Origin of the sequence: Paracoccus sp. J55, from assembly GCF_000513975.1 — a bacterium.
Lineage (GTDB): Bacteria > Pseudomonadota > Alphaproteobacteria > Rhodobacterales > Rhodobacteraceae > Paracoccus.
Genome location: NZ_AZVA01000008.1, coordinates 1 through 54,116 on the forward strand (window position 1 = coordinate 1; position 54,116 = coordinate 54,116).

At 67.0% G+C, this 54,116-nt stretch carries 61 protein-coding genes and 1 tRNA gene (1 of these 62 running past the window's edge); 37 read left to right on the forward strand and 25 right to left on the reverse strand.

The window, feature by feature from the left end; all coding sequences use genetic code 11:
* Window positions 1-281, forward strand: a 281-nt coding sequence (locus PARJ55_RS0109355; protein ID WP_028712791.1) for an IS5/IS1182 family transposase, incomplete at its 5' end; no start/stop codon positions are given.
* A gap of 55 nt (window positions 282-336) precedes the next feature.
* On the opposite strand, the gene PARJ55_RS21820 is transcribed toward PARJ55_RS0109355, so the two are convergent.
* The 17 genes from PARJ55_RS21820 to PARJ55_RS0109440 all read right to left on the reverse strand — a co-directional run bounded on the left by PARJ55_RS21820 (window position 337) and on the right by PARJ55_RS0109440 (window position 12,727).
* A complete protein-coding gene (locus tag PARJ55_RS21820) occupies window positions 337-1,968 on the reverse strand; it encodes a terminase large subunit (protein WP_051416222.1) in 1,632 nt (543 codons plus the stop codon).
* A complete protein-coding gene (locus PARJ55_RS0109365) occupies window positions 1,968-2,363 on the reverse strand; it encodes a P27 family phage terminase small subunit (protein ID WP_028712792.1) in 396 nt (131 codons plus the stop codon). Before PARJ55_RS0109365 ends, PARJ55_RS21820 begins: the two co-directional genes overlap by 1 nt.
* Entirely contained in the window at window positions 2,360-2,674 is a 315-nt protein-coding gene (locus PARJ55_RS0109370; protein ID WP_028712793.1) for a head-tail adaptor protein, read from the reverse strand. The genes PARJ55_RS0109365 and PARJ55_RS0109370 overlap by 4 nt, the downstream gene beginning before the upstream one ends.
* The gene (locus PARJ55_RS0109375; protein ID WP_051416223.1) at window positions 2,674-3,081 is read right to left on the reverse strand and encodes a DUF3168 domain-containing protein; all 408 of its coding nucleotides are present in this window, start codon (window positions 3,079-3,081) and stop codon (window positions 2,674-2,676) included. The genes PARJ55_RS0109370 and PARJ55_RS0109375 overlap by 1 nt, the downstream gene beginning before the upstream one ends.
* Before the next feature lie 8 nt (window positions 3,082-3,089).
* Window positions 3,090-3,545, reverse strand: a complete 456-nt coding sequence (locus PARJ55_RS0109380) for an HK97-gp10 family putative phage morphogenesis protein (RefSeq protein ID WP_028712795.1) — start codon at window positions 3,543-3,545, stop codon at window positions 3,090-3,092.
* Window positions 3,538-3,855, reverse strand: a complete 318-nt coding sequence (locus PARJ55_RS0109385) for a head-tail connector protein (protein WP_084637814.1) — start codon at window positions 3,853-3,855, stop codon at window positions 3,538-3,540. Before PARJ55_RS0109385 ends, PARJ55_RS0109380 begins: the two co-directional genes overlap by 8 nt.
* Window positions 3,856-4,001: 146 nt before the next feature.
* Complete coding sequence (locus PARJ55_RS23300; protein ID WP_084637815.1) at window positions 4,002-4,898, reverse strand: FRG domain-containing protein; 897 nt, start codon at window positions 4,896-4,898, stop codon at window positions 4,002-4,004.
* A 118-nt stretch (window positions 4,899-5,016) separates the two neighbouring features.
* Window positions 5,017-5,166, reverse strand: coding sequence for an HNH endonuclease signature motif containing protein (locus PARJ55_RS24530; RefSeq protein ID WP_232215691.1), 150 nt, complete (start codon window positions 5,164-5,166; stop codon window positions 5,017-5,019).
* A 187-nt stretch (window positions 5,167-5,353) separates the two neighbouring features.
* Window positions 5,354-5,836 (reverse strand): phage tail assembly chaperone, encoded by a 483-nt coding sequence (locus tag PARJ55_RS0109400; RefSeq protein ID WP_036713993.1) that lies wholly within the window; start codon window positions 5,834-5,836, stop codon window positions 5,354-5,356.
* Between the two features lie 131 nt (window positions 5,837-5,967).
* On the reverse strand, window positions 5,968-7,512 hold the full coding sequence (locus tag PARJ55_RS0109405; RefSeq protein WP_028712799.1) for a phage major capsid protein: 1,545 nt from the start codon (window positions 7,510-7,512) through the stop codon (window positions 5,968-5,970).
* Window positions 7,505-7,648 (reverse strand): hypothetical protein, encoded by a 144-nt coding sequence (locus tag PARJ55_RS23935; RefSeq protein WP_156929464.1) that lies wholly within the window; start codon window positions 7,646-7,648, stop codon window positions 7,505-7,507. Before PARJ55_RS23935 ends, PARJ55_RS0109405 begins: the two co-directional genes overlap by 8 nt.
* On the reverse strand, window positions 7,641-7,961 hold the full coding sequence (locus PARJ55_RS0109415) for a gene transfer agent family protein (protein WP_028712800.1): 321 nt from the start codon (window positions 7,959-7,961) through the stop codon (window positions 7,641-7,643). The genes PARJ55_RS23935 and PARJ55_RS0109415 overlap by 8 nt, the downstream gene beginning before the upstream one ends.
* A complete protein-coding gene (locus tag PARJ55_RS23940) occupies window positions 7,958-8,101 on the reverse strand; it encodes a hypothetical protein (RefSeq protein WP_156929465.1) in 144 nt (47 codons plus the stop codon). Before PARJ55_RS23940 ends, PARJ55_RS0109415 begins: the two co-directional genes overlap by 4 nt.
* Complete coding sequence (locus PARJ55_RS21825) at window positions 8,098-9,303, reverse strand: phage portal protein (protein WP_232215687.1); 1,206 nt, start codon at window positions 9,301-9,303, stop codon at window positions 8,098-8,100. Before PARJ55_RS21825 ends, PARJ55_RS23940 begins: the two co-directional genes overlap by 4 nt.
* A 69-nt stretch (window positions 9,304-9,372) precedes the next feature.
* On the reverse strand, window positions 9,373-10,941 hold the full coding sequence (locus PARJ55_RS0109430; protein ID WP_084637816.1) for a tyrosine-type recombinase/integrase: 1,569 nt from the start codon (window positions 10,939-10,941) through the stop codon (window positions 9,373-9,375).
* Between the two features lie 90 nt (window positions 10,942-11,031).
* Window positions 11,032-11,116 (reverse strand) — tRNA-Leu (locus PARJ55_RS0109435).
* An 81-nt stretch (window positions 11,117-11,197) separates the two neighbouring features.
* Entirely contained in the window at window positions 11,198-12,727 is a 1,530-nt protein-coding gene (locus tag PARJ55_RS0109440) for a bifunctional ADP-dependent NAD(P)H-hydrate dehydratase/NAD(P)H-hydrate epimerase (RefSeq protein ID WP_028712802.1), read from the reverse strand.
* A 141-nt stretch (window positions 12,728-12,868) separates the two neighbouring features.
* Here PARJ55_RS0109440 and PARJ55_RS0109445 point away from each other — a divergent pair, with 141 nt between their 5' ends.
* From PARJ55_RS0109445 to PARJ55_RS0109500, 12 genes are all read left to right on the forward strand, one after another.
* Window positions 12,869-13,207, forward strand: coding sequence for a P-II family nitrogen regulator (locus PARJ55_RS0109445; RefSeq protein ID WP_028712803.1), 339 nt, complete (start codon window positions 12,869-12,871; stop codon window positions 13,205-13,207).
* An 80-nt stretch (window positions 13,208-13,287) separates the two neighbouring features.
* Window positions 13,288-14,694, forward strand: a complete 1,407-nt coding sequence (glnA, locus tag PARJ55_RS0109450) for a type I glutamate--ammonia ligase (protein WP_028712804.1) — start codon at window positions 13,288-13,290, stop codon at window positions 14,692-14,694.
* Between the two features lie 707 nt (window positions 14,695-15,401).
* A complete protein-coding gene (locus PARJ55_RS21830) occupies window positions 15,402-16,454 on the forward strand; it encodes an ABC transporter substrate-binding protein (protein WP_051416224.1) in 1,053 nt (350 codons plus the stop codon).
* A complete protein-coding gene (locus PARJ55_RS0109460) occupies window positions 16,451-17,305 on the forward strand; it encodes an ABC transporter permease (RefSeq protein ID WP_036697523.1) in 855 nt (284 codons plus the stop codon). The genes PARJ55_RS21830 and PARJ55_RS0109460 overlap by 4 nt, the downstream gene beginning before the upstream one ends.
* Window positions 17,281-18,003 carry an ABC transporter ATP-binding protein gene (locus PARJ55_RS0109465; protein WP_028712806.1) on the forward strand — a complete coding sequence of 241 codons (723 nt, stop codon included), beginning with the start codon at window positions 17,281-17,283 and terminating at the stop codon, window positions 18,001-18,003. Before PARJ55_RS0109460 ends, PARJ55_RS0109465 begins: the two co-directional genes overlap by 25 nt.
* A gap of 17 nt (window positions 18,004-18,020) precedes the next feature.
* A complete protein-coding gene (locus PARJ55_RS0109470) occupies window positions 18,021-19,367 on the forward strand; it encodes an LLM class flavin-dependent oxidoreductase (RefSeq protein WP_028712807.1) in 1,347 nt (448 codons plus the stop codon).
* Entirely contained in the window at window positions 19,364-20,782 is a 1,419-nt protein-coding gene (locus PARJ55_RS0109475; RefSeq protein WP_051416225.1) for an MFS transporter, read from the forward strand. Before PARJ55_RS0109470 ends, PARJ55_RS0109475 begins: the two co-directional genes overlap by 4 nt.
* A 22-nt stretch (window positions 20,783-20,804) precedes the next feature.
* On the forward strand, window positions 20,805-21,860 hold the full coding sequence (locus PARJ55_RS0109480) for an aldo/keto reductase (protein ID WP_028712809.1): 1,056 nt from the start codon (window positions 20,805-20,807) through the stop codon (window positions 21,858-21,860).
* 12 nt (window positions 21,861-21,872) lie between these two features.
* Window positions 21,873-22,712, forward strand: a complete 840-nt coding sequence (locus PARJ55_RS0109485; protein WP_156929466.1) for an NADPH-dependent oxidoreductase — start codon at window positions 21,873-21,875, stop codon at window positions 22,710-22,712.
* 129 nt (window positions 22,713-22,841) lie between these two features.
* Window positions 22,842-23,810 carry a TRAP transporter substrate-binding protein gene (locus PARJ55_RS0109490; RefSeq protein WP_028712811.1) on the forward strand — a complete coding sequence of 323 codons (969 nt, stop codon included), beginning with the start codon at window positions 22,842-22,844 and terminating at the stop codon, window positions 23,808-23,810.
* A 4-nt stretch (window positions 23,811-23,814) separates the two neighbouring features.
* Complete coding sequence (locus PARJ55_RS0109495; RefSeq protein ID WP_028712812.1) at window positions 23,815-24,309, forward strand: TRAP transporter small permease; 495 nt, start codon at window positions 23,815-23,817, stop codon at window positions 24,307-24,309.
* Window positions 24,302-25,591: a TRAP transporter large permease gene (locus tag PARJ55_RS0109500; RefSeq protein ID WP_028712813.1), complete on the forward strand. Its 1,290-nt coding sequence runs from the start codon at window positions 24,302-24,304 to the stop codon at window positions 25,589-25,591. Before PARJ55_RS0109495 ends, PARJ55_RS0109500 begins: the two co-directional genes overlap by 8 nt.
* A 117-nt stretch (window positions 25,592-25,708) precedes the next feature.
* Here the strand turns inward: PARJ55_RS0109500 and PARJ55_RS0109505 are convergent, their stop codons facing one another.
* Entirely contained in the window at window positions 25,709-26,095 is a 387-nt protein-coding gene (locus PARJ55_RS0109505) for a helix-turn-helix transcriptional regulator (RefSeq protein ID WP_028712814.1), read from the reverse strand.
* A 48-nt stretch (window positions 26,096-26,143) separates the two neighbouring features.
* Here PARJ55_RS0109505 and PARJ55_RS0109510 point away from each other — a divergent pair, with 48 nt between their 5' ends.
* Window positions 26,144-26,590: an SRPBCC family protein gene (locus PARJ55_RS0109510; RefSeq protein WP_028712815.1), complete on the forward strand. Its 447-nt coding sequence runs from the start codon at window positions 26,144-26,146 to the stop codon at window positions 26,588-26,590.
* Between the two features lie 579 nt (window positions 26,591-27,169).
* Here the strand turns inward: PARJ55_RS0109510 and PARJ55_RS0109515 are convergent.
* Entirely contained in the window at window positions 27,170-27,616 is a 447-nt protein-coding gene (locus PARJ55_RS0109515; protein WP_028712816.1) for a VOC family protein, read from the reverse strand.
* Window positions 27,617-27,650: 34 nt separating this feature from the next.
* The gene (locus PARJ55_RS0109520) at window positions 27,651-28,046 is read right to left on the reverse strand and encodes a VOC family protein (RefSeq protein WP_028712817.1); all 396 of its coding nucleotides are present in this window, start codon (window positions 28,044-28,046) and stop codon (window positions 27,651-27,653) included.
* A gap of 103 nt (window positions 28,047-28,149) precedes the next feature.
* On the opposite strand from PARJ55_RS0109520, the gene PARJ55_RS0109525 reads away from it, so the two are divergent.
* From PARJ55_RS0109525 to gap, 13 genes are all read left to right on the forward strand, one after another.
* Window positions 28,150-28,620, forward strand: a complete 471-nt coding sequence (locus PARJ55_RS0109525; RefSeq protein ID WP_036697521.1) for a MarR family winged helix-turn-helix transcriptional regulator — start codon at window positions 28,150-28,152, stop codon at window positions 28,618-28,620.
* Between the two features lie 243 nt (window positions 28,621-28,863).
* The gene (locus PARJ55_RS0109530; protein WP_028712819.1) at window positions 28,864-29,877 is read left to right on the forward strand and encodes a LacI family DNA-binding transcriptional regulator; all 1,014 of its coding nucleotides are present in this window, start codon (window positions 28,864-28,866) and stop codon (window positions 29,875-29,877) included.
* A 75-nt stretch (window positions 29,878-29,952) separates the two neighbouring features.
* A complete protein-coding gene (locus PARJ55_RS0109535) occupies window positions 29,953-30,621 on the forward strand; it encodes an amino acid ABC transporter permease (RefSeq protein WP_028712820.1) in 669 nt (222 codons plus the stop codon).
* Window positions 30,622-30,625: 4 nt separating this feature from the next.
* On the forward strand, window positions 30,626-31,279 hold the full coding sequence (locus tag PARJ55_RS0109540) for an amino acid ABC transporter permease (protein ID WP_371255966.1): 654 nt from the start codon (window positions 30,626-30,628) through the stop codon (window positions 31,277-31,279).
* A gap of 29 nt (window positions 31,280-31,308) precedes the next feature.
* Complete coding sequence (locus PARJ55_RS0109545) at window positions 31,309-32,106, forward strand: transporter substrate-binding domain-containing protein (protein ID WP_028712822.1); 798 nt, start codon at window positions 31,309-31,311, stop codon at window positions 32,104-32,106.
* Window positions 32,107-32,159: 53 nt separating this feature from the next.
* Window positions 32,160-32,894: an amino acid ABC transporter ATP-binding protein gene (locus PARJ55_RS0109550; RefSeq protein WP_028712823.1), complete on the forward strand. Its 735-nt coding sequence runs from the start codon at window positions 32,160-32,162 to the stop codon at window positions 32,892-32,894.
* Complete coding sequence (locus PARJ55_RS0109555; RefSeq protein ID WP_028712824.1) at window positions 32,891-33,811, forward strand: NAD(P)-dependent oxidoreductase; 921 nt, start codon at window positions 32,891-32,893, stop codon at window positions 33,809-33,811. The genes PARJ55_RS0109550 and PARJ55_RS0109555 overlap by 4 nt, the downstream gene beginning before the upstream one ends.
* A gap of 2 nt (window positions 33,812-33,813) precedes the next feature.
* Entirely contained in the window at window positions 33,814-34,761 is a 948-nt protein-coding gene (locus PARJ55_RS0109560; protein WP_028712825.1) for a sugar kinase, read from the forward strand.
* Window positions 34,758-35,489, forward strand: a complete 732-nt coding sequence (locus PARJ55_RS0109565; RefSeq protein ID WP_028712826.1) for a fumarylacetoacetate hydrolase family protein — start codon at window positions 34,758-34,760, stop codon at window positions 35,487-35,489. The genes PARJ55_RS0109560 and PARJ55_RS0109565 overlap by 4 nt, the downstream gene beginning before the upstream one ends.
* Before the next feature lie 269 nt (window positions 35,490-35,758).
* On the forward strand, window positions 35,759-37,075 hold the full coding sequence (gene purB, locus PARJ55_RS0109570) for an adenylosuccinate lyase (protein ID WP_028712827.1): 1,317 nt from the start codon (window positions 35,759-35,761) through the stop codon (window positions 37,073-37,075).
* Between the two features lie 60 nt (window positions 37,076-37,135).
* Complete coding sequence (locus PARJ55_RS0109575) at window positions 37,136-38,185, forward strand: flagellar motor switch protein FliG (RefSeq protein ID WP_028712828.1); 1,050 nt, start codon at window positions 37,136-37,138, stop codon at window positions 38,183-38,185.
* A gap of 293 nt (window positions 38,186-38,478) precedes the next feature.
* Complete coding sequence (locus PARJ55_RS24300; protein ID WP_028712829.1) at window positions 38,479-38,622, forward strand: hypothetical protein; 144 nt, start codon at window positions 38,479-38,481, stop codon at window positions 38,620-38,622.
* A 252-nt stretch (window positions 38,623-38,874) separates the two neighbouring features.
* Window positions 38,875-39,876: a type I glyceraldehyde-3-phosphate dehydrogenase gene (gene gap, locus PARJ55_RS0109585; protein ID WP_028712830.1), complete on the forward strand. Its 1,002-nt coding sequence runs from the start codon at window positions 38,875-38,877 to the stop codon at window positions 39,874-39,876.
* Between the two features lie 99 nt (window positions 39,877-39,975).
* On the opposite strand, the gene PARJ55_RS0109590 is transcribed toward gap, so the two are convergent.
* A complete protein-coding gene (locus tag PARJ55_RS0109590; RefSeq protein WP_230376327.1) occupies window positions 39,976-40,278 on the reverse strand; it encodes an antibiotic ABC transporter in 303 nt (100 codons plus the stop codon).
* A gap of 140 nt (window positions 40,279-40,418) precedes the next feature.
* On the opposite strand from PARJ55_RS0109590, the gene pyrC reads away from it, so the two are divergent.
* From pyrC to PARJ55_RS0109630, 8 genes are all read left to right on the forward strand, one after another.
* The gene (gene pyrC / locus PARJ55_RS0109595) at window positions 40,419-41,462 is read left to right on the forward strand and encodes a dihydroorotase (protein ID WP_028712832.1); all 1,044 of its coding nucleotides are present in this window, start codon (window positions 40,419-40,421) and stop codon (window positions 41,460-41,462) included.
* A complete protein-coding gene (locus PARJ55_RS0109600) occupies window positions 41,459-42,130 on the forward strand; it encodes an orotate phosphoribosyltransferase (RefSeq protein WP_028712833.1) in 672 nt (223 codons plus the stop codon). Before pyrC ends, PARJ55_RS0109600 begins: the two co-directional genes overlap by 4 nt.
* 238 nt (window positions 42,131-42,368) lie before the next feature.
* Window positions 42,369-43,868, forward strand: coding sequence for a replicative DNA helicase (locus PARJ55_RS0109605; protein ID WP_028712834.1), 1,500 nt, complete (start codon window positions 42,369-42,371; stop codon window positions 43,866-43,868).
* Window positions 43,865-44,227 carry a DMT family protein gene (locus tag PARJ55_RS0109610; RefSeq protein WP_028712835.1) on the forward strand — a complete coding sequence of 121 codons (363 nt, stop codon included), beginning with the start codon at window positions 43,865-43,867 and terminating at the stop codon, window positions 44,225-44,227. The genes PARJ55_RS0109605 and PARJ55_RS0109610 overlap by 4 nt, the downstream gene beginning before the upstream one ends.
* A gap of 63 nt (window positions 44,228-44,290) precedes the next feature.
* Window positions 44,291-45,496, forward strand: coding sequence for a multidrug effflux MFS transporter (locus PARJ55_RS0109615; RefSeq protein WP_028712836.1), 1,206 nt, complete (start codon window positions 44,291-44,293; stop codon window positions 45,494-45,496).
* A 59-nt stretch (window positions 45,497-45,555) separates the two neighbouring features.
* Entirely contained in the window at window positions 45,556-46,950 is a 1,395-nt protein-coding gene (locus PARJ55_RS0109620; RefSeq protein WP_028712837.1) for a short-chain fatty acyl-CoA regulator family protein, read from the forward strand.
* 441 nt (window positions 46,951-47,391) lie between these two features.
* A complete protein-coding gene (locus PARJ55_RS0109625) occupies window positions 47,392-48,678 on the forward strand; it encodes a M23 family metallopeptidase (protein ID WP_028712838.1) in 1,287 nt (428 codons plus the stop codon).
* Window positions 48,668-49,168, forward strand: a complete 501-nt coding sequence (locus PARJ55_RS0109630; protein ID WP_028712839.1) for a polymer-forming cytoskeletal protein — start codon at window positions 48,668-48,670, stop codon at window positions 49,166-49,168. Before PARJ55_RS0109625 ends, PARJ55_RS0109630 begins: the two co-directional genes overlap by 11 nt.
* 44 nt (window positions 49,169-49,212) lie before the next feature.
* Here PARJ55_RS0109630 and PARJ55_RS0109635 read toward each other — a convergent pair whose 3' ends face one another.
* From PARJ55_RS0109635 to PARJ55_RS0109650, 4 genes are all read right to left on the reverse strand, one after another.
* Window positions 49,213-50,076, reverse strand: coding sequence for a DUF2189 domain-containing protein (locus PARJ55_RS0109635; protein WP_084637817.1), 864 nt, complete (start codon window positions 50,074-50,076; stop codon window positions 49,213-49,215).
* Window positions 50,077-50,129: 53 nt separating this feature from the next.
* Window positions 50,130-50,627, reverse strand: a complete 498-nt coding sequence (gene coaD / locus PARJ55_RS0109640; protein WP_028712841.1) for a pantetheine-phosphate adenylyltransferase — start codon at window positions 50,625-50,627, stop codon at window positions 50,130-50,132.
* Window positions 50,628-50,735: 108 nt separating this feature from the next.
* Window positions 50,736-51,173, reverse strand: coding sequence for a CBS domain-containing protein (locus PARJ55_RS0109645; RefSeq protein ID WP_028712842.1), 438 nt, complete (start codon window positions 51,171-51,173; stop codon window positions 50,736-50,738).
* A gap of 99 nt (window positions 51,174-51,272) precedes the next feature.
* Window positions 51,273-52,166, reverse strand: a complete 894-nt coding sequence (locus PARJ55_RS0109650; protein WP_028712843.1) for a LysR family transcriptional regulator — start codon at window positions 52,164-52,166, stop codon at window positions 51,273-51,275.
* A gap of 110 nt (window positions 52,167-52,276) precedes the next feature.
* On the opposite strand from PARJ55_RS0109650, the gene PARJ55_RS0109655 reads away from it, so the two are divergent.
* Together PARJ55_RS0109655 and PARJ55_RS0109660 are read left to right on the forward strand one after the other, a co-directional pair.
* Complete coding sequence (locus PARJ55_RS0109655; RefSeq protein WP_028712844.1) at window positions 52,277-53,776, forward strand: CoA-acylating methylmalonate-semialdehyde dehydrogenase; 1,500 nt, start codon at window positions 52,277-52,279, stop codon at window positions 53,774-53,776.
* A 204-nt stretch (window positions 53,777-53,980) separates the two neighbouring features.
* Window positions 53,981-54,116, forward strand: the 5' end (the start) of a protein-coding gene (locus tag PARJ55_RS0109660) for an acyl-CoA dehydrogenase family protein (protein WP_028712845.1). 1,010 nt of this gene lie beyond the right edge of the window; 136 of the gene's 1,146 nt are visible here — the first part of the coding sequence; the start codon lies at window positions 53,981-53,983; the stop codon falls past the right edge of the window.

The window sequence follows — 54,116 nt, forward strand, 5'->3', positions numbered from 1 at the left end:
CAGCAGTTCTGGTCGCCGACAGGGGCTATGACTCTGATAAAATTCGGGAAGACATCGAGAGCCGCAACGCCCTGCCCATGATACCGATGCGAAGGAACCGAAGGGTGCGCAAGGCTGTCGACATGACCATCTACACCCTGCGCAACATGGTCGAGCGCTGCTTCAACAAGCTGAAAAATAGCCGCCGCCTTGCAACCCGCTACGACAAAACCGCCGAAAGCTTCCTTGGCTTCGTCGACGTCGCCTGCATCAGGCTCTGGCTCCGCCATTTGTCAACATGACCTAGCTTGACCAGCAGGCCGGTCTCATCAAGTGCCATGGTTCAATCCTTACTCGTTATGCGACCAGCAGGCCGAGAATATAGTCGCGGGCGTAAAGCCCGCCTTGCTCTTGGGCGATGCGCGCCCGGCTCACGGCCATGGCCGAGGCTACGGCAGCGTCAATGCGGCCATTGCTGCGCTGTTTGTGCATCCGCACCAGCCCGGATTGCGGGTTCGTGGAAACGGCCACGTTATCAAAATGGCTGCGCATCACCGGGTCACCGTCATGGCGGATCAGGTCGCCATTCACCGCCTTGACCAGTTCGCCAATGGCGCGGCTCATCTGCATGACAGATTGCGGATGCTGGAACACCGGCAAACCATCGTCGGCAAGGTTCTGCATCAGCTTGTTGGCAAGGTGCGGGTCCACCGCGATCTCTTGCACGTCATAGCGCCCGCAAAGCTCGCGGATATGGTCCTCCACCTGCTTTTCGTCAATGATGCCAGCCGGGCAAACGTCGATCAGGTCAGCATCGGCCCATTCCTGATATGGCGCGCGGTCCTTCTCGCCCTTGGCCTTCAGATCGGCGGCAGGCACAAAGCAGCGGTTGCGCAAGGTGATCTGCCCATCATCATGCCGGAAGGCGATGGAAACGGATGACAGGTCGCCGGTCTGCGACAGGTCCACGCCGATATATGCCGGAAGCTGTTCAAGGTCGGCCTCGTCGTCGTCCAGCTTGCGCTTGTCATATGCCGCCAGATCAAAGAGCGGATCGCGGCTGTTCCCCTGCCATTTGTTCAGGTGGTATTGCTGGAACGCATAACCGGCGGCGGGCAGGCTCTGCGCCCGCCGCGCCTTGTTGCGCAGGTCTTTCAGGTCTTGGAAACCATCGGCAAGGCCGGGATTGCAGCGGTGCCAGACCTTTTCGTCGGTCCAGTCGTCGCCCTCCTGCATCTCGAACATGATCGGCAGCAGGGACGGGTCCGAGATTTCCCCGGTCGCCACCGCGCGGGCATAGGCATATTGATCGGCGGCAAAGCCGGTGGCACCGCGCCCGGCGGTGGTCGCCGTGACCATCAGACCATTGCGGCCTTTCGAGATACCGGATTCCAGCACCTCCCACATTTCCGCGCCCGCCGCTTCCTGCCAAGCGTGGATCTCATCCGCCAGGACGAAACTTGGCGTCGTGCCGTTCTGGCGTGAACCATCCGAGGAAACCACTTCCAGCTTGGACTCATAGCCGCGAATGAGACTTTCAATCTCACGCGCGGCATTGCGCTGGTTGATAACCTTGGTCGCGCGCACCAGCCGCCTATCAAGACTGACCATCTCGCGCGCTTCCTTGAAGGCAATGGACGCCTGCCGCTTGTCACCGGCTGCAAAGACGATTTCCCCGCCCGGCACCTTTTCGGGGCCGATCAGGTGCAGCAGCGCCAGCGCCGCCGATAGCGTGGTCTTGCGGTTGCCGCGCGGAATGTAGAAGAAAACCCGCGTGACGATGCGGTCGCCATCGGCATCGCGCGGCCCGTAGATCGCCCGGATAATGCGTTCCTGCCACGGGTAGAGGGTGAAGGCGCGGCCCGGTGCGGTGCTTTTGATATGCCTCAGGGCGCGCAGGAATTGCACCGCGCGTTCGCCATGCCCGAGGGGGTCAGGGATCGGGCTGTTATCATAGACCCATGCGGGGAAGCTGGATTTATGCGCCATCAGATCGCCAAGGGGTTCGGGCTGGTGTCGTCGTCGCCATCACCGCCAGCCCCCATGCGGGCGCGGCTGGTCGGGGTCAGGCCATACTCGGCGGCAAACTGTCGGGCGGTCTGCATGTAGCGGATTTGCAGACCGCCCAGCCGCAGATCGGGCAGGCCACCGGCCAGCGCCATCGCCTCACCGATCTGCCGGGCGGCACCGGCAGCAACGCAATAGGCTTCCACGCCGGTAAGATCGGCCTTGGTGATGACGCCCCGTCCCACCAGCAGCGGCAGGACGCGCCGCCATTCGGCCTTGGCATGGGCAGACAGATAGGCCGGTGCAGGCGGGGCTTTGGTCAGCGCCTCGGCATCACGGCTAAGGGCAGGCTTCACGCCGCGCAGGTGCCGACTCATGCCGCCACCGCCCGGATTTCCAAGCCCTTCCTGCGCCCGATCTCGGCCAGCCCGACGATATTGTAAGCCTTGCCGTCCATCACCAGCCGGTCGGCGGTGGTGATCTCCACCAGCGGATAGCGGATCAGGAATACGGCCTTGCGGTTGTCCATCTCGCCGGGGCCGGTCAGAAATTCGCTGGTAGTGGCCTCTTTCAGTTCGGCCCGCGTGGTCAGGATCGGCAGCCAGCTTTCCCGCCCGATGCCATAATCGTCAACCAGCACATGCGCGCGCTCGATCTGAATGCGGTGCTGTAGTTTCCCGGCGCGCATCAGCCAGCCCTCCACCGCAGGACTGCCCGCAACGCAATCACCGCATGGGCGAAGGATAGTGCGGGCGCAGGATCTGGCACCCAAGTCATGGCCGGGCGCTCCCATTCATCCACCTGCACGCCATCCACGCGGGGCGCATCCATCAGCGCCAGCATGGCCGCGCTGGTGATCTGGTGCGCAATGTCCGAGGCATCGGCAGCGGTCCAGACATGCAGCTTCATGGAAACATCGGCCACCACCTGCCCGCCCGACGCGCGTCCGAGAATATCCACCTGCGCAGGGGCCATGATGATAACCGGCGCGTCCTCGGGCCGGGCATTGCCAGCCCGGATGCGCTCGGGCGTGACGTGCGCAGCCACGCCGGGCGCTGCGACCAGCGCCAGCTTGACCGCGCGTTGCAGTTCCATGTCGGGCGTCATTGGCTGGCCTCGCGGAAGGCTTTGCGCATGGCGCGGTTGATGTGCTGTTCAAGGCGGCGGCGATTCAGACGCCACGCCGGATTGAAGAACGGCGCAGCGGGCATGGTGCCGGTGGTGGTGCCGTCCTTGTGCAGCCGGGGCGCGGTGCCGCCCTCGACAAGATGCGCATGGCGGGCATCGGTATCGCCCGCCGTCACCAGCACCTCAAACGGGCCTGCCGTGCGCTGCCCGCCATCGGTGGAATGGGGCGGGGTCGTCTCGCCGGGGCCGGTGACATGAATCGACTCGATCAGATCGCCCGTGCGCCGGCTGGATTCGGCAAGGGCACGCGCATCATCCGCGACGACATGGCCGGCCTTCACCAGTTCGGCGCGCAGTTCGGCGGCAACGTGATCCTTGATCGCCGCCAGCTTCCGCGCCAGTTCCTCGGAACCCGTGACCAGCTTAGTCATTGGTGCTGTCCTCCACCTCGGGCACATAGCCGACAACCTGCCGCTTGATACCGGACAGCAGATCAGTGACGCCGAAAGGAAGCTGGTATGCGCTGGCAAAGGTGACGGCCTCGCGGGCCTCATACTGATGCGCCACCAGCATCAGGGCGGCTTGCAGCATCAGCGGATTCTCAGCGTCGAAAGGCAGGCCGGTATAGGATGCAACCCACGCCTCGGCCACATTGCCATAGTGGGTCAAGATCGCGTCGTCGGCGGTTTCATCCGGCAGGAAGTTCAGGTGCGCCTGGACAAGGGCGGAAGGCAGGGGCATTGGACACTCGCAACACTCATAACTAGAGGTTACGTTATCACATCACAATCATAACGAAAAGTTATATTCGGCCTGTCTTGCGCGCGCCTCCCCCCGCCGGTTCCCGAGATAGGGCGAAAGTTCAGACCTACCCCCCCCAAGAGCATTCAACTGAAAATATCATAGAGGTCAGCATCCTCGACCTTCTCTCTAAGCCATTTTCTTTTAATATATCTCGATGCCGTTTCCATTTCAGGAAACAAGGTCCGGTGGTTAATGTTGATAGAGTCAAGGTCCTTCAATATTGATTTCTTAGCCTCCGCTGGAACTCTAATCTTTCTCAATATAAAGCTCTTCGTTTTGCTGTTATATTTATACTTCAACAGCCCGGCAACAACAAACGCCCCGGATTGAGCAATAAGCCTAGCATTGTTTTTATGAGGATGGACAAAGTAGTATCTCTTAAGATCGACTTGCTTTATTTTGGGCTGAAAGTGAGGCTTTTCAACTCTAATAAACTGTATCAGGCGATCAACATCTGGGTGATCGCAAAAAGCGTCTGCACCGCAAGGATTGTTGCCTAAGTCTTTTTCTAAAAGATTGTTAATATTATTGCGCTGATCATCGGTTAGGTTTGCTATATTGCAAAGAATACTGACCGCGTCACTATCGGCAAATTTTATTCTGCCACTTTTAAAGTCTAAAATAATGACACCGCCATCATCTTCGATGTGCTTCTCGCCATTACATGCAAAAAATAGAGCCACTAGGGGGTTGAGGCTTACATCTAAAAGGCGAGTAGGAAGCCCATAGTGCTGGGCTCGGACAAGCTTTCTAAACATAGATCGATCGCCATCAAACTGGTTATCCATCTCCAAGAGAAGTTCGCGGATAATATTCTGCTCAGCATCCGGCTTTAAATCGCGCATAACTGATGGCTTTAGGTCCCAATCGTAATTTAGCTCGCCGCGATAACACCTGATGCCTTCTTCTTGGGACAGTTTAAAAATATTCTCAAGAAAGTCCGGCACACTTTTAATCTCTGCAATCGGCCTGATTTTCATCGCAGTTGCCTCGATACTATTGCCATGGCATTTTTCACTATGGATATTTATGGATTAAGGCAAGTGAAATGTTGAGGTGATAGTGGAAGTGGTAAGGCGCTCTTGCAAACGACCGCACTCAAACATCGGCTTGGCGTTCTTGGCGTTGCTTGTGGCGGTTATGGCAAGGGGTGCATAGCGCCTGCCAGTTGTTCCAGTTCCAGAATAGCGCCTTGTCGCCCCGATGCGGCTTGATGTGATCAACCAGGGTCGCGTCGGCACCGCACATCGCGCAGCAGGGATGAAGGCGCAGGAACTCGGCTCGTGCCTTCTCCCATTCCCTTGTATAGCCGCGCTGGCGGCTGTTCGGCCGGGTGCGGTCATATCGGCGCTTTCGTTCAAGCTGGCGGGCTTGCTGGCAGGCACAAAGAACGCCATGCGGCACGATGGCACCGCAACTGCACAACCTTGGCGGCTTAGGCACCGTGGCGGGCTTTCAGGGCGCGCAGCCCGTGGCGGTCAAAGTCAGGATCAAGGCCGGCCTCTATGTTAGCTTGGCGCTGGTCTTGGCTCATCTGGTGCTTGGGCTGGCGGTCGGCATTGCTGGCGGCTTCCATGGCTTCCAGCCGTTCGAGACGGGCACGCAGGATCGCCTCTATCTCTGCCGGTGAAGCCTGCCAGACCTCGGACGGGGACCATTCGAGAATCGTAGTCCCGAATTTGAAAAGCTCGGTCAGATACTCGCGCAGGGTGATGGGCTTGGCGGTGGTGCTGGTGGCGGGCGCTTCCTCGGGTTCGGGCAGCAGGTTCGCCAGCAGTTCATGGCAAGCCGCCTGCGCCTGACTGAGAAAAGGCGCAAGCGGCTCTTGGGCCGCAGCCGTCAACAGGAAACCGGCTGCGGCCCGATCCGTGGCGGTGGCGAGCAACACCGCACGGATTCCGGTATAGGTCTGGCGCATGACGGAATCCCATGCGCCGGGGATGCCGCCCGGAAGGTTGTCCAAGGCGACAGCAGCCCGCAGGGACGCCCTTAGCGTCACGGCTTGGTTGCCGTGGCGCAGGGTCGTTTCATATGCGGGACAAATTTGCATTAGCTGGCGGTGCGCAGCTTGATGAAGGCCGAGGGCATGGTGACGCGCGCACCCACGCGGCGGCGGGCGGTGATGCGGAAAATATCCGTCTTTGCGCCCGTGATGCCGTCGCGGATCAGTTCCAGCCCCACGCGGTCGGCAATCGTGTAGCCGAAAGCGAAGTCACCGAACAGAACCGGGGTGCTATCCGGCGCAACCTCGGGCATGTCGCGCGAAGCATAGACCGGGCGGCCCAGCAGCGTGGCGGGCTGGCCGCTGGCAAGCCCTTCCTGCCAGAGATAATCGCCGGTCTGGTTCGCCAGCATACGGATTGCGGCGATGGTTTGCGGGTTCATGAGCCATGCGCCGTTGGCGGCATGTTCCTGGGGCAGTTCATAGAACATGCGCACAAGGTCATTGGGCTGCACGGTCGCGGCGGTGCCGTCCAGTTCCTCGATACCCGCCGATGCCGACATGACGCCTTCCGGCGCGGTGGTGCCGTCGCCGTTGACGAACCATTGCGATTCCTTCAGCGCGAATTGCTTGGCAATATGGCCGGTGACGAATGCGTCAAGGTTGACGTGCGAATCTTCCAGCAGCGAAAGCGTCATGGGAACGCTGACACCGGCAAGGAACGGTTCCAGCGTGATTTCTTCAAAGCTGGGTTCGTCGTCGGGCTTGGTGCCGGTCTCGGCCACGATTTGCGGCTCCACGCTATCCACCAGCCGGGGCACCTTCAGCGACGGGCCGCTCATCTGAATGACGGTCGCAAGCTGGCGGATCGGCGACATCTCCACCACCTTTTCCAGAATGGTGGTGCTGGTCGAGTCCGGGGCCAGAATGCCGCCGGTCGAGGGCGCGCTGACGGCAAGAGCTTTCAGTTCCGAGGCATCACCCGTGCGGATGAAGTCCACGAAAGCCTTTTTCTCGGTATCGGCTTTGCCGGTGGCGATGGCCGGTGCGCCGGGGCGGTTCGCCTTGGCTTCCAGCTTGTCCAGCCGCGACAGCACGGCATTCAGCGCCTTGGTGTCGATCTGGGCGGCATCGTTGGCCGGGGTTTGCGCTTTGACCTCTTGGGCCTGTTCTTCGTTATCCATAACGATTTCCTCATTAACGGGATGCGGGGTGCCACCTTTGACAGACTGAATGCGCGCGTCCGGGTGGCACGGGACCGCGACAACTGAAATTTCGTGCAGGGCCAGAGCCTTGATAGTGCGGCCCTTGGCGTGGCGGGTGGCGTTCTTGGTAACAAAACCAATGGACAGGCCAGAGACGGCACCGGCCCGGATCATGGCGCGGACCTCGCGGGCGCGCTCCACATCATCCACCAGCAACCGGCCCTTGACGTTCAAGCCCTCGGGCGTCTCGGTGATGGAATCCCAAACACCGATAACCTGCCCTTGGTCATGGGCGAACAGCATAGGCAGCGCCTCGGGCTGGTCGAATGCGCCTTTCTCGATCACGTCGCCAACGCGATCCGGGGTGCCAAACGGCCACGCGATCCCGGTAATCTCGCCGGCCTCGGTGGCGGTAAGCTGGGCCTTTACCTCGATCCGGTCAGTCATTTTCGATCACCTGCATACGATTAGGAATCTCGGCAGCAATAAAGGCGGCGATGGCGTCCAGATCGTCACCGCACATGGCGATGGCGTCTTTCACCAGCCGGTCGGCATCAATCGTGACGGTGATCCGATCAGCCATCCGCCTGCACCTCATCAGCACCCAGCCAGCGGGCGGCCAGGATGACGGTGGCGAGCGGTAGCACCTCGGCAACCGGGCGATTGCGGGCGTAGGTGCCGACCAGCCGGTCGGCTTCCTCGGGGCTGGTGCCGCCGCCGATCAGGCCAAGGCGGATAACCTCGGACAGATCGGCCAGCTTGAAGGCGTGGCCCAAGAGGCGCTGATACAGGACGCCAATGCCGGTTTCGGTCTTGGCTTCCAGTTCCGTCACCATGTCGTCGGATAGGGTGAAAAGGCGCTCCTTGTCGCCAAAGAAAGCGGTTGCGGCGATCATGCGTCACCGTCCAGATTGAACAGGGCGCGGACCTCACGCGGCGCGATCACCTTGGAGCGAACAAGGCTGATAACGCGGTCAAAGGTATCCTTGTCCTCGGTCAGCAGTTCGAGGAACGCTTTCTTTTGGTCAGGCTTCATTCTTCCGTCTCATCGGTTTGGGGTGCCCGGACGGTTGTGCCGCCCGATGTGGTGAAGGGATTGGCAAGCTCATCGCCGCCTTCCATGGGCGGCAGATTCAGGCCGGCGCGGACCTCATTCGGGGCCATGGCGCGCATGGCGACGTATTGCGAATAGGCGGTGGCCTGCACCGCGAAGTCCACCGCCAGCAGGTCTTTGGTTTCGGCCTCGATATACAGGGCCTTGCGATCCTCGGGGGGCAGCAGGACGCGGGCATAAGCGGATGCCCAGCGTTTCAGCCACGGGCGCAGGGTCAGGGTCAGGAATTGCTGGCCCATCTGTTCCGTATTGGACCAAGTTCCGCGCGACAGTTCAAAAAGCATGGTCGGCGGGATGCGGAAGGCGCGGGCAATCTCGCGGATTTGCTCAATCCGGTTATTGTAAAATTCCGCATCCGTGTTGGTGGTGGCGAGCGGATAATACTTCATGCCGCCTTCAAGGATCGCGGCAGAGCCGGCTTTGACCTGCGCCCAGCCGGTGACGATCTTGGTGGATGCCTCGGGTTTTAGGTCTTGCTCGGTCGAGAGATAGCCCGAGGGACGGCCAGCGTTGCCAAACCAATCCGCAAGGTGCTGTTCCGCTGCCAGCGCAAGGCCGATGGCTTCCTTGGCATGGGTGATCGGGGAAACGCCGTCCAAGGTGCTGATATGCAGCACCTCGGTATAGGGCAGCACGGTATCGCCGCCACCTTTCAGGCGGATGCGGTAAGAGGGTTCGCCGTAATCGTCGGTTTCGACCGATACCGCGCCGGGGTCCATCCGGTGCAGTTCGAGGGGCTGGCCGATGCCGTTGCGCACCACCTGCGCAAAGCCATGGCCGGTTAGCAGCGCATCGCGGGTAAGCTGTTCGCGCAGCTCCTCGGCGCTGGTCCATGGGTTCGCCTCGCCGTGGATCAGTTCATAAGCGGCATGATCCTTCTGCGCCTTGCGCGTGTCGCGGTCATGCAGCTTGAACGGCAGATTTCCGCAGGCTTCCGAGATAAGCCCGACAGCAGCAGCAACGGCAGGAACGCGCAGGGCGGTGGCGCTGGTGACGGTAACGCCGGATCGCACCGGCATATCCGCAAACAGGCTGCGCGCCTCGGGGCTGGTCAGGGTGAAGGCTTTTTGTTCGGTGACGCCTTGCCCGGTCTCGCGGGCAAGGCGCTTGGTAATACTCGACAACGTGACACTCGCAAACTTGATACGTTATAACGTATCATAAATTTTAGTTATTGCAAGTGCGCCATTATCTCATTTCAAGTTATAGTCCGGCAATGCGTCGATCACGCGAGCCTTGGCGGTGAGACTGACAGTCCCATACCCATCCGACATATCCTTATCCGAATGCCCCTGAATGGCGTTCACAATCCGCATATCAAGCCCAAGATCACGCGCTTGGGTTTTCAGCCGGTGCCGCCAAGCGTGGTTGGGTTGCAGCCCCTCGGGGACAAGCTCTTGCTCATGGAGCCAAGCCGCTAGGCGCTCGGATTGCCGTTGTGCCGAACGGGCCGATTTCGCCGGATCGGTCGAGGAATTGAATAGCGGGCCATCCTTGGCAGCCTTCACATGGTCGAGGAAACCCAAGGCCAAAATCTGCTGATGAATGGGCACATCTCGGAAGTCACCCGCCTTCACCGTGCCGGCATCGGGGCTTATCCGCATCACCCAGCGGTCGCCCTCTTGGAAAACATCGGCCTTCCGCAGTTGCAGGATTTCGCTAATCCTCGCGCCACTAAACGCGCACAAAATGGGTGCCCATCGCTTAGCCGCGATGGTGGTTGCATGTTCGCGGATATGGCCGAACGGATCGGGTGTCGGCTGATAAACGCGCGATGCGTTCAAGATCGCCAGCGCCTCTTTGTCCGAATACCCCGGATCGCGGCTGCGCTGGCGCTTGGGCTTCGCCTGCTTGACGTTCTCGGCAACATTCTCGGACAGGCGGTCGTTCTCGACAGCCCAAGCCCATAGGGTCCGAATAGTCGAAAGATAGATGCCCGCAACGGTCTTTGCGCTGATCCTGTTCAAGAGGTCGTCGCGCCATGACATAAGGTCTTTGCGCGTTACCTTGCGGGCATCGCTATGTCCGAGGAATTTTCGCAAGCTCTCGATCACCGGGCGTTGCCGCCGCCCGCCGTCCTTCATAAAGCCCGCGATGGTGCGGGCTTTCACATAGTCATTCCAGAGCTTCGCAAGGCTCACCGGCTCTGATTCGTCCTCGGGCGGCTTGGCGTTGACCAGCAGGGGCGTAGAGGGCTGGCCCGTAAAGTCGCCCTCGTCGCGCTCCACCATGCGCGCCAGCGCCTCCAACTCGGCAGCGCAAATCGCACGGGCGATCCCGCGCCATTCATCCGAGCCGGGCGCAGCGTCTAAATTACCAAGGCGGCGGAAGCGTTCGACATGCTCACCGATCAGCGCTTGCAGGCGGGTGTCGTCGAGGCGTCCCGCGATGCCGGCGCGCAGTTCCGCGACATATAGATCATCCACATATCCGAAGTTGGCATAACGCGAGTCATTCCGCAGTTGCTCATCAAAGGCGATCCGTTGCTGGTAGTGCGATAGCGCGATCTGATCCGGGGCCAGCGGATAGCGCGCTGGGGCGGCAGTGCTGTTAGCTGGTGTTGCCCTTCGTTCCGCCTGGGCGATCTGGTGCTGTAGCTGCGCCACCGCGCCCGGCAATAGCTTCATTGCGGTTCTGCGATCCGGCCCGAGGGGTGCCCGCAGTTCGGTCTTGCCGACGATGGGTCGAAGGTCTTTCGGCACCACCAGCCGCGCGAAGAATCTGCCGGATCGGTTCAAAAGGTATCGTTGTGCGCCAGCCATGGCAGGGTCCGTTTTGTAACATGCTTTGTAACAGTAGAACGGACTAAGCCTAACAAAACAAGGAATTTCTAGCATTTGCTGGGCTTTTGATGGTGCGGGTGGAGGGACTTGAACCCCCACGCCTTGCGGCGCCAGAACCTAAATCTGGTGCGTCTGCCAATTTCGCCACACCCGCATCGCGATCCGCACGGCCGGCGGGCGGCGGCGGATCGGCGCTTCTCTTAGCAAAGCCCTCACCGGCTTGCGAGCGGAAAGTTCAGCAGCCCAAGCCGCGCAGCACCGCCGGAATCCGCTCGGGCAGGTCCTCGGCGATCAGGCCGGGGCCGAAATCGCGCGCCGCCTCGGCATGCAGCCAGACGCCGGCGGCGGCGGCCTCCAGCGGTGCGAAGCCGCGCGCCAGCAGCCCGGTGATCATGCCCGACAGCACGTCGCCCGATCCGGCCGTCGCCAGCCAGGGCGCAGCCGCCTCGCCCACGGCGGCGGCGATGCGCGCCTCTCCGCCCGGGGCGGCGATCACCGTGTCCGGCCCCTTCAGCAGCACCACGCAACCGGCGCGCTCGGCCGCCAGCCGCGCCGCATCCAGGCGCGAGAAGGCCGGCCCGGTCTCGGCCGGGGCTTCGAGCCGCTGCGCCAGATCGGGAAACAGCCGGGCGAACTCGCCACCATGCGGGGTCAGCACCGCCCGCGGATGCAGCGCGTCCAGCAGCGCCTCGGGCGCATCGGCAAAGGCGGTCAGCGCATCGGCATCAAGCAGCGCCGCCCGCCCCGAGGCCAGCACGGCCGGCACCAGATCGCGCGCCCGGTCGAGCCCGAGCCCGGGGCCGAGGCCCAGCGCGTTCAAGCGGCGGTCCTCCAGCAATCGCTGCAGCCCGGCCCGGTCGGCGACGGGGCGCAGCATCACCGCATCCAGCCGCGCGGCATTCTCGGCCAGCGCCTCGGGCGGGCAGAGCAGCGTCACCAGCCCGGCGCCGACCCGCAGCGCCGCCCGCGCCGTCAGCCGCGCCGCGCCGCCGCAGCCCGGCCCGCCGCCCAGGACCAGCGCATGGCCGTGGTCGTATTTGTGGCCGGCGCGCTTGGCCAGGGCCGGCACGGGCCCCGCCAGCCGCGCCGGCGCACCCGCCGCCGCCATCCAGCCGTCGAGGCCGATATCGACGATGCGCAGCGCGCCGCTGAGCGTTCCGCCCTGCGCCAGCACATGGCCCAGCTTGGCGCGCTGGAAGCTGACGGTCAGCGCCGCCCCGGGCAGGTCCAGCCCACCCAGCACCCGGCCGCTATCGGCGCAGAGCCCGCTGAGGATGTCCACCGCGACGATGCGGCAGCCCCGCGCCGCCGCCAGCCGCAGGGGCGCCGCGAGCCCGGGTGCCAGCGGCCGCACCAGCCCGGTGCCGAACAGCGCGTCGATGCAGAGGGCACCGGGCGGGAAATCCTCGGGGCCGAGATCGGACAGCGCCGCCACCTCGCCCGGCCAGCAGGCCGCGGCCAGCTGCGCATCCGGGGTCGCGGGCGGTGCCAGCGCCGCCAGCCGCAGCTGCCAGCCGCGCTCGGCCAGCAGCCGCGCCACCACATAGCCGTCGCCGCCATTGTTGCCCGGCCCGCACAGAATCACCGCCCGCCCCGGCCGCTCGCATTCCGGCCACAGCGCCAGCATCTCGCGCACGACGCCCGCCCCCGCCCGCTCCATCAGCGCCGATCCGGTGACGCTGCCACTGGCGATGGCGGCGCCCTCGACCGCACGCATCTCTCGAGTCGTCAGGATCTCGGCCCGCCGGGCCATCTCATCGCACATAATTCAGGCAACCTGCACAATATTGGGGCACATGCCCCGGATTCGCTGTCTGCATGCCGCTTTCCCCATCAAGCCGCATGGACGCGCATCATCAAACCCGCCAATCAGGGCGCAGGCAAGTCGCGAGAGAAGGATCAGGCGATGAAGAAAGTCGAAGCCGTCATCAAGCCCTTCAAACTGGACGATGTGAAAGAGGCCCTTCAGGAAGTCGGCGTGCAGGGCCTTTCGGTCACCGAGGTCAAGGGCTTCGGCCGGCAGAAGGGCCATACCGAGCTGTATCGCGGCGCGGAATATGTGGTCGACTTCCTGCCCAAGGTGAAGATCGAGATGGTGCTGCCCGACGATCTGGTCGAAGCCGCCGTCGACGCCATCATCTCGGCCGCGCGCACCGAGAAGATCGGCGACGGCAAGATCTTCATCCTGCCCGTCGAACAGGCCATCCGCATCCGCACCGGCGAGACCGGCGACGACGCGGTCTGAGCCGCTTCCCGCGCCACAAACCCAACCGATGACCCATGCCCGGCGGCGGCGCCGGGCAGACTGATGGAGGAAGGACCCCAATGACAGTCAAGGACGTTCTGGATCTGATGAAGACGGAGGAGGTCGAATATGTCGACGTCCGCTTCACCGATCCCAAGGGCAAGCTGCAGCACGTGACGCTGGTCGCCGATCTGGTGGACGAGGACTTCTTCGAGGAAGGCTTCATGTTCGACGGCTCCTCGATCGCCGGCTGGAAATCCATCGACCAGTCCGACATGAAGCTGATGCCGGACGCGTCCTCGGCCTATATCGACCCGTTCTATGCCGAAAAGACCCTCTGCGTGCATTGCAACGTCGTCGAGCCCGACACGGGCGAGCCCTATGCCCGCGACCCGCGCGGCACCGCGGTGAAGGCCGAAGCCTATCTGAAATCCTCGGGCATCGGCGATGCGGCCTATTTCGGCCCCGAGGCCGAGTTCTTCCTGTTCGACGACGTGCGCTATTCGGTGACGCCCCAGAAGGTCGCCTTCGAGATCGACTCGGTCGATGCCGCCTGGAACACCGACACCGTCTACGAGGACGGCAACCTCGCGCATCGCGCGGCCCACAAGGGCGGCTATTTCCCGGTGAACCCGGTCGATGCGGCCCAGGACATCCGCGGCGAGATGCTGTCCACCATGAAGCGCATGGGCATCAAGGTCGACAAGCACCATCACGAGGTCGCCACCGCCCAGCACGAGCTTGGCATGATCTTCGGCGGGCTGACCGAGCAGGCCGACAACATCCAGAAATACAAATACGTCATCCACAACGTCGCCGCCGCCTATGGCAAGACCGCGACCTTCATGCCGAAGCCGATGAAGGGCGACAACGGCTCGGGGATGCACGTGAACATGTCGATCTGGAAGGACGGCAAGCCGCTCTTCGCCGGCGACAAATATGCCGACCTGTCGCAGGAGGCACTGTGGTTCATCGGCGGCATTCTCAAGCATGCCAAGGCGCTGAACGCGCTGACCAACCCGGCGACCAACAGCTACAAGCGGCTGATCCCCGGTTTCGAGGCCCCGGTGCTGCGCGCCTATTCGGCCCGCAACCGCTCGGGCTGCGTGCGCATCCCGTGGACCGAATCGCCGAAGGCCAAGCGCGTCGAGGCCCGCTTCCCCGATCCGGCCGCGAACCCCTACCTGGCCTTCGCGGCGCTGCTGATGGCCGGCCTTGACGGCATCAAGAACAAGATCGACCCGGGCCCGGCCTCGGACAAGGACCTGTATGATCTGCCGCCCGAAGAGCTGGCCGAGATCCCAACCGTCTGCGGCAGCCTGCGCGAGGCGCTGGAGGAGCTGGAGAAGGACATGGACTTCCTGCTGGCCGGCGACGTCTTCACCCGCGACCAGCTGGAAGGCTACATCAAGCTGAAATGGGAAGAGGTCTATGCCTACGAGCATACCCCGCATCCCATCGAATACGCGATGTATTACAGCTGCTGAACGGCAGGGACAGCGATGGAAAGGCCGCCCTTCGGGGCGGCTTTTTTCTTGGCGACGCCCGCAGCCGGGCGGTCGTGCCGGGGCCGGGGGCAAAAGCGGCGAAGACCCGGTATTGTTTCGGCGCCCCCGGATCGTCATGCGCGGCAGGTTTCGCGTCCAGCGGGCCCCGGTCATCCCAGTTCTGCAAGGCAGGACGATATCGGTTTCCCGCGGGGGCGGGGGCGGTCGCCCGCCCGCGCGCCGGAACAGGCCCGATCCCCGCCGCAACGTCCCGGCAAGCGCGGCCAGGTCCGATCCGGGCAGCAAAGCGAGGCTGGCCGTTATCCCTGCGTTCCTGTCGCCGCGCTGCCATGCCGGCAGCCTGAAGCGGCCCGCAGGCGAGGTGGCAGCCTTTCCCGGCTGAAAGCAGGGCCGCCTTCGATCCGGATGGCTGCGCTGCCGAAAAGCTCCGCAACCGACGCCGCGGCGATGTCGCCGGCAAGCGGCAAACCCCGCACGACACTCCTCGGGGGTCCGGAAGGCCGGCCGGCACGCGTCCTGTCTTTGACGTCGGAATTTCCGGCCGCAGCCGTGGCATCCTCCCGAGGCCGGAACGGGCGGAAGATCCTCCCCCGAAACCTGCCGATTTAAATACAGTATATCTATCGACTTTAATGAATTTATGGTTAGCTTCTGGGGTCCAGGACGCTTCTTTGGACAGGTTGAACATGACCAACATTCCTTACCGCCCCTTGCTGGCATTGGCTGTCGGCCTTGCGCTCGCCACCCCGCCCGTTCTTGCCCAGGAACCGATCCCCGACGAGGTGCCCGAGGGCACGGTGCTGCGCGTCGGCGACCCCGTCACCCAGAAGGCGCTGGAGATTTCAGGGCTGATCGACGAACTCGGCTTCAAGGTCGAATGGGCCAATATCAGCGGCGGCCCGCAGACCAGCGAGGCCTTCCGCGCCAAGGCGCTGGACCTGGCCAGCGTGGCCGAGATCCCCTCGATCCATGCGACATGGAACGACCTGCCGGTGCGCAACATCGCCTATCGCGAAAGGCAGGACCCCATCGCCCACCCGATCTATCGCTTCGGCGTCACCCCGGCGCTCGGCGACCAGATCGGCAGCATCCAGGACTTCAAGGGCAGGCGCATCGCCTACAGCCCCGGACAGGCGCAGGGCGCGCTGGTGCTGCGCACGCTCGAGGCGGCGGGGCTGGGCCGGGACGACGTGACGCTGGTGGAAATTCCCAGCACCGGCGACGTCTATCCGGTCGCGCTCGGCTCGGGTCAGGTGGACGTCGCGCCGCTGGGCAGCGTCTATATCGCCCGCTACATCCGGCAATACGGCCCGGACGGGGCGCGGCTGGTCGATCACGGCTTGCGCGACGATCCCAGCCATCTCTGGGCGCCGCAATGGGTTCTGGATGATCCGGCCAAGGCGGCGGCCGCCGCGGAATATGTCCGGCTCTGGGCCCGCGCGACGGAATGGATCAACGACCACCCCGAGGAATTCATCCAGGGCTATTACGTCAAGGACCAGAACCTGTCCTATGAGGACGGCAAGGCCGCTGTCGAGCAGACCGGCCGCCAGGTCATCCCCGCAAGCTGGGACGAAGTGATCCAGCGCCACAGCCATACCATCGCCCTGCTGGCCGAGGCGACGGGCAACACGCCCTTCAGCGCCGAGGAGATATTCGACCGCCGCTTCGAGAAAATCGCCGCCGAGGCCCTGTCCAAGGGCTCGAGCGCGGTCAAGAAAGAGGAACTGACCCAATGACCCTGATCGCGACCGACGATTTCAAACCGGCCGCCGCGGCGGCGGCCTTGCAGCCCCGCAGCCGCAGCAGCGCCCGGGTCCGGCTGGGACCCGGCCCGGCCATCCCCTTCGGCATGCAGCTGGGCAGCATCGCGCTGGTGGCGCTGTGGACGCTGGGCTCGGCGCTGGGGCTGATCGACCCGCGCATCCTCTCGGCACCCTGGACGGTGCTGGACGCCTTCCGGCAACTGATCGCGGACGGCCGGTTGCAGGAACATTTCGGCATCTCGGCCTGGCGCGCGGGCACCGGGCTGGTGATCGGGGTCGCCATCGGCACGGTGCTGGCCGTCATCGCCGGCCTGTCGCGGCTGGGCGAGGCGCTGATCGACGGCCCGATCCAGATCAAGCGCGCGGTGCCGACCCTGGCGCTGATCCCGCTTCTGATGCTGTGGTTCGGCATCGGCGAGCAGATGAAGATCATCACCATCGTGCTGGCGGTCATCGTGCCGATCTACATCCACACCCACAACGCCCTGCGCAGCATCGACAACCGCTATGTCGAGCTGTCCGAGACGCTGAACCTGTCGCGCTGGACCTTTATCCGGCAGGTGGTGCTGCCGGGCGCGCTGCCGGGCTTCCTGCTGGGCCTGCGCTTCGCGGTGACGTTGTGCTGGGTCTCGCTCGTGGTGGTCGAGCAGGTCAACGCCACCAGCGGGCTGGGCTACATGATCAACCTCGCCCGCACCTATGGCCAGACCGAGATCATCATCGCCGGCATCGTGGTCTATGCCGTGCTCGGCCTCGCCTCGGACGCCGCCGTCCGCTTCGCCGAAAGGAGGGCCCTGTCATGGCGCCGCACGCTGTCGCAGTGAACCGCTTCACGGTGCAGACGCAGGACCTGCATCGCGGCTTCAACGGCCGCACCATCCTGGCCGGGCTGAACCTGCACATCGCGCGCGGCGAGTTCGTCGCCCTGCTGGGCCGCTCGGGCTCGGGGAAAAGCACCTTCCTCAAGGCGCTGGCCGAGCTTGACCACGACGTCACCGGCTCGGGCAGGCTGGACGTGCCGGAAAACAAGGCCGTGGTGTTCCAGGACGCCCGGCTGCTGCCCTGGCGCACGGTGCTGCAGAACGTGACGCTGGGCCTGCGCGACGCCGATGATGCCGGCCGGCGCATGCTGCAAGAGGTCGGGCTGGCCGGGCGCGAGCATTCCTGGCCGGTCGAGCTGTCGGGCGGCGAACAGCAGCGCGTGGCGCTGGCCCGCTCGCTGGTGCGCGAGCCCGAGCTGCTGCTGGCCGACGAGCCCTTCGGCGCGCTGGACGCGCTGACCCGCATCCGCATGCATGTCCTGCTGAAGGAGCTATGCGCCCGCCACCGCCCCGCCGTCCTGCTGGTCACGCACGACGTGGACGAGGCGATCACCCTGGCCGACCGCGTGCTGGTGCTGGAAGAAGGCGCCTTCGTCGAGGACCTGCAGATCGCGCTGTCCGCCCCGCGCGCGCCCGACAATCCCCGCTTCGGCCAGCTTCGCCGCCACCTGCTTGGCAAGCTGGGCGTTTCGGCCCACTGATTTCAAAGGAAACCGACATGTCCAAGCGACAGCTTCACCTGAACCTCTTCATCTATCCCGGCGGCCATCACGAGGCCGGCTGGCGCTACAGGGGCTCGGACCCGCAGCGCGCACTGGATATCGGCTATTACCAGGAACTGGCCCGCAAGGCCGAGGCGGCGAAATTCGACGCGCTGTTCTTCGCCGACGGCCCGGCGCTGGCGGACAATATCCGCTATGCCAGCCGCTTCCGGCTGGAGCCGCTGACCACGATCACCGCGCTGGCCGCCGCGACCAGCCGCATCGGGCTGATCGCCACCGCCTCGACCACCTATACCGAACCCTACAACCTCGCCCGGCTGTTCGCCTCGGTCGATCACATCTCGCAGGGGCGGGTCGGCTGGAACATCGTCACCACCGGCGCGGCGCAGGCGGCGCAGAACTTCGGGCTGGACGAACATCCGGTCCATGCCGACCGCTACGGCCGCGCGCATGAATTCCTCGAGGTGGTCACCAAGCTCTGGGACAGCTGGGAGGACGAGGCCCTGGTCATCGATCCCGAAAGCGGCGTCTTCGCCGATGACGCCCGCATCCACCGGATCGACCATGCCGGCCCGCATTTCCGCGTGCGCGGCCCGCTGAACATCCCGCGCAGCCCGCAGGGCCGGCCGGTCTATGTGCAGGCGGGCTCGTCCGAGGACGGCCGGCATTTCGCCGCGCTGCATGCCGAGGCGATCTTCACCGCGCACCAGACGCTTGCCAGCGCGCAGGAATTCTATGCCGACATCAAGGCCCGGGCGCGGGGCGTCGGCCGCGATCCCGATCACATCAAGGTGCTGCCGGGCATCAGCCCCTATATCGGCTCGACCACGGCCGAGGCGCAGGCCCTGCATGACGAATTCAACGCCCTGACCCAGCCCGCCTATTCGCTGGACGTGCTGAAGCGGATGACCGGGCTGGACCTGACGGGCCACGATCTTGACGGGCCCTTCCCGCGCCATCTGGTCGCGCCCGATCCCGACCGGGCCGAGGCCAGCCGCTTCAAGCTGGTGCTGGACATCGTGGAACGCGAAAAGCCGACGATCCGGCAGCTCATGCACCGCATCGCCGGGGCGCGCGGGCATTGGGTCTCGGTCGGCACGCCGGAAAAGATCGCCGACGACATCCAGACCTGGTTCGAGAACGGCGCCGCCGACGGCTTCAACGTGATGCCGCCCTGGCTGCATGGCGGCTTCGACAGCTTTGTCGAGCATGTCCTGCCGATCCTGCGCAAGCGCGGCCTGTTCCGCCAGGATTACGCCGGCCGGACCCTGCGCGACCATTTCGGCCTGCCCCGGCCGGAAAACCGTTTCGCGGTGCAACGCGGGATCTCGGCGGCGGAATGAGGCAGGACAGGCAGGGCGCCCCGCGCGCCCCATGGCTGGTGCCGCTGGTCCTGTCGGTGGCGCTGTTCATGGAGAACATGGATTCCACCGTCATCGCCACCTCGCTGCCAGCCATCGCCGCCGATATCGGCACGACCCCCGTGGCGCTGAAGCTGGCCTTCACCGCCTATTTCCTGGCGCTGGCGATCTTCATTCCGGTCAGCGCCTGGCTGGGCGACCGGCTGGGCCCGACCCGCGTGTTCCGCATGGCGATCCTGGTCTTCATGCTGGGCTCGCTGGGCTGCGCCTTCGCCACCTCGCTGGAGGGGTTCGTGCTGGCGCGGTTCCTGGGCGGCATGGGCGGGGCGATGATGACGCCGCTGGCGCGGCTTATGCTGTATCGCGTCACGCCCCGCGCCGGGCTGATGCGGGCGACGGCGACCATGACCATCCCGGCGGTGGTGGCGCCGCTGATGGGACCGCTGGTCGGCGGCGCGCTGACGACCTTTCTCGGCTGGCACTGGATCTTCCTGGTGAACCTGCCCGTCGGGCTGGCCGGCATCCTTGCGGTCGGCGCCCTGATCCGGGACGTGCCGAGAGCGCCCGCCCACCGGCTGGACCTGCGCGGCTTTCTGCTGCTGGCAGTCGCCTTCTCGGGGCTGATGTCGGGACTGTCGCTGGTCAGCCTGCCGATCCTGCCGCTCTGGGCCTCGCTGGCGCTGACGCTGGCCGGGCTGGCGGGAGGTTGGGCCTATCTGCGCCACGCCCGCGCCCATCCGGCGCCGCTGCTGGATCCCGGCATCTGCCGCGACCCGGTGTTTCGCGGCGCGATCACCGCCACCATGGTCTTCCTGATCGGCGCGGGGGCGGTGCCCTTCCTGCTGCCGCTGATGCTGCAGCTGGGCTTCGGGCTGACCGCCTTCGAGGCGGGGCTGATCACCTTCGCCGGCGGCATCGGCGCGATCTCGGCCAAGCTGGTCTCGACCCAGGTCTTTGCCAGCCACGGCTTTCGCAATCCGCTGATCCTCGCCGCCTCGCTTTCGGCCCTGGGCCTTGCCGCCAAGGGCCTGCTGACGCCGCAGACCCCGCATCTGCTGATCGCGGCGCTGCTGATCGGCGGCGGCGTGCTGCGCTCGCTGTTCTTCACCGGCCAGCAGGTGCTGGCGATATCCGAGCTTGCCCCCGAGACCGTCGGCGCCGCGCTGGCCCTGACCACGGTGCTGCGCCCGATCGCGACCGCGCTTGGCGTGGCGCTGGCCGGGGGGCTGCTGGAAATCGGCGGCCGTTCCGAGGGGCTGACGCTCGACGCCTTTCACACGGCGTTCTTCGCCCTGGCGCTGGTCTCGGCCTGCGCGATCCTGCCGCTGATGCGGCTGGCGGCCAGTTCCGGCCATGAAATATCCGGGCAAGCGATCCCCGTTCGCGCCGCCCCATGACCATGATTGCAGGAGAGATTGCATGACACTCGACTACCGCCCCCTTGGCCGCAGCGGCATCAAGGTTTCCGCCATCGCGCTGGGAACCATGACCTGGGGCGAGCAGAACACCGAGGCCGAAGGCCACGACCAACTCGACCGCGCCGTGGATTTCGGCGTCAATCTGATCGACACGGCGGAAAACTACTCGATCCCGCCGCGGGCCGAAACCCAGGGCGCGACCGAGCGGATCATCGGCTCCTGGCTGAAGGCGCGGGGCGGCCGGGACCGGATCGTGCTGGCCTCGAAGGTCTCGGGGCCCAGCGACCGCACCTATCTGCGCGCCGACGGCCGGCCGCCGCGGCTGGACGCCCGGAACATCGAGGAGGCCGTCGAGGGTTCGCTGCGCCGGTTGCAGACGGATTACTTGGACCTCTACCAGATCCACTGGCCGAACCGCCCGGTGCCGCTGTTCGGCAGCGGCCGGCACGCACCCTCGCGCGGGCATGACGGTTCGGAAGTGCCGATCGAGGAAACGCTGGAGGCGCTGGACGGGCTGGTGAAATCCGGCAAGGTCCGCCATGTCGGCCTGTCCAACGAGACCGCCTGGGGCCTGTCGCGCTTTCTGCATCTGGCCGAGACCCGGGACCTGCCGCGCGTCATCTCGGTGCAGAACGCCTACAACCTCGTCAACCGCACCTATGAGCAGGGGCTGGCCGAGTTCCACGAGCGCGAGCAGGTGGGGCTGCTGGCCTATTCGCCGCTGGCGCAGGGCTTCCTGACCGGCAAATACCGCAACGGCGCCCGGCCCGAAGGCGCGCGGCTGACGCTGTTCGACCGCGGCGACCGCTACACCAAGCCCGGCGTGGCCGAGGCGGTGGACGCCTATCTGCAGATCGCCCGCGACTTCGGGCTCGACCCGGCGCAGCTGGCCATCGCCTATGTCACCAGCCGGCCCTTCGTCACCGCCAACATCATCGGCGCCACCAGGGCCGAGCAGCTGGAGGCCGATCTCGGCTCGGTCGAGGTCGTCATCACCCCGGAAATCGAGTCCCGCATCGACGCGGTCTTCCAGCTGCACGGCAGCCCCGCCCCCTGACAGGAGACGCGCATGAATATTTCCCTCAACGCCCCGCATCCCGCCGAAGCCGCCGAGGCGGTGCTGAAACGCTATCGCGAGCCGGCCGCGCTCGCGGGCTGGAATCCGGTTCTCGCCACGCTTCTGGCGCATCGGTCGGTCCGGTCCTACCTGCCGGATGCGCTGGCGCCCGGCACGCTCGAAACGCTGGTCGCGGCGGCCTCCTCGGCGCCGACCTCGTCCAACATCCAGGCCTGGAGCGTGGTGGCCGTCACCGATCCCGCCAAGCGCGACAGGCTGGCCGAGATCGCCGGCGGGCAGGACCATATCCGTCAGGCGCCGCTGATTCTGGTCTGGATCGCCGACCTGTCCCGCGCCGAGGCGGTCGCGGACCGGGCAGGCGTGACGCTGCTGGGGCTCGACTATACCGAGACCTTCCTGCTGGCCGCCATCGACGCGGCGCTGGCGGCGCAGAATGCGCTGGTGGCGGCGGAATCGCTGGGGCTGGGCACGGTCTATATCGGTGCGCTGCGCAACGATCCTGAAGCGGTGGCGCATCTGCTGGGCCTGCCGCGCCGCGCGGTGGCGGTGTTCGGCCTCGTCGTCGGCCGCCCCGATCCCGCGGTCCCGACCGCAGTCAAGCCGCGCCTGCCGCAACCGGCGGTCCTGCACCGCGATGCCTATTCGGCGGCGGCGCAGCCCGAGGCCGTCGCCCGCCACGACCTTGCCACCGAAGCCTTCCGCGCCGAGCAGGGCCTGCCCCGGCAAAGCTGGAGCGAGCTGCTGATCGGCCGGCTGCGCGATGTCGCAGCACTGAAGGGCCGCCACCGGCTGCGCGAGGCCTTCGGGCGGCTGGGCGTCACACTGGGATAGCCGGGCCCGCGGCACCGCTGGCCGGCCCGGCTCCTTTGCTCTTTCCCCGGCGGCGAATCCGGTGGCGGGATTGCACATTCCCGTCATGTGGCGCTAAATCGCCGCCGAAAATCGGGGAAGGGTTCCACCATGAAACATGTCTTTGCCGCCGCGCTGTTCTGCGCTGCCCTTGCCGCGCCCTCGGTGGCGCAGGAAATCAAGATCGGCTACGCGCTGGCCGAGGACAGCCATTACGGCGCCGGCGCCAAGGCTTTCGAGGCCTCGCTGAAGGAAAGCCTGGGCGACCAGTTCAGCTTCCGCCACTTCCCCTCTTCGGGCCTGGGCGGCGAGCGCGAGGTGCTGGAGGGGCTGCAGCTCGGCACCGTCGAGATGACCATCGCCTCGGACGGCACGCTGACCAATTTCGTGCCCGAGGTCGGCGTCTTGGGCGTGCCCTTCCTGCTGCGCGACAAGGACCATGCCCGCAAGGTGCTGGACGGCGAGATCGGCCAGGAAATGCTGGCCAGGTTCGACGATGCCGGCCTGCACGCGCTGGCCTGGGGCGAGCAGGGCTTCCGCCACATCACCAGCAATCGCGGCGCGGTCGAGGCACCGGCCGACCTGAACGGGCTGAAGATCCGCACCATGGAGAATCCGGTGCATATCGAGGCGTTCCGCGCGCTCGGCGCCGCCCCCACCCCGATGGCTTGGCCCGAGGTGATCGGCGCGCTGGAACAGGGCGCCATCGACGGGCAGGAGAACCCGCTTTCGGTGATCGTCTCGGCCAAGCTGAACGAGGTGCAGAAATACCTGACGCTGGACGGCCACGTCTATTCCTCGACCATCATCCTGGTCTCGCCCGCGCTGTGGAACGGGCTGGACGACGCGCAGAAGGCGGCCTTCGACAAGGCGGCCAAGGACGCGGTGGCGGCGATGCGCGCCTATGTCGACGAGGTCGACGCCTCGGGCGTCGCCGCGATGCAGGAGGCGGGGATGCAGGTGAACGAGCTTTCGCCCGAGCAGAAGGCCGCCTTCCGCGAGGCGCTGGCCGGCCCCTACCAGCGTTATCAGGCCCAGTTCGGCAAGGAGCTGATGGACCGCATCCAGGCGGTCGAGTAAGCCCATGCGCCGGATCGAACGCGCCTTCGTCACGCTGAACGGCGCCATCCTCGTTCTGGGGCTGGCGGCGATGTCGGTGATCGTCGGCTGGAACGTCGCGGGCCGGTATCTGACCGGCAATTCGCTGACCTGGGCCGACGAGGTGGCGCGTTACTCGATGATCTGGCTGACCTTCCTGGGCAGCGGCCTGGCGCTGCGCCACGGCGCCCATGCCGCCATCACCAATGCGCAGGACGCGCTGCCCACGCGGGGCCAGCTTGTCCTGCGCGCGGCGATCCTGCTGGTGCTGTTCGCCTTTTTCGGCTTCATGGTCTGGGTCGGCATCGACTACATGAACCGCATGGCGATCCAGAAATCGGCGGCCCTGCGGGTGCCGATGAAATGGATCTATGCCGCGATGCCCGCCGGCTTCGCGCTGATGATCGCCCATCTTGCGCTGATCGCGCCGCAATACCTGCGGGCGGGGCTGCAGCATTCCGACGAGGCCCCCCTTGGTTGAGATCCTGGTCGCCGCCTTCCTGATCCTGATGGTCATGGGGGTGCCCATCGCCTTCGCGCTGGCCATGGCCGCCTTCGCGGCGGTGGGCCTGTCGGGCCGCTATCCGCTGGTCGTGGTGGTGAAGGAGATGTTCACCGGCCTCGACAGCTTCCCGCTGCTGGCCGTGCCCTTCTTCATCCTGGCGGCAGAGATCATGTCCACCGGGGCGATCTCGCGCATGCTCTTGCGCTTTGCCTCGCAATTCGTGGGGCATCTGCGCGGCGGCCTGGGCTATGCCAACGTGCTGACCGGCACGCTGTTCGCCGGCATCTCGGGCTCGGCGCTCGCCTCGGCGGCGGGGCCGGGCGCGATGATGGCGCGGATGATGGAGCGCAGCGGCTATTCCAAGGCCTATGCCGGGGCGCTGACGATTTCCGTGGCGGTGATCGACCCGATCATCCCGCCCTCGATCACCATGATCATCTATGCGCTGCAGGACCGCAACACCTCGGTGGGCTCGCTGTTCATGGCCGGCATCCTGCCCGGCATCCTGATCGCGGCGCTGCTGGCGGCGGTGAACTGGTGGATCAGCCGCAAGCGCAACTATCGCAGCCTCGAGCCGCGGCCGCCGGCCGGGCAGATGGTCCGCAACAGCTTCGCCGCCCTGCCCGCCCTGCTGCTGATCGTGCTGATCGTCGGCGGCATCCGCGGCGGCATGTTCACCCCGACCGAGGCCTCGGTCGTGGCGGTGTTCTACGCCATCCTGACCAGCGCCTTCGTCTATCGCGGCTTCACGCTGGCGGACCTGTGGGGGGCGTTCCTGCGCTCGGCCATCATGTCTGTGGCGGTGCTGATGATCCTGGCCGCCGCCCGCGCCTTCGCCTGGGTGCTGATCATCGAGGGCGTGCCGCAGGCCATGGCCGACGCGGTGATCGCCATGGACCTGTCGCCCATCGCCTTCCTACTGATGGTGAACCTGCTCTTGCTGGGTTTCGGCATGTTCATGGACCCGCTGCCGGGGGTGATGATCCTGGTGCCGATCCTGGCGCCCATCGCCCACAACCTGGGCATCGCCGCGGATCATTTCGCCATCATCGTGATCGTGAACCTGACCTTCGGGCTGATGACGCCGCCGGTCGGCGGGCTGATCTTCGTCGTGGCCTCGGCGACCAAGCAGAAGCCCTCGGCGCTGATCCGCGAGCTGCCGCCCTTCTTCCTCGCGGCGCTGGCCTCGTTGCTGATCCTGACCTTCGTGCCGGCGCTTTCGACCTGGCTGCCGCAGGTCAGCGGCTTTTCCCGCTAGGCCGGCCGGCAAGCCCGCACGCCCTGCTTCGGCATCAGCGGCCGGCCGGCGCCGCATCGATCATGCCCGCCCTTGCGGCGATCCCGTCATCGCGAACACGGAACGGCGCGGCTCGGGTCACCACGCATCCGCTCGCCCCGGGCCATTTCCCGCGGCCTCCTCGCTGCGGCTGCCGGGCTGCGGGCCTTCCGCCGCCTGTTTCAGCGCCGCCAGCATATCGACCGCATGGGCGGCATAGGGGCCGATCCAGCGTTGCTGCAAGGCGTGGATGGGCAGCGCGTCGAGATGGTTCCACCTTTCGCGCCCGCGCCGCTCGACCACGACCAGACCGGCCGCCTCCAGCACCCGCAGGTGCTGCATCACCGTGCAGCGGTCCAGATGCGGCAGCGCCTCGCACAGCCCGCCGGTGGTCTTGGGCCCCGCCTTCAGCAGGTCCAGCAATTGCCGGCGCGCCCGGTGCCCCAGCGCCTTGAACAGCGCGTCGTCCTGATCTTCGGTTGACATGTTATAAATCTATAACATAATAACCGGCAGGACAAGGAGGATCGCAACATGGAGCTGAAATTCACCGTCGGCGGACGCATCGCCAAACCGGTCGAGGAGGTGTTCGAGACCGTCGTGAATCCCGACAGCCTGTCGAAATTCTTCACCACGGGCGGGGCCAGGGGCCGGCTGGCCACCGGCGCCGAGGTGACTTGGGACTTCCACGATTTCCCCGGCGCATTTCCGGTTCTGGTGCAGGAGGTCGTGACCAACGAGCGGATCGTCCTGCAGTGGGAGGCCGAGGGCGAGCCGCGCCTCTGGACCACCGTGACCATGACCTTCCACGCGTTGGAGGACGGGCGCACGCTGGTGCGGATCAGCGAATATGGCTGGCCCGAAAGCGAGGCCGGGTTGAAGGGCTGCCTGGGCAATTGCGAGGGCTGGACCGGGATGCTTTGCGCCATGAAGGCCTGGCTCGAACACGGCATCAACCTGCGCGAAGGCTTCTACAAATAGGGCCGCACCGGGCAGAGCCCGCCGCCGGGGGAACGGGAACGCGGCCATGGCGCCCCATCCTGTCCGAAAGCTGGGCGCGCCGGCATCCCGTTTCGGCGCAGCGGCCGGCCGCGTCTTCCGCCGGGATGCCGGGACGCCGCGGGCGATATCGCAGGCCCGCGTGACCCCGAAGGGTGGACACAGGCGAGAATCCGGCCGATCCGGAACCCGCGCTGCGCCATGCCCGAACCACGAACCGGGATCGCAAAGGCCCGAATGCCTGCTCGCGGAAGGGACTCCTCCCGGGACGGCAATGCGTGCCCGAGCAAGGAATGCCTTCCAGGCAGGTCCGTTGCACGAGGAATGGCCACGACACGCGCAGGCGGAGGAAAGCATCGCGATTTGCCCGCGCCGACGTGCCGCGGCGACCCCCGAAATCCCAGCCTTGGCGTCAAGTGAGCGGCCCCATCCCGGCAGGGAACCCGGCGCGTTCGTCGCCCGCGGGCCCAGAGCCTGAACCTGGCATCCTCGCAGCAAGCCGGATGATCGGCCGCGGCCGATCCACGGAACGATCGCCCGGCCGCGCCGCCGTCCGGCCGGTCAGCCCTCTGCCGGCTGCCAATCGGCCGAAGGGATGGTGTTGATCATCCAGGGCACGCCGAACCGGTCGATCAGCGAGCCGAAGCCGGGCGACCAGAAGGTTTCGCCGAACGGCATCACCGCCCTGCCGCCCTCGGACAGGCGGTCGAACCAGCGCCGGCCCTCCTCGCGGTCCTCGGTGTGCAGGGTCACGTCGAATCCGTTCTTGGGCTTGTCGATGCCGGGCGCCCAGGCCACGTCCATATCGGCGCCCATCAGCGCCTGGTCGCCGACTTCAAGCCAGCAATGCATCAGCCAGGTCTTGTATTTCTCGTCGGTGATCGACATGCCGGGCGGCGCGTCGCCATAGGGCATGGCGGCGGTGACCTTTCCGCCCAGCACCTCGGCATAGAATTCGAAGGCTTCACGGCACTGGCCCTGGAAGCTGAGGCTGGTCACGATCTTCATCGTCATCTCCTTGTCCGGTCGGGGTTTCGGCGCGTCATGCGAGATTGAGCTGCCAGGACACGCCGAAACGGTCTGCGGTCCAGGCGAAACGCCTGCTGAAGCCGTAATCGTCCGGCGGCATCAGCACCGCGCCGCCCTCCGAAAGGGCGGCGAAAAGCCGCTCCTGTTCCTCGTCCGACGCGCATTCGACGAAGAAGGACCAAGAGGGGGTGAAGTCGAAGGCGTGCTGCACCGGGCTGTCGCTCGCCAGCACGCTCTGCCCGGCGGCCCGGAAGCGGGCCAGCTTGATGCCGCCCTCTGCCCCCGCATCGCCCTTCTGCCAGCGCGCGATCTCCAGCACCTCGCCGTCGTCGAACAGCGAGACATAGAAGGTCATCGCCTCTTCGGCACGGCCTCCTTGGAACATCAGGAAGGGCTGCATCGTGGTCATGGCGCTTGTCTCCTCCGATCCCGGATGCCGGCGGCGCGCCGATTGACGCGCGTGCAGCAATGTTGATATCAACGTAATAAATCAGGGAAAGTCAACCTTGCAGATGCACGCGGCCGACGAGCCCAGCTTTCAGACCACCCTGACGGTGCGCGATACCTGCCTGTGCCTGCATGCGCAAAGGGCGGCGCGCGCGCTTGCGCGTCGCTTCGACATCGCCTTGAAACCGGCCGGCATTTCAAGCGGGCAGTTCTCGCTGCTGATGTCGCTCAACCGGCCGGAGCCGCCGACCCTGGGCAGCGTGGCGGCGCTGCTGGGGATGGACAGGACCACCCTGACCGCCAATCTCAAGCCGCTGGAACGTCGCCGACTGGTCGAGACGGCCCCCGACCCGGCCGACCGGCGGGCGCGGCGGCTGCGTCTGACACCGGCCGGGCGCGCGGTCCTGCGCGGAGCGGTGCCGATCTGGCGGCATCTCCATGCGGAAATCGAGACGGCGCTGTCCGACCCGGATCAGCTGCGGGCCGAGTTGACCCGGCTGTCGGAACCCGGTCCTCGCGGCAAGCCAACCGGATAACTCACGGGCGCGCGGCGGCGCCTGCCGCGCCATCCCGATCCCGGCGACGCATCCCCGGGAAGAGCCGGCCGCGGGCGGCGCGACAAGGCCCGCCAAGCATCACGCCTCCCCAGGCAGCAGCGATTCGCCCCGGATGGCGGGGCCCACCCGGCCGCGGGATCGCGGCTTGCTGTTGTCCTGCGGCCCCGGATCTGGAAGATCATCGCGCAAGAGGCCGTTGCGGCCGCCACAGGAGACAGCCCGATGGCCCATAAGAAGGTGACGCTGGCCGAGATCGCGAAGATTGCCGGGGTCTCGCGGGCAACGGTCTCGCTGGTGGTGCGGAATTCTCCCCTGGTGGCCGAGCATACGCGCCGGAAGGTCGAACAGATCATGGCCGATCTGGACTATGTGCGCGACATCGGCGCGGCCCGCCTGCGCAACAACAGCAGCCGCACCATCGGGGTGATCGTGCCCAATCTGGTCAACGCCTTCTTCACCGAATTCCTCTCCGGCGTCGAAGAGGTGATGGGTCTGGACGACCGCGTGGTGTTGCTGGCCAACAGCCGGGACGACGCGGCGCGGCAGGACCAGATCCTGCAACGGTTCCGCGGCCACGGCGTCGACGGGGTGATCCTGTGCCCCGCGCAAGGCACCGCGGCCGATCTGCCCGGCCGCATCCGCGGCTGGGGGCTGCCCCTGGTCCAGTCCCTGCGCGAGGTCGGAACGGATGCCACCGATTATGCCGGGGCGGATTATGTCGCGGGCGTCGGGCTGGCGGTGCGCCACCTGGTCGAGCGCGGCCACCGCCGCATCGCCTTCCTGTCGGTCAGCGCCCGCACTTCGGCCCGCGAGGAGCGGCTGAAGGGCTTTGCCCGCGCGCTTGCGGAGACCGGCGCCGAGGATGGCGGGATCGTCGAGGCGGAACTGAGCTGGGAAGGCGCGATGCGCTCGGCCCGCCGGATCCTGGCCCTGCCCGCCGCGCCGACCGCGATCCTGTGCTTCAACGACGTGCTGGCCGCCGGGCTGATGGCGGGCCTGCGGCAGGCCGGCTGCCAGCCTGGCCGGGATCGCGCCGTGGTGGGGCTGGACGACCTGCCGCTGGCAGAGCTGACCTATCCGCCGATGACCAGCGTGGCGATGCAGCCCGCGGCCATCGGCGCCAATGCCGCAAGGCTGCTGGCGCGCAGGCTGGCCGATCCCGACGCGCCGATCAGCCGCGCCATCGTCCGGCCCGCGCTGCGCATCCGGGAAAGCAGCGTCGGCGAATGGTGTTGACTTTACCCTTTCTGTGTTTTAGATCGATCTAAATCGAGGTTTCGAGTGAATCTCGCTTCGGCAGGGGAGGGCCGGATGTATCAGTTCAACTTCCAGCCGGTTTTGCAGAATCTGGATCTGCTGCTTTACGGCGCATGGCTGACCGTGCGCCTGTCGCTGCTGGCGATGCTGTTCGGCCTGATCGTTTCGGTCCTGGGCGCGGTCGCCAAGACCTCGGGCATCCGGCCGCTGCGCTGGCTGGTCGACGCCTATGTCGAGGTGATCCGCAACACGCCGTTCCTGGTGCAGATCTTCTTTATCTTCTTCGGCCTGCCCGCCGTGGGGCTGGGCATGTCGCCCAACACCGCCGCGCTGGTGGCGCTGGTCGTCAATGTCGGCGCCTACGGGACCGAGATCATCCGCGCCGGGATCGAATCCATCCCGCGCGGCCAGATCGAGGCCGGGCGTGCGCTTGGCCTGAACCCGGTGCAGATCTTCCGCTACGTCGTGGTCAAGCCGGCGCTGCGCAACATCTATCCCTCGCTGACCAGCCAGTTCATCTATCTGATGCTGACCTCCAGCGTCGTCTCGGTCATCTCGGCCAATGACCTGGCCTCGGCGGGGGCCGACCTGAACGCGCGCACCTTCGCCAGCTTCGAGATCTACCTGGTGCTGACGGTCCTCTATTTCCTGCTGGCGCTTGGCTTCTCGACGCTGTTCGCCGCCATTCGCCGCATGTTTTTCACCTATCCGGCGGGGCGCTGACATGATCCGCGAATTTTCCTCGGCCGATATCCTGTTCATCGTCACCGCCGTCCGCTGGACGCTGATCCTGTCGGCCATCGCCTTTGCCGGCGGCGCCATCGGCGGCCTGGCGATCGCGCTGTCGCGCAGCTCGCAGAACCGGGTCCTGCGCCGGATCGCCACCGGCTTCATCCAGGTCTTCCAGGGCACGCCGCTGCTGATGCAGCTGTTCCTGGTCTATTTCGGGCTGGCAGTGGTGGGCCTGCCGATCGATCCGCTGCTGGCCGCCGCCGTGGCGCTGACGCTGCATGCCAGCGCCTATCTGGGCGAGATCTGGCGCGGCGCCATCGAGGCCGTCCCCTCGGGGCAGAGCGAGGCCGCGACCGCCCTGGCGCTCGGCTATCGCGACCGGATGCGGCACGTCATCCTGCCGCAGGCGATGCGCATCGCCACCGCGCCGACCGTGGGTTTCCTGGTCCAGCTGATCAAGGGCACCTCGCTGGCCTCGATCATCGGCTTCACCGAGCTGACCCGCGCCGGCCAGATCGTCAACAACGCGACGTTCCAGCCGTTCCTGGTCTTCGGCACCGTCGCGGCACTGTATTTCGCCCTGTGCTGGCCGCTGTCGCTGCTGGCCCGGCAGATCGAGGCCCGGATGCGCCGGGCCCTGATGCGCTGACACCGAATTGCCCAAGAGGAGGGGGAGCCATGAAACTGAACCGCCGTCTTTTTGCCAGCCTTGCCGCCGGCGCGCTGGCCGCAAGCCTTGCCGGTCCCGCAGCCGCCGCCGACCTGACCGCCATCGAAAGCGCGGGCACGGTCAAGATCGGGATGCTGGTCGATTTTCCGCCTTTCGGCGTGATGGACAGCGCCGGCCAGCCCGACGGCTATGACGCCGACGTGGCGAAGGCGCTGGCGGAACATCTGGGCGTCCAGCCGCAGATCGTGCCGGTGACCGGCCCGAACCGCATCCCCTATCTGCTGTCGGGGCAGGTCGACGTGCTGGTGGCCTCGCTGGGGATCACCGAGGAACGCGCGGCGCGGGTCGATTTCTCGGACCCCTATGCCGGGATCAGCATCGCCGTCTATGGCGATGCCGGGCTGGAGATCGCCGGGCCCGAGGCCCTGTCGGGCCAGACCGTGGCCGTCGCGCGGGCCTCGACCCAGGACACCGCCGTCACCGAGGTCGCGCCGTCCGACGCGCAGATCCGCCGCTTCGACGACGATGCCAGCGCCGTGCAGGCGCTGATGTCGGGGCAGGTCAGGCTGATCGGCGCCTCGAACGTGGTGATGGCGCAGATCGGCGGCGCCGTGGGCGACCGCTTCGACAAGAAGTTCGACCTGTCCAGCCAGGTGCAGGGCATCGCCGTGGCGCCGGGATCGGATGCGCTGCTGGACAAGGTGAACGCCTTCGTGGCCGGGGCCAAGTCCGACGGCACGCTGGACCAGATCCATCAGAAATGGCTGGGCGAACCGCTGCCCGATTTCGTGAAGAACGCCGAATGACGACGGCCTGCCCGGCCGCTGCCGGCCGGGCGCTTTCCCAGGGGGATCCGACCATGACGGAACATGCGATCATCATGCGGGCCGTGAACAAGTATTACGGCGCCTTCCATGCCCTTGCCGATATCGACCTGACGGTCGAACCGGGCGAGCGGATCGTCATCTGCGGTCCTTCGGGATCGGGAAAATCGACGCTGATCCGCACCATCAACCAGCTGGAGGCCATCGAATCCGGCACCATCATCGTGGACGGGGTCGAACTGACCGCCGGCGGCGAGAACGTTGCCAAGGTCCGCAAGGATGTCGGCATGGTCTTCCAGAGCTTCAACCTGTTCCCGCACATGACGGTGCTGGAGAACTGCATCCTCGCGCCGATGAAGGCCCGCAAGGTCAGCCGCCCCGAGGCCGAAAAGACCGCGCGCCACTATCTGGAACGGGTCAGGATCCCCGAACAGGCCGACAAATATCCCGCGCAGCTGTCCGGCGGCCAGCAGCAGCGCGTGGCCATCGCCCGCGCGCTCTGCATGAAGCCCCGGATCATGCTGTTCGACGAACCCACTTCGGCCCTGGACCCGGAAATGGTCAAGGAGGTGCTGGACACGATGATCGATCTGGCGCGCGAGGGGATGACCATGCTCTGCGTCACGCACGAGATGGATTTCGCCCGCGCCGTGGCCGACCGGGTGATCTTCATGGACAAGGGTCGCATCGTCGAGGAGAACGCGCCGGCGGAATTCTTCGGCAACCCGCGGAACGAACGCCTGCGCAACTTCCTGGGCCAGATCGCATGAGCCGGCCGCGCATCCTGGTTATGGCCGATCCCAAGCCGCAAGAGATGGCCGACCGGTTGGCCGCGGATTACCGGATCGTCCGCGACATCGCCGATGCGGGTGACGTGGAAATCGTGCTGACCACCGGCGGGCTCGGCCTATCCTCGGCGCAGATGGCCGCCCTGCCCGCGCTGCGGCTGATCGCGGTCAACGGCGTCGGCGTCGATGCGGTGGACCTGGAACAGGCCCGCGCGCGCGGCATCCAGGTGACGACCACGCCGGACGTGCTGTCGGATGCGGTGGCGGAAATGGCGCTGGCGCTGGCGCTGGCCGCCGGCCGGCGCATCGCCGAGGGCGACCGTTTCACCCGCGCGGGGGACTGGGCCGCCGGCGGCAAGCTGGGGCTGGGGCAGCCGGTCCTGGGGCGCCCTGCCGGGATCCTGGGCTATGGGCGGATCGGCCGCCGGCTGGCCGGGATGCTGCGCGCCCTTGGCAGCGAGGTGCTCTATACCAGTCGCAGCGAAAAGCCCGACAGCCCCGACGGCTTCCGCCCCGACGCGCAGGCGCTGGCCCGCGATTGCGAATTGCTGTTCGTGACGGCAGCCGGGGGCGAAGACACGCGCGGGCTGGTCGGCGCGGCGGAACTGGCCGCTCTGGGGCCCTCGGGCATCCTGGTCAACGTGGCGCGCGGCTCGCTGGTGGACAATGCCGCGCTGGCCGAGGCGCTGGCGCAGGGCCGCATCGCCGCGGCGGGGCTGGACGTGGTCGAGGGCGAGCCGCAGGTGCCGCAGGCATTGCTTCAGGCGCCGAACTGCGTGCTGACGCCGCATATCGGCTCGGCCACGGCGCAGGCGCGGCGGGCGATGGCAGAGCTGGTTCTGGACAATATCGCGGCCTTCACCGCCGGCCGCCCCCTGCCCACGCCCTACGGAACCTGATCATGCGCATCCTTGCGATCGGAGAGCCGCTGGTCGAATTCACCGCCCGGTCCGATGCCCCCTCGACCTTCGACCGGCGGCTGGGCGGCGACACTCTGAACACCGCCATCTATCTGGCCCGGCTGATGGGTCCGGGCGCGGTCGGCTATCTGACCGGCCTGGGCGACGACGCCATGAGCCGCTGGCTGATCGCCGAGGCCGAGGCAGAAGAGGTCGGCATGGCGCAGGTGGTACTGCGGCCGGGCGGACGGCCGGGGCTCAGCTTCATCTCGACCGACGCGGCGGGGGAACGCAGTTTCCTCTATTGGCGCGAACACGCCCCCTTCCGCAGCCTGTTCTGCGATGCCGCGCAAGCGCCGCTGGCGGCGCTGGAGCAGGCCGGGACGCTGTTTCTGTCGGCGATCACCCTGGCCGTGCTGCATGAGGACGGCCGCGCGCGCCTGATGGACGCGCTGGCCCGGCGGCGAAAGGCGGGGGCGCGGATCGTCTTCGACACCAATTACCGCCCCGCGCTGTGGCCCGATGCCAAAACCGCCGGCCGGGTCATCGCCCGGGCGGCGGGGATCGCCACGCTGGTGCTGCCCTCGATGGACGACATGGCCGCCTGTTTCGGCACCGCCGCCCCGGCCGAAGCGATGGCCCTGCTGATGCGCCTGACCGAAGCCGAGATCGTCCTGACCACCGGCGGCGCGGCGGTCCTGCGCCGCGCGGCGGGGGAAACCGAGGTTCAGACCCACGACCTGCCGCCCGCCGTCGCGGCGCGCGACACGACCGGGGCGGGCGACAGCTTCAACGCGGCCTATCTGGCGGCGCGGCTGGCGGGCCTGGCCCCGCAGCCGGCCATCCTTGCCGCCGCGCGGCTGGCGGCGGTGGTGGTGCAGCATCCCGGCGCGATCATTCCGCGCCACGCTATGCCCGGCGATCTTCCGGGCCTGCGGGTGGCCTCGTGACCGGCTTCGACGCAGGGGCCGCCGCGCGGGTGCTGCTGGCGGCGCGTCGTTCCGCCCGCCCGGCCGACAGCCTGACCCCGCCGCCCGGCGACACCGCCGCCGCCTATGCGGTGCAGGAGGCGGTGCTGGCCGGGCTGGGCGATCCCGGCGGGCTGTGGAAGTTGGCGCTGCTGGGGGGCGCGGACCGCGAATGCGCGGTGCTGCCCGGCGCGACGCTGGTGCAGTCCGGCGCGCGGCTGGCCGTGCCCGCCGATGCGCGAATCGAGGTCGAGACGGCGATCCTGCTGGCCGCCGATCCCGGCCCCGACGCGGCCAAGCACGACATCCTGCGCGCCATCGCGGCCGTGCATCTGGCCTTCGAGCTGGTGGCGCCGCGCCTTGCGCCGCAGGCCGAACTGCCGCCCCTTGCGCGGATGGCCGACAGCTTCAGCTCGGCCGGCGTCGTTCTGGGCTCGCGGCTGGCGGAACCGCCGGCGGACCGGCTGGGGATCGAACTGGAGCTGGACGGCAAGCCGGTCGCGACCACCGAGGCCGCCGCGCCCCTCGCCGATGCGCTGGATTTCCTGCGCTGGCTTTCCGGCCATGCGCGCCGCCAGGGGCGGGACCTGAAGGCGGGCGACGTGATCATCACCGGCGCGCGCATCGGCCCCCTGCCCCTGAACGGCGCCCGCCATGCCCGCGCCACCGCCGCAGGCGCCTGCGTCGAATTGCGGCTGGCGGACGGCTGACGCCCCCTGCCCCGGTCGCCCGGTCGGGCCGCGCCAGCGATTGCGCGAGCCGGTCGCCGGACCCCGGCGGCCACGGGCTGCCCCCCGGCCGGCAGCGTGCCGCCACGAGAGCCGGTCCACCGCATCCGCTGGCGAGACATGCGCGCCCTCACCTCCGGCCGCGCGTCTTCCGCCGCCGGCCCGCTTGCTGCGCCCGGCCATTTCGCCTCTCCCGCAGTTGCGGCCTCCTCCCCAACCGAATAGAACCCCCGCAAACACAGGAGCTCCCGATGATCCCGCGCTATGCCCGCCCCGAAATGGTCGCCATCTGGTCGCCCGAGACCAAGTTCCGCATCTGGTACGAGATCGAGGCGCATGCCTGCGACGCCCAGGCCGATCTGGGGGTGATCCCGCGCGAGAATGCCGAGGCCGTCTGGAAGGCCAAGGACGTCGAATTCGACGTCGCCCGCATCGACGAGATCGAGGCCGTGACCAAGCATGACGTCATCGCCTTCCTGACCCACCTGGCCGAGCATATCGGCGCCGAGGAGGCCCGCTTCGTCCATCAGGGCATGACCAGCTCGGACGTGCTGGACACCACGCTGAACGTGCAGCTGGTGCGCGCCGCCGACATCCTGCTGGCCGACATGGACAAGGTGCTCGCCGCGCTGAAGAAACGCGCCTACGAGCACAAGGACACCGTGCGCATCGGCCGCAGCCACGGCATCCATGCCGAGCCGACCACCATGGGCCTGACCTTCGCCCGCTTCTATGCCGAGATGGCCCGCGGCCGCGAGCGGCTGGAACGCGCCCGCGAGGAAGTGGCGACCGGCGCCATCTCGGGCGCGGTCGGCACCTTCGCCAATATCGACCCGGCGGTCGAGGAACATGTCTGCGCGAAAATGGGCCTCTCCCCCGAGCCGATCTCGACCCAGGTCATCCCGCGCGACCGCCATGCGATGTTCTTCGCCACGCTGGGCGTGATCGCCAGCTCGATCGAGAACATCGCCATCGAGATCCGCCACATGCAGCGCACCGAAGTGCTTGAGGCCGAGGAATATTTCAGCCCCGGCCAGAAGGGCAGCTCGGCCATGCCGCATAAAAGGAACCCGGTCCTGACCGAGAACCTCACCGGCCTGGCCCGCCTGGTGCGCATGGCGGTCGTGCCGGCGATGGAGAACGTGGCGCTGTGGCACGAACGTGACATCAGCCATTCCTCGGTCGAGCGCGGCATCGCCCCCGATGCGACGATCACCCTGGACTTCGCGCTGAACCGCCTGGCCGGGGTGATCGAAAAGCTGGTGGTCTATCCCGAGAACATGTTGAAGAACATGAACAAGTTCAAGGGCTTGGTCATGTCGCAGCGCGTGCTGCTGGCACTGACCCAGGCCGGCGTCAGCCGCGAGGACGCCTATCGGCTGGTGCAGCGCAACGCCATGAAGGTCTGGGAGCAAGGCGCCGATTTCAAGACCGAGCTGCTGGGCGATGCCGAGGTGACGGCCGCACTCTCGCCCGCCGAGATCGAGGAGAAATTCGACCTCGGCTATCACACCAAGCACGTCGACACGATTTTCGCCCGCGTCTTCGGCGAGTCCGGGGCGCGTTAACCGGACATTCGCCTTTTCCTGCCAGATTGCCCCCAAGGACGAACGAATCGGGGGCAATCCATGGGCGTTCCGGCAATCGGGGGGGCGGGGCTGACCGCCCGGCAGAAGGCGGCGGTGATCGTGCGGCTGGTGCTGGCCGAGGGCGAGGATATCGATCTCGCCCGGCTGCCGGCGGAATTGCAGACCGGGCTTGCGCAGGAAATGGCGCTGATGGGCGTCATCGACCGCGACACCCGCAATGCCATCGTGGCGGAGTTCTGCGACCGGCTGGAATCGGTCGGCCTGTCCTTTCCGGGCGATATCGACGGCACGCTGGACCTGCTTGACGGCCATCTCTCGCCCGACACCAGCGACCGGCTGCGGCGCATGGCGGCGCTGAACGGCGCCGGCGACCCCTGGGACCGCATCGCGGCGATGACGCCCGCCCTGCTGGCCGAACTGGCCCGGACCGAGGCGGTGGAGATCGCGGCGGTGATGTTCTCGAAACTGCCGGTGCCGCGCGCGGCCGAGGTGTTCGGCCTGCTCGACCCCGATCTGGCCCGGCAGATCGCCTATGCCATGTCGCTGACCGGCGGGATCGGGGCCGATGCGTTGCAGCGCATCGGCAAGGCGCTGATCCAGGCTGCGGATGCGGTGCCGCAGCCGCCGCTGGAGGGCAAGGCCGGCGAAAAGGTCGGGGCGATCCTGAACTTCTCGCCTTCCAGCATGCGGGACAGCGTGCTGGCGGGCCTGGACGACGACGATGCCGCCTTCGCGGGAGAGGTGCGCAAGACCATCTTCACCTGGGCGCATATCCCCCGCCGCGTCGATCCGCGCGACATCGCCCGCATCACGCGCGAGGTGGACAATCCCGTGCTGCTCAAGGCGCTGGCCGGCGCCAGGGGCGAGGCCCGCGAGACGGTGGATTTCATCCTTGGCGGCATCTCGAGCCGGCTGGCCGAGTCGATGCGCGAGGAGATGGAGGGGCTGGGCAAGGTCTCGGCCCGCGATGCGGAGGAAGCCATGGATCAGGTGGTGGCGGCGATCCGCCGCATGGAGGCGGCGGGCGACCTGTTCCTGATCGCGCAGGAACCCGAGGAAGAGGAACCGGGCGAGGACCCGCCCGGCTGATCCCCGGCAACCGGCGCGGCGGCAGAGGACAAAGCGGCGGCTGGCATGACGCGGATGGCAGAGCGGCGGCTGCCCGGCGCAAATGGCACGGCGGCGACGGGCGGCTCGGCCGCCGGCGGCACCGCCGTCCAGCGGGGCAACGACGTTGCACACGGCGGGCCGCACAGCGGGCAAGGGCCTGGCCCTTGCTGGTGCCGGGTGCCGCCGCAGGGCTTGCCAGATCCCGGCCCCTGTCCTAGCAGAGGGCGCAACGGCAATTGGGGCCGGGCCGGGCAATCGTGGGGATCGGAGACATGACAAACCAGATCGCGCTGGTGCTGGGCCTGTTGATCCTGGGCCTGTTCGCGGCGGATGCGCTGATCCTGCATTGGGGCCTGCCGCTGTTCCTGGGCAAGCAATTCGCCAGCCTGATCGAATATCTCAGCTTCTGGCGATAGGGGGCAGCTCCCGGAGCGCACGCCGCGCGATTCGCCCGGCGCTGCCGGGCGGCGCGGGAAGGGCGCATCTCCTCCCGGCGACACGGCACGCCTCTCCCGTCCGCTTCCGGCCGGCGGCCCGACGGCGCCCGCCGCGTCGCGATCCGGCAACTTTCGATCAAGTTTCCACCCCCGCCGCCTTGAGGCATTTGCATTCCCCCGGCAATGCGGGCTATCAGCACCGCGAAACATCATCAGCGGCGGAGGAACCCCATGGCTGTCAAGGTGGCGATCAACGGCTTTGGCCGGATCGGTCGGAACGTGCTGCGCGCGATCATCGAATCGGGGCGCAATGATATCGAGGTCGTGGCGATCAACGACCTGGGCCGAGTCGAAACCAATGCGCATCTGCTGCGCTACGACTCGGTCCACGGCCGCTTTCCCGCCGAGGTCAAGGTGACCGACGACTCGATCGACGTCGGCCGCGGTCCGATCAAGGTCACCGCGATCCGCAACCCTGCCGAGCTGCCCTGGGGCGACATCGACGTCATCATGGAATGCACCGGCATCTTCGCCTCGAAGGAAAAGGTGCAGCCGCATCTTTCGACCGGCGCCAAGCGCGTGCTGATCTCGGCCCCCGGCGACAATGCCGACAAGACCATCGTCTTCGGCGTGAACCACGACACGCTGACCAAGGACGACATCGTCGTCTCGAACGCCAGCTGCACCACCAACTGCCTGTCGCCGGTCGCCAAGGTGCTCAATGACAGCATCGGCATCGCCCGCGGCTTCATGACCACGATCCACAGCTATACCGGCGACCAGCCGACGCTGGACACCATGCACAAGGACCTGTATCGCGCCCGCGCCGCCGCGCTGTCGATGATCCCGACCTCGACCGGGGCGGCCAAGGCCGTGGGCCTGGTGCTGCCGGAACTCAAGGGCAAGCTGGACGGCGTGGCGATCCGCGTGCCGACCCCCAACGTCTCGGTCGTGGACCTGGTCTTCGAGGCCGCCCGCGACACCTCGGTCGAGGAGATCAACGAGGCGATCCGCAGCGCCGCCAACGGTCCGCTGAAGGGCATCCTGGGCTATACCGACGAAAAGCTGGTCTCCTCGGACTTCAACCACGATCCGCACAGCTCGGTCTTCCACATGGACCAGACCAAGGTGATGGAGGGCAAGCTTTGCCGCATCCTGACCTGGTATGACAACGAATGGGGCTTCTCGAACCGCATGTCGGACACCGCGGTCGCCATGGGCAAGCTGATCTGAGCCCGGAGCCAGCCGAAGAAACGGAAAACGCGCCCCGGAAACGAGGGCGCGTTTTTCATATCCGGTCGGATCCCGGCGCCCAGGCGCAGACCGCGCGCGTCAGCCCTTGCCCGAGAGGCGCCGCACATTGGCGCGGGTGCGCCGGCGATAGGGCCGCAGCGCCGCCGCCATGACCCGGTCGGCGCGCTCGCCGCGCCCCGCCGCACGCAAGGCGGCATGCAGCGCCTCGGTGGCGGCATCGGCCTTCTCGACCACCATGCGCCGCGGCTCGGCCGCATCCTGGCGCACCAGGCCCAGCAGACCCGCGGTGCGCCATGCGATGACCATATGCGATTCCCAGGCCATGCGCGCCATCTGCTGCCACAGCAGCAGCGGCGCCTGCATGGCCGAATAATTCATCATTCCGAAACCCATCCCGAATTCCCTTCGCACGACCGGTAGGCGGGACAGGCTGCGCCCCCGGCGGCGAAATGCCAAGAGCCACTTTGGGATTGCCCTTTGCCCTATGGCCTTGTTGCCGCACCCGGTATAGAGGGAAAATCATGATCCGATCCGTAACGCTCCGACGCCCCGACGACTGGCACCTGCATCTGCGCGACGGCGCCATGCTGCAGGCAGTGGCTTCATTTTCCGGCCATTTCGGCCGGGCGATCATCATGCCGAACCTGGTGCCGCCGGTGGTGACCGGCGCGCAGGCCGCGGCCTATCGCGACCGGATCCGCGCCGCCCTGGGCCCGGAAATGACGTTGCGTCCCTTGATGACGCTCTACCTCACCGAAACCACCGATCCGGCCGATGTTCTGGCCGCCCATGCCGAGGGAATCATCTCGGCGGTCAAGCTCTACCCGGCCGGCGCGACCACCAATTCGGCCTCGGGCGTGCGCGATTTCGACAAGGTGCGCGGCGTGCTGGAGGCCATGGCCCAGGCCGGCATCCCGCTCTGCTTCCATGGCGAGGTCACCGATCCGGCGGTGGACATCTTCGACCGCGAGGCCGTTTTCATCGACCGGGTGCTGGATCCGATCCGCCGCGCCACCCCCGGCCTGCGCGTGGTGATGGAACATATCACCACCTCGGACGGCGTGGATTATGTCGCAGCCAACGACGATATCGGCGCGACCATCACCACCCACCACCTGGTCATCAACCGCAACCACATCCTGGCGGGCGGCATCCGCCCGCATTACTACTGCCTGCCGGTCGCCAAGCGCGAGACGCACCGGCTGGCGCTGCGCCGCGCCGCGACCTCGGGCGATGCGCGCTTCTTCCTCGGCACCGACTCGGCGCCGCATCCGGACCGCGCCAAGGAATCGGCCTGCGGCTGCGCCGGCTGCTTCACCGCGCCGAACACCATGTCGATCCTGGCGCAGGTCTTCGAGGAGGAGGATGCGCTCGACCGGCTGGAAGGCTTCACCTCGCTGCATGGCGCCGGTTTCTACCGCATGGAGCCCAACGAGGACCGCATCCGGCTGGTCCGGCGCGACACGCCCGCCGCCTATCCGACCCATATCCCCGCCGGCGACGAGACCGTCACCGTCTTCGACCCCGGCTTCCCGCTCTACTGGCACCTCGAGGATCCCGCATGACCCTGCCCTTTCCCCCGCATGAGGAAATCGCCCGGCTGACCGCCCGCATGCTGCTGGAGATCAAGGCGGTGCATTTCAACGCGGCCGAGCCCTTCACCTATGCCTCGGGGCTGAAGGGGCCGACCTATATCGACTGCCGCAAGCTGATCAGCTTCCCGCGCATCCGCTCGACACTGATGGACTTCCTGGCGGCGACGGTCCTCCGCGAGGCGGGCTTCGCCGCCTTCGACAATGTCGCCGGCGGCGAAACGGCGGGCATCCCCTTCGCCGCCTGGGTGGCCGAGCGGCTGGAACTGCCGATGACCTATGTGCGCAAGAAGCCCAAGGGCTACGGCCGCAACGCCCGCATCGAGGGTGCGATGACCGAGGGCCAGCGCGTGCTGCTGGTCGAGGACCTGACCACCGACGGCGGCTCGAAGCTGAGCTTCGTCGACGCGATCCGCGAGACCGGCGCCACCTGCGGCCATACGGCGGTGATCTTCTATTACGGCATCTTCCCGGACACCACGCAGCGCCTGGCCGACCATGGCGTCAGGCTGCATTATCTCTGCACCTGGTGGGACGTTCTGGCCGAGGCCAAGGCGCAGGGCTTCTACGACGAGGCGACGCTCTCCGAGGTCGAGAGCTTCCTGACCGATCCGCGCGCCTGGCAGGCCGCGCATCCCTGACTTGGCCCCAGCCTGCGGGCACGGCGCCTGGCAGCAGGGTGGCAATGGGTATTTGAGCAACAGAGAAGACCGGGGCGCCGCGCTGGTCTTCTCTGTTGCTCAAATACCCATGCCGCCCTCGCCACCCGCGCAAGGGCGGCAATCTGCCCACAGCTTATCCACAGCATATCCCGATGGACCCCGGAGCGCATAAGGTGGATAACGACCCCCAGCCGAGTCGAAGGTCGGAGACCATGGGATGAGCGAGTTGCGCGCCGTCGAAGTCAGGAAACCCGGCGAGATCGCCGAGGCCGCCGCCGAACAGGCGGTGCCCTTTTCGATCGAGGCCGAGCAGCAGCTGCTGGGCGCGCTTCTGACCAATAACGAGGTCTATGACCACGTCTCGCGCATCATCAAGGCCGGGCATTTCTACGACCCGGTCCACCGCCGCATCTACGAGATCTGCGCCGAGCGCATCGCCCGGAACGCGCTGGCCAGCCCGGTGACGATCAAGGCCTTCATGGAGCATGACGCGGGGCTCAAGGAACTGGGCGGACCGGCCTATCTGGCGCGTCTGGCCGGGGCGGCGATCTCCTCCCATGCCGCGCGCGACTATGCGCAGATGATCCGCGAATTCGCCCTGCGGCGCGAGCTGATCGGGCTGGGGCAGGACATCGCCGCCCGCGCCTCGACCGTCTCGGTCAGCGATTCCGCCGAGGAGCAGATCAAGGAGGCCGAGCAGGTCCTCTACAAGCTCGGCGAGCAGGGCGTGGCCGAGCGGGGTTTCCAGAGCTTCCTTGCCGCGGTCACCGGCGCGCTGAATGCCGCCAATGCCGCCTTCAGCCGCGGCGGCGGGCTGTCGGGCATCTCGACCGGGCTGGTGGATCTGGACGGCAAGATGGGCGGGCTGAACCGCTCGGACCTGATCATCCTGGCCGGGCGGCCTTCGATGGGCAAGACCTCGCTGGCGACGAACATCGCCTTCAACGTCGCCAGGGCGCACAAGCTGGGCGAGCTGCCCGACGGCACGCATGGCACGGTGGCGGGCGGCGTCGTCGGCTTCTTCAGCCTGGAGATGTCGGCCGAGCAGCTGGCAGCGCGCATCCTCTCGGAGGCGGCCGAGGTGCCCAGCGAGGCGATCCGCCGCGGCGACATGACCGAGGACGAGTTCCGCCGTTTCGTGAAGGCCGCGCACGACCTGCAGAACTGCCCGCTTTACATAGACGACACGCCGGCGCTGCCGATCAACCAGCTGGCCGCGCGGGCCCGCAAGCTCAAGCGCACCATGGGGCTGGACCTGCTGATCGTGGACTATCTGCAGCTTTTGCGCGCCGCCTCGGCCAAGGACAGCCGCGTGAACGAGGTCAGCGAGATCACCCAGGGCCTCAAGGCCGTCGCCAAGGAGCTGGACATCCCCGTCATCGCCCTGTCGCAGCTGTCGCGCCAGGTCGAGGCGCGCGAGGACAAGCGCCCGCAGCTGTCCGACCTGCGCGAATCCGGCAGCATCGAGCAGGACGCCGATATCGTCATGTTCGTCTTCCGCGAGGAATATTACCGCGAGCGCGAGAAGCCCGCCGACCACGACCTGGACAAGATGGCGGCCTGGCAGCAGGTCATGGAGGCCTGCCACGGCAAGGCCGAGGTCATCATCGGCAAGCAGCGCCACGGCCCCATCGGCACCGTCGAGCTGTCCTTCGAGGGCCGCTTCACCCGCTTCGGCAATCTGGAAAAGCATCGCAGCTGGGACCGTTCTGAATGAACCTGCCGGTGCCTGCGGTCACCATCGGCCTGCTGATCCTGTCGAACCTGTTCATGACCGTCGCCTGGTATGGGCATCTGAAGTTCAAGGCCGCGCCGCTTCTGGTCGTGATCCTGGTCAGCTGGAGCATCGCCTTCTTCGAATACCTGCTGCAGGTGCCGGCGAACCGCAGCGGCTACGGGCATTTCAGCGCCGCGCAGCTCAAGACCATCCAGGAGGTGATCAGCCTGTCGATCTTCGTGCTGTTCTCGTGGCTCTGGCTGGGCGAGCGGCTGACCTGGAACATCGGCCTTGGCTTCGGCTTCATCTGCTTCGGCGCCTTCCTGATCTTTCACAGGTTCGGCGCAGCCCCGAATTGAGGCCAAACAGCGCCGCGTAAACAGGCGGTTGCCTTTGTCCGCCGCTCGGGCAATCTATGCGCCATGACCGCCCTTCCCCCCGCCCCGCGCCGGCCCAGCCTGATCACCCTCGTCTCGATTTCGGCCACGGGCGCGCTGTCGATGAACATCTTCCTGCCCTCGCTGCCGGCGATGGCGCGGGATTTCGGCGTCGAATACGGCTTCATGCAGCTGTCGGTCTCGGCCTTCCTGGCGGTCAGCGCGGTGCTGCAACTGCTTTGCGGCCCGATCAGCGACCGCTTCGGGCGCCGGCCGGTGGTGCTGGGCTCCTTCGCGATCTTCCTGCTGGCAACGCTGGGCACGCTGCTGGCGCCCAGTGCCGGCTGGTTCATGCTGTTCCGGCTGGTCCAGGCGGTGGTGACGACCGGCTTCGTCATCAGCCGCGCCGTGGTGCGCGACATCGTCCCGGCCGAGCAGGCGGCCAGCATGATCGGCTATGTCACCATGGGCATGTCGCTGGTGCCGATGATCGCCCCGACCCTGGGCGGCGTGCTGGACGAGACGCTGGGCTGGCAGGCCAGCTTCATCGCCATGGGCATCGCCGGGCTTGGCGTCATGGCGCTTTGCGCCTGGGACCTGACCGAGACGGCGCGCGGCGGCGGCGTGCCGCTGCGCCAGCAGGTCGCGACCTATCCGGTGCTGGCCCGTTCGCAGCGGTTCTGGGGCTACGCGCTGGCGGCGACGCTGAGCGCGGGCTCGTTCTATGCCTATCTGGGCGGCGCGCCCTTCGTGGGGCAGGTCGTGCTGCACCTGACGCCGGCCGAGGTCGGCTACTGGTTCGCGGGCCCCTCGATCGGCTATGCGCTGGGGAACTTCATTTCGGCCCGGTTCTCGACGCGGATCGGCATGAACCGGATGATCCTCGTCGGCGCACTGATCTGCTCGGGTTTCCTGCTGGCGACGCTGCTGGTGGATCTGGCCGGCGGGCTGACGCCGCTGGTGTTCTTCGGCGCGGTCGGCTTCATGGGGCTGGGGAACGGCATGCTGCTGCCCAATGCCAATGCCGGCATGATGAGCGTGCGGCCCGAACTGGCCGGCACCGCCAGCGGCCTGGGCGGAGCCATGGCGGTCGCGGGCGGGGCCGGGCTGGCGGCGCTGGCCGGCGCGCTGCTGCATGACGATTCCGGCGCCGGGCCGCTGCTGGTGATCATGACCGGCTCGGCCATCGCCTCGATCCTGTTCATCCTTTGGGTGATGATCCGCGAAAGGCAGGTCATCGCCCGCGGCTGACCCCTTGCGGCGGCGCCTTTGCAAAGCGTATTCCTGTCTTTGCAAAGCCAGGAGGTCAGATGGCCACCCAGAAGATCTATGCCGGGGTCGCCCTGCGCGAGACCCGCGCCCGCGCCGGGCTGACCCAGCGCGCCTTCGCCGACCGGCTGGGGGTCTCGCTGCCCTATCTCTCGCAGATGGAGAACAACCACCGGCCGGTCTCGGCCGGGGTGCTGCTGCGGCTCGCCTCGGAGTTTTCGGTCGATCTGGGCGCCATGGCGGTGGGCGATGCCGAACGCATGGTGATGGACATGGCCGAGGCGCTGGCCGACCCGCTGTTCGACGCGACGCCGCCCCGCGCCGATCTGCGGCTGGCGGCGACCAATGCGCCGGCGCTGGCCCGCGCCTTCCTGGATCTTTATCGGGCCCATCGCCAGGGACAGGAACGGCTGGCGGCGCTGGACGAGGCGCTTGGCGCCGGTGCCCAGAACGCCACGCCCTCGCCCTGGGAAGAGGTGCGCGACTTCTTCCATTACTGCGACAACTATATCGACGCCGTGGACCGCGCCGCCGAGCATTTCGCCCGCTCGCGCCCCGACCAGCGCCCGCTGGAGCGCGCCATCGCCGCGCTGGCCGAACGCGGCATCGAGGTCACCCTTGCCGAGCTGGGCAGCGGCGCCGTCTACCTGCGCGAGGGCAAGCGCATCACCCTGAACGCCGCCGCCGAGCCCGCGACGCAGGCCTTCCAGCTGTTGCACCTGTTCGCGCTTGAGACCCGGGCCGACCTGCTGGAGGCGACGCTGGAACTGGCCCGGTTCCGCAGCGTCTCGGCCCGCGACATCGCTCGGCTGGGGCTGGCCAACTATTTCGCCGGCGCCGCGATGATGCCCTATGCCCGCTTCCTGCAAACCGCGCGGGCCGAGCGGCACGACCTGGAGCGGCTGGCGCATCTGTTCGGCGCCTCGCTGGAACAGGTGGCGCATCGGCTTTCGACCATGCAGCGCGGCGGGGACCGGGGGGTGCCGTTCTTTTTCGTGCGCGTCGACCAGGCCGGCACCATCACCAAGCGCCATTCCGCCACCCGGATGCAATTCGCCCGGTTCGGCGGTGCCTGCCCGCTGTGGAACGTGCATCAGGCCTTCGAGACGCCGGGCCGTTTCCTGCGCCAGCTGGCCGAGACCCCGGATGGCAAGCGATACCTGCTGCTGGCGCGCGACGTGTCGAAGCCCGGGGGCGCCTTCGGCGCGCCGGTACGGCGCTTCGCCATCGGGCTGGGCTGCGAGATCAGCCATGCCCGCGACATGGTCTATGCCGACGGGCTGGACCTCGGCAATCCGCAGCTGTTCGAGCCGATCGGCGTGTCCTGCCGGATCTGCCCGCGGCCGAACTGCCATCAACGCTCGGTGCCGCCGGTGGACCGGCATATCCGCATCCCGCCGGACCGGCCGGGGCCGCTGCCCTACGAGATCGCCTGAAGCGGCGGCAAACGCGCAGGCCCGCCTCCGGTTCCCCTGTCCGCGGTCCCGGCTCCGCCGGACCGCCGCCCGACCCGGGCGAACCTTTGCCGGTCCCGGCGGTTCTGCCCATTTGCCAGGCAGCGGATTCGCGCGGAACCCGCAAGCCACACCATGGCGGGCCGGCAAAGATCCGGCGCAACCAACGGAAATGAATCAGACCTGCTTTTAGGCGCTTATCCCCCGAAGCTCGAATATCAATTCCAGGTTGCGGAATAATCGCCGCTCTCCCCCGGCGAATATCCACCCGCCGCGCGCCAGGGCATCGGCGTCAATCCGCCCAAGATCCGTGCAGACGGCCCAGTGCTGTTGCGCTTTGGGCACAGGTCGGATTTATCCGTGCGCAGCGTCACGACCGCCCCTGCTTGGCCGGTCCGGCGAAAACAACATGGACCCGGGACATTGCGCATCACCCATAGCCTGAATTCGGTGCTTGAGCGCTGGCTGCCAGAACAGCGCCTCTTCCTGAAATCGGACAAGACCACCCGCTTCCTGCGGCTGCGTCCGATGACCCAGCTGATCGCACTTGGCGGCACGGCGCTGGTCTTCGGCTGGTCGATCATCGCCAGCTCGATCCTGGTCATCGACGCGATCAGCGCCGGGTCGTCCCGCGACGAGGCGCTGCGTTCCCAAAGCGCCTTCGAGGCCCGGCTGACCGATCTTTCGGCCGAACGCGACAGCCGCGCCGCCGAGGCGGTGGCCGCGCAGAACCGCTTTGCCGTGGCGCTGGACCAGGTATCGCGCATGCAGTCGCTGCTGCTGGAATCCGAGGCGCGCCGGCGCGAACTGGAAACCGGGCTGGGCGCGGTGCAGGCCAGCCTGCAAGAGGTGGTCAAGGCCCGGCACCAGGCCGAGGCGCGCGACGAGGACGGCGCGGCCGCCCCCGCCCGCACCGCCGAGCTGCAGGCCGCGCTGGACATCCTGGCGGGCGAGCTGAAGCAGGCCGCCAGCGCCCGCAGCGAGGCCGTGCAACAGGCCGAGGACGCCCGCCGCCTGGCCGAGGCCGTCACGCTGGAGCGCGACCAGATCGTCGCCCGCAACGACGAGATCCTGACCCAGCTGGAGGATGCCGTTTCCGTCTCGGTCAAGCCGCTGGACGACATGTTCCGCAGCGTCGGCATGAACCCGGACGAGATCCTCAAGACCGTGCGCCGCGGCTATTCCGGCCAGGGCGGCCCGCTGAACCCGGTAGGCTATTCCTCGAGCGGCAATGCCGAGATCACCCAGGGCGAGGCCAAGGCCAACGAGATCCTGATCACCCTGGACCAGATGAACAGCTATCGCATCGCGGTAGAGAAGATGCCGCTGGCCATGCCGGTGCAGGCCGCCTTCCGCTACACCTCGCCCTTCGGCCGGCGCTGGGGCCGGATGCACGAGGGCATCGACATGGCGGCGCCGGTCGGCACGCCGGTCTATGCCACCGGCGAAGGCACGGTGGTCTTTGCCGGCTGGCAGCGCGGCTATGGCAACCTGATCAAGATCCAGCACGAGCTGGGCACCGAGACCCGCTATGGCCACCTGTCCAAGATTCGCGTGAAGGTGGGCCAAAAGGTGTCGCGCGGCAGCCAGATCGGTGATATGGGCAATACCGGCAGATCGACCGGCTCACATCTTCACTATGAAGTCCGCGTGAACGGCCGAGCCGTGAACCCCATGAGCTTCATCAAGGCAGCCCAGAATGTTTTCTAAGACCCGTGTGACCGAACCCGGCCCCCGCACCCAGCCGACCCCCGAGCCCGAAGCCGCGCGCAGCCTGGACACGAGTTACGACATTCCCGCCGCGGCCGCGCCGCGCACGCGCACCACGCCTTCGGTGCTGTCCTCGGACCTGACCGTCACCGGCAACATCCAGACCCAGGGCGACATCCAGGTCGAGGGCACGGTCGAGGGCGACATCCGCGCCCATCAGCTGGTGGTCGGCGAAAGCGCCACCATCCGCGGCGAGATCGTGGCCGAGGAGGTCGTGGTGAACGGCCGCGTCGTCGGCCGCGTCCGTGGCCTCAAGGTGCGCCTGACCGCCACCGCACGCGTCGAGGGCGACATCATCCACAAGACCATCGCCATCGAATCCGGCGCCCATTTCGAGGGCTCGGTGCAGCGCCAGGAAGATCCGCTGGCCAATGGCGTCACCAAGAAGCTGGCGCCCCCCGCCGCGCGCGAGGCCGACGCGGCCGAGTGATCGAGGGATCATCCGGAAAGACGGGCGGCCTGCGCCGCCCTTTTTCATGGCATCGGTTCGGGGTCCGGCATGAGCCGGCGATACATGTGCCAGCTGGCATGGCCCAGCACCGGCAGGACGATGAACAGCCCCAGGAACAGCGGCAGGATGCCGGCGAACAGCAGCGCCGCGATGACCAGCGCCCAAGCCAGCATCACCGGCAGATTCGCCCCCACCGCCTGAAAGCTGGCGATGATGGCCGAGATCAGGTCGACCTCGCGGTCCAGGATCAGCGGCAGCCCGACCACGGTGATCGAGAACAAGAGCGCCGCGAAGCCGGCCCCGACCACCGTGCCGGTCAGCAGCATGACCAGCCCCCGGCCCTGCAGCAGCACCTCGGCCGAGGAGGTGATGTTGGTCAGCGCCGAAACGCCCATGAACAGCGCGAAGGTGGTATGGGCGACGAAGACCCAGAACATGAACATCAGCAGGATCACCATGGCCATCGAGGGCACCTGCCGGTCCTTCTGCGCGACGACCACGGCCAGCACCTCGCGCCAGATCAGCGGCCGGTCGGATTCGATGCGGCGGCTGACCTCGTAAAGCCCGACCGCGGCGAAGGGCGCGATCAGCGGAAAGCCGACGATGAAGGGCATCAGCCACCATTCCTGCCCCGCCGCCGTGGCCACCGCCGTCAGCACCAGCCCGCCCATGACGTAGAAGGCGGCAAAGAGCAGGCCGAAGGCCGGGGCGCGGCGGAAATCCCGCCAGCCCGCCGCCAGCACCGCCGGAATGGCGTCGAAGCCGATCACCTCGGGCAGCGGGATCTCGTCCGGGCCGGGATCGGGCGAGGGATCGGGCAGCGGCGGGCGTTCGGGCTCGGGGATCGGCGTGGGGATCGGCTTGGGGTCGGTATCGGTCACGGCCATCTGTTCCTCCGTCAATGGGCGAAGGTTAGCAGGCTGGCGGCAAAGCGAAAGCCTCAGCGCGCGAAGCGGTCGACCAGCGCGTCCTTGACCGCGGGCGAGACGAATTTCGACACGTCGCCGCCCAGCCGCCCGATCTCCTTGACCAGTTTCGAGGCGATGGCCTGGCGGCGGGCATCGGCCATCAGGAACACCGTCTCGATGCTGGCGTCCAGCGCCCGGTTCATGCCGACCATCTGGAATTCGTATTCGAAATCCGCCACCGCCCGCAGGCCGCGCACGATCACCGTGGCGCCGACATCGCGGGCGCAGTCGATCAGCAGATTCTCGAACGGATGGACGACGATCTCGCCGCTGGAACGGGCGGCGACGATGCGGTCGCATTCCTCGCGCACCATGGCGACGCGGTCCTCGAGCCCGAAAAGCGGTCCCTTGTCGCGGTTTATGGCGACGCCGATCACCAGCCGGTCCACCAGCTCCAGCGCCCGCTGGATGATGTCGAGATGCCCCAGCGTGATGGGATCGAAGGTGCCTGGATAAAGCCCGATGCGCATGATGGGTGCGTCTCCTCGCCGAATATCCGCAGTCAAACAAAGTTCGGCAAGGAAATGCAAGGCCATGCGCCGATCCGGCGATTCGGCGCGGCGGGCGAGCGCCGGGCCTCAGTTGCCCATGATCATGCCGGTCAGCGCCTCTTTCTCGGCGGCGAGCTCCTTGAGCCGGGCCGAGACCGCGTCGCCGATCGAGACCAGCCCCACCATCTCGCCCTGCTCGTTCACCACCGGCAGGTGGCGGAACCGGCCCTGGGTCATGCGGTCCAGGATCACCAGCGCGTCCTCGCCGGTGGCGCAGGTCATCAGCTTGCGGGTCATCAGTTCCGAGATCGGCAACTCGAGGATCGCGGCGCCGCGCTTGCCCAGTTCGCGCACGATGTCGCGCTCGGACAGGATGCCCAGCGGGATCTTGCCGTCCTCGGAGACCACGATCGCACCGATGCGCTTTTCCGAAAGCAGCTTGGCGGCGTCGGCCACGCTGGCATCCGGGGCGACGGTGAAAATCTCGCCGCTGGCTTTCATCGACAGGATCTGGTTCACGAGCATTGCTGTTCCTCCTCGGGTCGGGCTGGCGAAGGCTGCCTCTGGCGCCCAGCGTCACCTCAACCCGCGCTTGCGTCAAGCCCGCTGTTGCAGCGCAGCGATTCAGGGCGAGACCAGCGCCTGCAGCCGCGCCACCTCGGCCCGGATGCCCTGCGCCAAGGCATCCGCCAGCCGGTTCATCCGCTGCGAGCGGCGGTCGTCGGCGTGCCGGATCAGCCAGAAGCTGCGCGTAAGCGAAATCTGGTCGGCCAGAACCCGCCGCACGCCGGGACAGAAGGGAATCGCGAAGTCATGCACGATGCCCAGCCCCGCCCCGACCCGGATCGCCTGCATCTGCACCGAGACCGAGTTCGAGGTCAGCGCCGCCCATTCCGCCCCGGTCTCGGTCAGGTAGTCCAGCTCGCGGTCGAAGATCATGTCGGCGATATAGCCGATCATGCGATGGCCGCGCAGGTCCTCGCGCGAGCGGATCGGCGGATGGGTGCGCAGATAATCCTCATGCGCGGCAAGGTGCAGGTGGTAATCGGTCAACCGCTGCACCACCAGCCGCCCGGCCTGCGGCTGCGAGACGGCGATGGCCATGTCTGCCTCGCGCTTGGACAGGTTGAAGACCCGCGGCAGGGCGACGATCTGGATCTCCAGCCGCGGATGCGTCTCGGAGAGCCGCGCGCAGAGCTGCGGCAGCAGGTAGTTCGCGCAGCCGTCCGGCGCGCCGATGCGCAGCTGGCCGGTCAGGTCGCCCGGCCCGGTCAGCGCCTCCTCGGCGCCGCTCAGCGCCGCCTCGACCGCCTCGGCATGGGGCAGCAGCCGCTCGCCCTCGGGGGCGAGGCCGTAGCCCTGCGGGGTCTTGACGAACAGCTTGGCCCCCAGCGCGCTTTCCAGCCGCGCCACCCGCCGGCCCACGGTCGAGGCGTCGATGCCCAGCCGCCGGCCCGCCCCCGACAGGCTGTCCGCACGCGCCACGGCCAGAAAGATGCGCAGGTCGTCCCAGTCCATGCCCGTCGCCTTTGCAAAAATGCAAAACCCTTTTGCCAGACTTCCTCTTTTTCCGGCAATGCTGCAAGTCTATGATCCGCCCGAAGATGCGAAACCCTCGGGAGGCACCCATGGAAGAACTGAGCCACTGGATCGACGGCAAAGAGGTCAAGGGCACCTCGGGCCGCTTCAGCGATGTGATGAACCCGGCGACCGGCGAAGTGATCGCCCGCCTGCCGCTGGCCACCCCGGCCGAGCTGGACGCCGCCGTGCGCAGCGCCGAGAAGGCGCAGGTCGCCTGGGCCGCCACCAACCCGCAGCGCCGCGCGCGGGTGATGATGAAATTCGGCCAGCTCATCAACGAGAACATGGAAAAGCTGGCCGAACTGGTCTCGCGCGAACATGGCAAGACCCTGCCCGACGCGCGCGGCGACGTGCAGCGCGGCCTTGAGGTGATCGAGGTCTGCATGGGCGCGCCGGCGCTGCTCAAGGGCGAGTTCACCGACAATGGCGGCCCCGGCATCGACCTTTATTCCATGCGCCAGCCGCTGGGCGTGGTCGCGGGCATCACCCCCTTCAACTTCCCGGCGATGATCCCGCTGTGGAAGATGGGCCCGGCGCTGGCTTCGGGCAACGCCATGATCCTGAAGCCCTCCGAGCGCGTGCCCTCGACCTCGATCATGCTGGCCAAGCTGGCGCAAGAGGCCGGGCTGCCGGACGGCGTGCTGCAGGTCGTCAACGGCGACAAGGAAATCGTGGACGCGATCCTCGACCACCCGACCATCCAGGCGGTGGGCTTCGTGGGCTCGACCCCGATCGCGCAATACATCTATGGCCGCGCCGCGACCAACGGCAAGCGCGCGCAATGCTTCGGCGGCGCCAAGAACCACATGCTGATCATGCCCGATGCCGACCTAGACAAGGCGGCGGACGCGCTGGTCGGCGCCGGCTTCGGCGCGGCGGGCGAACGCTGCATGGCGATCTCGGTCGCGGTGCCGGTGGGCGACAAGACCGCCGACGCTCTGATCGAGCGGCTGATCCCCAAGATCGAAAAGCTGAAGGTCGGCCCCTATACCGCCGGCGAGGACGTGGATTTCGGCCCGGTCATCACCAAGGCCGCGCAGGAGCGCATCAACCGGCTGATCGATTCCGGCGTGGAACAGGGCGCCAAGCTGGTGGTCGACGGCCGCGGGCTGAAGATCCAGGGCTATGAGAACGGCTTTTTCTGCGGGCCCTCGCTTTTCGACAACGTGACCCGCGACATGGAGATCTACAAGGAAGAGATCTTCGGCCCGGTGCTCTCGACCGTGCGGGCGCCGAGCTACGAGGATGCGCTGAACCTGGTCATGGACAACGACTATGGCAACGGCACGGCGATCTATACCGCCGACGGCGACACGGCGCGCGACTTCGCCAGCCGGGTGAACGTGGGCATGGTCGGCATCAACTTCCCGATCCCGGTGCCGCTGAGCTATTACACCTTCGGCGGCTGGAAGAAGTCGGCCTTCGGCGACCTGAACCAGTATGGCCCGGACGCCTTCCGCTTCTACACCAAGACCAAGACCGTCACCGCCCGCTGGTTCTCGGGCATCAAGGACGGCGTGGCGCTGAACTTCAAGGCCATGGACTGACGGCTCGGGCGGGCGGGGGCTCTGCCCCCGCGTTCCCCGCACCCCTCGACGGGGTGCAGGGAACGCTCCCCCGGGATATTTGGACAAGAAAGAAGCCGGGGCGGCGGCACCCCCGCCCTTTCGCGCAAGCCTGCAAAACTTGCGCAACATTTTCCGGCCATGACCGGCAAGACACATCATCACGAAAGACATGAGGGGGAGAGCATGGATTTCGCGCTGAGCGAAGAGCAGCAGGCAATATTCGATCTGGCCCGGGATTTCGGGACGGCGGAGATCGCACCCCATGCCCGCGCCTGGGAAGAGGCTGGGACCATCCCGCGCGCCTTGTGGGCACAGGCGG

Excerpts from the sequence above, each read along its gene's own strand:
- PARJ55_RS0109630 (WP_028712839.1), top strand. The coding sequence starts at position 48,668 with ATGTTTTCTAAGACCCGTGTGACCGAACCCGGCCCCCGCACCCAGCCG.
- PARJ55_RS23935 (WP_156929464.1), bottom strand. The coding sequence starts at position 7,648 with ATGGCTGATCGGATCACCGTCACGATTGATGCCGACCGGCTGGTGAAA.
- PARJ55_RS0109515 (WP_028712816.1), bottom strand. The coding sequence starts at position 27,616 with ATGAAGATCGTGACCAGCCTCAGCTTCCAGGGCCAGTGCCGTGAAGCC.
- PARJ55_RS0109365 (WP_028712792.1), bottom strand. The coding sequence starts at position 2,363 with ATGAGTCGGCACCTGCGCGGCGTGAAGCCTGCCCTTAGCCGTGATGCC.
- PARJ55_RS0109530 (WP_028712819.1), top strand. The coding sequence starts at position 28,864 with ATGGCCCATAAGAAGGTGACGCTGGCCGAGATCGCGAAGATTGCCGGG.
- PARJ55_RS0109555 (WP_028712824.1), top strand. The coding sequence starts at position 32,891 with ATGAGCCGGCCGCGCATCCTGGTTATGGCCGATCCCAAGCCGCAAGAG.
- PARJ55_RS0109550 (WP_028712823.1), top strand. The coding sequence starts at position 32,160 with ATGACGGAACATGCGATCATCATGCGGGCCGTGAACAAGTATTACGGC.
- PARJ55_RS0109460 (WP_036697523.1), top strand. The coding sequence starts at position 16,451 with ATGACCCTGATCGCGACCGACGATTTCAAACCGGCCGCCGCGGCGGCG.
- PARJ55_RS0109520 (WP_028712817.1), bottom strand. The coding sequence starts at position 28,046 with ATGACCACGATGCAGCCCTTCCTGATGTTCCAAGGAGGCCGTGCCGAA.
- gap (WP_028712830.1), top strand. The coding sequence starts at position 38,875 with ATGGCTGTCAAGGTGGCGATCAACGGCTTTGGCCGGATCGGTCGGAAC.
- PARJ55_RS0109590 (WP_230376327.1), bottom strand. The coding sequence starts at position 40,278 with ATGATGAATTATTCGGCCATGCAGGCGCCGCTGCTGCTGTGGCAGCAG.
- coaD (WP_028712841.1), bottom strand. The coding sequence starts at position 50,627 with ATGCGCATCGGGCTTTATCCAGGCACCTTCGATCCCATCACGCTGGGG.
- PARJ55_RS0109600 (WP_028712833.1), top strand. The coding sequence starts at position 41,459 with ATGACCCTGCCCTTTCCCCCGCATGAGGAAATCGCCCGGCTGACCGCC.
- PARJ55_RS0109485 (WP_156929466.1), top strand. The coding sequence starts at position 21,873 with ATGAATATTTCCCTCAACGCCCCGCATCCCGCCGAAGCCGCCGAGGCG.
- PARJ55_RS0109610 (WP_028712835.1), top strand. The coding sequence starts at position 43,865 with ATGAACCTGCCGGTGCCTGCGGTCACCATCGGCCTGCTGATCCTGTCG.
- PARJ55_RS0109430 (WP_084637816.1), bottom strand. The coding sequence starts at position 10,941 with ATGGCTGGCGCACAACGATACCTTTTGAACCGATCCGGCAGATTCTTC.
- PARJ55_RS0109495 (WP_028712812.1), top strand. The coding sequence starts at position 23,815 with ATGCGCCGGATCGAACGCGCCTTCGTCACGCTGAACGGCGCCATCCTC.
- PARJ55_RS0109370 (WP_028712793.1), bottom strand. The coding sequence starts at position 2,674 with ATGCGCGCCGGGAAACTACAGCACCGCATTCAGATCGAGCGCGCGCAT.
- PARJ55_RS0109650 (WP_028712843.1), bottom strand. The coding sequence starts at position 52,166 with ATGGACTGGGACGACCTGCGCATCTTTCTGGCCGTGGCGCGTGCGGAC.
- PARJ55_RS23940 (WP_156929465.1), bottom strand. The coding sequence starts at position 8,101 with ATGAAGCCTGACCAAAAGAAAGCGTTCCTCGAACTGCTGACCGAGGAC.
- PARJ55_RS0109605 (WP_028712834.1), top strand. The coding sequence starts at position 42,369 with ATGAGCGAGTTGCGCGCCGTCGAAGTCAGGAAACCCGGCGAGATCGCC.
- PARJ55_RS0109415 (WP_028712800.1), bottom strand. The coding sequence starts at position 7,961 with ATGATCGCCGCAACCGCTTTCTTTGGCGACAAGGAGCGCCTTTTCACC.
- PARJ55_RS23300 (WP_084637815.1), bottom strand. The coding sequence starts at position 4,898 with ATGAAAATCAGGCCGATTGCAGAGATTAAAAGTGTGCCGGACTTTCTT.
- PARJ55_RS0109445 (WP_028712803.1), top strand. The coding sequence starts at position 12,869 with ATGAAGAAAGTCGAAGCCGTCATCAAGCCCTTCAAACTGGACGATGTG.
- PARJ55_RS0109535 (WP_028712820.1), top strand. The coding sequence starts at position 29,953 with ATGTATCAGTTCAACTTCCAGCCGGTTTTGCAGAATCTGGATCTGCTG.
- glnA (WP_028712804.1), top strand. The coding sequence starts at position 13,288 with ATGACAGTCAAGGACGTTCTGGATCTGATGAAGACGGAGGAGGTCGAA.
- PARJ55_RS21830 (WP_051416224.1), top strand. The coding sequence starts at position 15,402 with ATGACCAACATTCCTTACCGCCCCTTGCTGGCATTGGCTGTCGGCCTT.
- PARJ55_RS0109480 (WP_028712809.1), top strand. The coding sequence starts at position 20,805 with ATGACACTCGACTACCGCCCCCTTGGCCGCAGCGGCATCAAGGTTTCC.
- PARJ55_RS0109645 (WP_028712842.1), bottom strand. The coding sequence starts at position 51,173 with ATGCTCGTGAACCAGATCCTGTCGATGAAAGCCAGCGGCGAGATTTTC.
- PARJ55_RS0109475 (WP_051416225.1), top strand. The coding sequence starts at position 19,364 with ATGAGGCAGGACAGGCAGGGCGCCCCGCGCGCCCCATGGCTGGTGCCG.
- pyrC (WP_028712832.1), top strand. The coding sequence starts at position 40,419 with ATGATCCGATCCGTAACGCTCCGACGCCCCGACGACTGGCACCTGCAT.
- PARJ55_RS0109440 (WP_028712802.1), bottom strand. The coding sequence starts at position 12,727 with ATGTGCGATGAGATGGCCCGGCGGGCCGAGATCCTGACGACTCGAGAG.
- PARJ55_RS0109505 (WP_028712814.1), bottom strand. The coding sequence starts at position 26,095 with ATGTCAACCGAAGATCAGGACGACGCGCTGTTCAAGGCGCTGGGGCAC.
- PARJ55_RS0109400 (WP_036713993.1), bottom strand. The coding sequence starts at position 5,836 with ATGCGCCAGACCTATACCGGAATCCGTGCGGTGTTGCTCGCCACCGCC.
- PARJ55_RS0109375 (WP_051416223.1), bottom strand. The coding sequence starts at position 3,081 with ATGGAACTGCAACGCGCGGTCAAGCTGGCGCTGGTCGCAGCGCCCGGC.
- PARJ55_RS0109525 (WP_036697521.1), top strand. The coding sequence starts at position 28,150 with ATGCACGCGGCCGACGAGCCCAGCTTTCAGACCACCCTGACGGTGCGC.
- PARJ55_RS0109465 (WP_028712806.1), top strand. The coding sequence starts at position 17,281 with ATGGCGCCGCACGCTGTCGCAGTGAACCGCTTCACGGTGCAGACGCAG.
- PARJ55_RS0109560 (WP_028712825.1), top strand. The coding sequence starts at position 33,814 with ATGCGCATCCTTGCGATCGGAGAGCCGCTGGTCGAATTCACCGCCCGG.
- PARJ55_RS0109575 (WP_028712828.1), top strand. The coding sequence starts at position 37,136 with ATGGGCGTTCCGGCAATCGGGGGGGCGGGGCTGACCGCCCGGCAGAAG.
- PARJ55_RS0109385 (WP_084637814.1), bottom strand. The coding sequence starts at position 3,855 with ATGCCCCTGCCTTCCGCCCTTGTCCAGGCGCACCTGAACTTCCTGCCG.
- PARJ55_RS0109615 (WP_028712836.1), top strand. The coding sequence starts at position 44,291 with ATGACCGCCCTTCCCCCCGCCCCGCGCCGGCCCAGCCTGATCACCCTC.
- PARJ55_RS0109380 (WP_028712795.1), bottom strand. The coding sequence starts at position 3,545 with ATGACTAAGCTGGTCACGGGTTCCGAGGAACTGGCGCGGAAGCTGGCG.
- purB (WP_028712827.1), top strand. The coding sequence starts at position 35,759 with ATGATCCCGCGCTATGCCCGCCCCGAAATGGTCGCCATCTGGTCGCCC.
- PARJ55_RS24530 (WP_232215691.1), bottom strand. The coding sequence starts at position 5,166 with ATGTGCGGTGCCGACGCGACCCTGGTTGATCACATCAAGCCGCATCGG.
- PARJ55_RS0109510 (WP_028712815.1), top strand. The coding sequence starts at position 26,144 with ATGGAGCTGAAATTCACCGTCGGCGGACGCATCGCCAAACCGGTCGAG.
- PARJ55_RS21820 (WP_051416222.1), bottom strand. The coding sequence starts at position 1,968 with ATGGCGCATAAATCCAGCTTCCCCGCATGGGTCTATGATAACAGCCCG.
- PARJ55_RS0109470 (WP_028712807.1), top strand. The coding sequence starts at position 18,021 with ATGTCCAAGCGACAGCTTCACCTGAACCTCTTCATCTATCCCGGCGGC.
- PARJ55_RS0109405 (WP_028712799.1), bottom strand. The coding sequence starts at position 7,512 with ATGACTGACCGGATCGAGGTAAAGGCCCAGCTTACCGCCACCGAGGCC.
- PARJ55_RS0109635 (WP_084637817.1), bottom strand. The coding sequence starts at position 50,076 with ATGGCCGTGACCGATACCGACCCCAAGCCGATCCCCACGCCGATCCCC.
- PARJ55_RS24300 (WP_028712829.1), top strand. The coding sequence starts at position 38,479 with ATGACAAACCAGATCGCGCTGGTGCTGGGCCTGTTGATCCTGGGCCTG.
- PARJ55_RS0109545 (WP_028712822.1), top strand. The coding sequence starts at position 31,309 with ATGAAACTGAACCGCCGTCTTTTTGCCAGCCTTGCCGCCGGCGCGCTG.
- PARJ55_RS0109655 (WP_028712844.1), top strand. The coding sequence starts at position 52,277 with ATGGAAGAACTGAGCCACTGGATCGACGGCAAAGAGGTCAAGGGCACC.
- PARJ55_RS0109620 (WP_028712837.1), top strand. The coding sequence starts at position 45,556 with ATGGCCACCCAGAAGATCTATGCCGGGGTCGCCCTGCGCGAGACCCGC.
- PARJ55_RS0109490 (WP_028712811.1), top strand. The coding sequence starts at position 22,842 with ATGAAACATGTCTTTGCCGCCGCGCTGTTCTGCGCTGCCCTTGCCGCG.